The organism is Viridibacillus soli, from assembly GCF_016612995.1.
GTDB lineage: Bacteria > Bacillota > Bacilli > Bacillales_A > Planococcaceae > Viridibacillus > Viridibacillus soli.
Genome location: NZ_JAEOAH010000004.1, coordinates 57,672 through 115,342, shown reverse-complemented (window position 1 = coordinate 115,342; position 57,671 = coordinate 57,672). Strand labels below are relative to the sequence as shown.

Here is a 57,671-nt window from a genome sequence, read left to right as displayed (position 1 = left end):
TACATAAATATGAATAATATTATGCTGTTCTTTGAGATTTTGAATATTTATCCAGTGTTCCATATCAAATGCGCGAGTGTCATCAAAATTGTTCCTCTTCAGCCATTCATTAATCAAATCGTATGTAGCATCAATTTCCGATTCTGGGCCTTCATGCATAAATAAAATAAATCGTCCTTTAGGTATAATATGGGTAATCATTCCATTCGGAATATCTTGAAATGCTTGAACCTCTGCGGCCACAATATGCGTGAAAGCAACATCCGGCGTCCATTCACCTTCCGAATATATTTGAACCAGATACATGCCATCGTCTATCCTGTTCACAATTTGTGCAGAGCGATCTACTAACGCTTCGCGCAGTTTCTCCACAATACGTGCTTGAATATCGTCATTCAAACTTGCCTGTATGGAATACCCTACTAATTTGATGGCTTGCTTTTCTATAATTTTAACGTTATCCAACAGCATTAGAAGGCCCACCTCCTTAAGTTTTATTTTCAGAATGGATTTCTTGTTATCTTACCGCGCTTAACACTCCTAGTTCTGTTTTTAGATGGTTCAGTTATCCAATCTTCTCTTTTTCCTCTATCTGAATTCTAGATATAGGAGACTTTCAGGAATAACTTTATTATCCTTTGACATCATTCACTTAAACTTTCAAATCATACTCTTCTAATAACTCTCATATTAGATAAAAGGAAACCGTGTTCAGTCATTAAAAATCCACACATTAAATTCCTCATTTTGTTCTTGTAAATACCATCCTGATTTATAATAATAATCATTTAAATAGGAATAGGTCGGACATAGTGAAATGATAGGTAAATCATTTATAGTTTTTAACATCTTTTTTAATAACCCTTGACCGCGATAAATTTTACTAATCGCAAATTGGTATAAAGATATTTTGTTTTGTGTTTTTTTTCGGTAAAACCGAAAAGCCCCTACTACTTGACCTTCTACTGTTGCCACTATCATTTGCTTTCTTCTTATGGCTGCTTTAACTCCAAGAGGACATAAAAACTCTTCAGAATAGACCGCACTGTTATTGCGTTCTAAATTTTCGTTGAAGAACGACACAACTTCAGATATATGAGTTGGATTTGCTAAGGCTATCTGCATATTTCTCCCCCTTAACGCTTTTTAAGACAAAAGAGATTTATATATTTCTCCTATAATACCTTCCATTTGATGAACACCTAATTCTGTATTCGTCATTATGACCGCACCTTTCTCTATATACGGAAATGCCACCATCATACATTGAAAACCCACTCCCCAACCAAGTGATGTAATTTCTAGTTCTTTTTCTAAGCCTTCAAGAAACACACCTAATCCAGTCCAACTTTTACCTCTTTGTGGGGTTATCATTTCTTTTGCTAAATTTTCCGAAATACCAACCTTGCTTTCTCCTTTTACAGCATTCATTAACTCAAGAACTAATTCAGCTAAATTCAAAGAAGTTGTCCATAATCCAGAAGCCGCTGGATAAGGATATATAGGATATTTCCCATCTACTAATTCACCGTTTTTGTTGTGACCACAAGAAAAATTTTGTCTATCCACTTCCAACATTGTTGTATTGTATTGGCTATTTGCCATTCCTAATGGTTCAAATATTTGCTCATTCATAACTTGATGAAACGGTTTTTCAGTAACATCTTCTATCAGTTGCTGAATGATACAAAAACCTGCATCTGAATAATGGAATTCACTTTCTGGTTCACACTTGACGTCAATAGGAGTTTTACAATATGGAGTTTGCCCCTCTAATAATTCAACCATCGAAGGAACCCCTATTTTCGAATTTAGTTCAGGAAAACTACCTTCAGGGTCTTTAATTCCAGATTGATGACTTAGTAAGTTCCTCAATGTCACTTTTTTATTTTTAGTAAAATCATTTTCTGGTACTTTCCACGATACAAGACTTTCATTCACATCATCATCTAAATCAAGAAGTCCTTCCTTTACTAGCTTCATAGAAAGTATTCCTGTTAAGAACTTGCTAATTGAACACGCACTAAAAATAGAATCTTCATTTGCTTTTCTATTGCTTTCCACTTCTAATAAGCCGTAATTTTCTGTTCCACTAATTTCACCACCCTTAAGCAATGTGATACTTAGACCTTGCACATTATAATGTTTCATTCGTTCTTCAATGTTAATGTTCTCTAATTCCACAATTATCCCCCTTGTTAATATTATTAAATAAATTATAACACGAACATACGTTCTTTTGTATCTATTTGTAAAAAAAAATATCTTCAACTCACCTGCCACTTTAGTTGAATAAGAAAATAGGGCCGTCAGAACAGCTCAACGATTTTCTACTAAAGTTCCCGTTAGCTTAATAACTTCTGCGAAAACATGTTATAAACCTTCTTAATTATTGTCACTCATTATAAAGTTGTCTTTACAAACTCTCTAAACTTCTCTTCTTCCTCAATAAATGGATTATGATTTGATTCCTCAAAAATGATTAATTGTGATTGAGGAATAAGATCTGCTATTTCAATACCAAATTCAACAGGACATTGAACATCATATCTACCTGTAAATATGTAATTAGGTATATTTACATTCTTTAATTGGTTTCGAAGATCAAAATTTTTCACTTCTATTTTTCTAAAATAATCAAGATTTTCTCCAACTGTACGGCCACTATTTGGGCGTTTAATTGCTTCTTTTAATTTATCCTCAGAATAATAGGACATTAATGCCCACTCATATCCTAATTTTTGACGATCTTCTTGTACTGTATTTGGATTGTTCAACAACTCCATAATCTCAATAATTCGTGGAAAACACTTATTTTCTGAACAATAGATGCTATTCTTGTGTCCAGCGTATTCTTTACTTGCTGCCGTACAACCTGCAATTAATTTTGTTAAAGATTGCGATGAATCTATTGCATATTGCAATGCCAACATACCACCTGTTGAATGACCAGCAAATGCCCATTTTTCAATCCTTAGCGCTGTTCGAATTGCTTCTAAATCTTTTATAGCTTCTTTCATACTAAGTTGACTTTCATTTTCAGCTTTTACCGAATGACCGGCACCCCTTGTATTAATTAAATAAACTTTATAGTGATCGGTAAAAGGGGTTGCAAATAAATTTCCACGTTCATCAAATGCCATATATAAATGTGTAATGGCTAATGGATCGCCTTGACCAGCAGTAAAATACTCGAAGATACCTCTTTCTGTTTCTATTAATCCTTGTTCCCATATAAAATTCATTCCCCTTTTCTTATCTAGAATTAAAACAAGTATCACATCTGGATTTACAATAACTGACCTAATATCTTCTAAATGCATTAAATTCATTGGGATTATATTTTTCAATAAGTTTCCTGCTTCCTACAACCTTTTCATATACAGCAAAATGGCCCGATTGTTGAACACAAGTTAAACAACTCTTGAACAAACCTCCGATAGTTAAGAAGCCTGCCGATTATCCGGCAGGCTGAGGGCTATCGTTACCCGTTAGGTCCTTTGAGTAGTGCAATCAACACGATCTCGGCCACCGCGGTGCGACTATGTGAATGGATGTGTGCCTCTCTGATAACAACTCCGGGCTACCGAAGCGCTTGTTCTCCGATACGTGAATACATTGTGAAAGTTGATGCCTACTTTGAAATGCTTACAATTTCATTGATGAATTAATTAAATACTCTCTATCCAGTATTGAATAAAAATATTGATCATGCCATTGGTTATTCCAGAACAGTTCTTCTTGAAATGTTCCCTCTCTTCTCATGCCCAAGCTCTCCATTAATTTTACAGATCTAAGATTGTTACAATTATACATTCCAACCACTTTATGAGCTTGTAATCTTTCGAATGCAAACTCTATTAAAAGTTTCGTCGCTTCATACCCAAAACCGTTTCCTTGGTAAATAGGAAGAATTGCAAAACCAAGCTCCCAACTCTTTCTATGCTCTACATAACACCAAATTTGGGCCAGACCAATTGGTTTAACTTCTCCCTCTATAGTGCTTTTGACAATAAAATCATAACTATACTGAGTATTCATCTTTTGTAGGTACTTTTCTCTAACGACTTTCATATCTGATTCAACATATTCTTCAAATAACCAAATATCTTTATTGCATTCTAGTTCACAAATAAAATCCAAATCATCCGGAGTAACTCTTGAAATAATTACATTTTTTCCATTATGCTTCATAATAATCACTTCCTTGTTCCAAAAAATTCTCTATTAATTTCCGATAACGTTAAATTTACGTACTTCATCTTTATACAATATAAATCACCAGAACCACTTTATATTTATAAGGAACAATTGATAATGTCACATTCCTCAGAAATCCCCTTCCGAAATCTCATTGACTTAATTCTCGTATCTTACATTAATTTCGTCATAGATTGTCATCTGTCCTTCTATCCTTCTTGAACAAAACTGCACTTTTAGTTGAATAAGAAAAAAGAGCCTCTAAACAGCTAAATGATCTTCTACCAAAGCCCCCGTTAGTTGAATAAATGTTAAGTATTAAATGTTAAGTACAATTTTTTACCTCTCCAAAAGTAATTTTCATACTTGGAGTGTATGCTAAAGAGGAATCAATACTAAATACTTGTGAAAACAGTTGTTCGGCTTCATACTGTTCCTGAGCATCCTTCAATGTGACCCCACGATTTTTCAAACCTTCAATAAAGACTTGTCTATTAGTAAGTTCTTCACCCAAGCCTTCTTCTTTTAAAGAATTATACAATTTTCGTTTATCTATTTGATTCATATTGGGATTGAGGAAATTAACTTTATCACTAATTCTGCACTCAATGTTCTCCACACCCAATTCTGTTAAATATAATGGTATTTTTGCCCCTATATTTCCATCTTTTCCTTTTTGTTTTACATCCTCTTCAAATAGTTTTTGAAGAATGCCAAGTTTGATAATTTGTGTTTGTTCATACCCACTTACATAGTATGATGACATATTTGAGATCCAGTGTGGTTCAAAACAAATTATCTTGCCTTCGTTAACAACAGATTTGACCATTTTTTGAAGCATTCTTTTGGGTTCGGACATATGTAAAAGAAAAGCGTGGCAAATAGCAATATCATACTTACGCTCAATTTCTATCTCATTTGTATCAGCTACAAAGAATTCAGTTTCATATTTCAGATTATGAAAAAGCTCTCTCCCCTTATTAATAAGCTGTTGCCCTTTATCTATTCCTGTATATTTTGAACCAGTTGGTAGTAGAGGTAATAATTTAAGTCCTAAATAGCCATATCCACAACCAAAATCAACAATATGTACAGGTTTAGAAAGCTTCCAAACGTATTTCACTAAAAACTCTAAATAGTCATCATTATAATATAAATCTCTCGTTCTTTTGAGGTATTCTAGTTTGGTATCCCAATAATACTCTTCCAATTAATGTCCTCCTTTATCTAAATAGGTTATTGTATATTATTCGGCAGATTATAGAGTTTTCCCTGTTCTTATTGAACAAGAATGCCCTTTAGTGGAATAAGAAAAAGGGCTGCCGTTGCAACCCCGATGTTCAACTAAACTGCTTCGTTAGTTGAAAAAGAAAAAAATCCGTATTTGCAGCTCAATAATCTTTTGCTAAAGCCCCTGTTAGTTTAATTAGAACAGCGACGCTTATTTAACTAGCGCGCCCGATTGCGGAATATCATAAGTACACGTGTATTTAAATGAGTTATTTGGAAATCAATTGTTTTCCGGAATTATCAAATCGAAAAATAGTCTTTTGTCCATCAAACGTTTCCCCGTTTATCTCAGTGTAGACTCCATTAGTGTAATTTGATATTGACCTCCTCCAAAATTTTTGTCCAGAAATGTTTTTCTCTAATGGGTTAGTAAACAACTCCCAATTCCCTTTAAATTGGTCAAATACTATATTTGCTGCTCTTTCAGCAATACCTTTCCCTCTTAATGATTGAATTAAAAAGAACTCATTTACAAAATAGTCAATTCCTTTATTACAATGTGGTGGGGTTGCTATTAGGATAAACCCTGCTGGCGTCCCATCTACTAAAATTAAGTAGGGGAATAAAACTTCTGGCTTTTCCCACCAAATATTTTGAACTTCATACTGATCATTTAATGTTCGAAAATCGTCACTATCCTCATATATCCCGTGAACATTCGGGATTCTACCATAATGTCCAGAAAGGTCATATAGGTATAAAGGATATAAGTTTTTTATAATATATGCTTCACTTTTATCTGTTAAACGAACATCAATTTTCATAGGCTTCTCCTTTTAAAATAGACATAAAAACATATGTGTAAGTTTTCATTTAAACAATTAATCCCTTTTAATATTCTTCATACTTTTTTTGTAGATACGACTTTCTCAGCTGCTGCTTGATATGTTCTCCATCCCTTACCTGATAAAAAACATTCATAATGGCGTTCCAACTTAGTCATTTCACGTTTAAAGCTTTCTGCCCCCCAAATGGGTCGAACAAAACCGGTTGGTGGGACAAAACTTGTTGCTACTTCATGAAGTCTCCCCATCAATACGCCCATATTATATACACGGCTATCCGCTAACTCACCATTTACATGCTCTCCCCCTACCCACCGCATCATCGTGACACATGGTCACCGATATCCTTCTTCGGTAACTATTTCTAATACATAAGAACCATCACAACTTACCAGACCTTCTGGGACAGTTAGATCATCCGGTTTATTCAATGCCAAGCAAAGTAAGTTCTGAGCGAATTTCCTCCCTACCCAATCTATCCGAATGTATACGAAGCAAAAAGCTTTCCTTTGAACTTGTCTCTATTGGATAAATTGAATGCTTTCCCTTCTAAGTCATACTGTAGTAAGGATAATAAAGCGACTCTCCTCGCCCTTATTGACAAAGATCGCCTACTTTCATCAGTATCAAATTGAAAAAAATTAAACATATCCTGACCTCCTAAACTGTATTAAGCATCATCCTTTGTACTTATATATGTAATTATAATAAAAGCAATCCAGTGAAAATATATAATGAACGATTATAAATTATACTTTACACAAAAAAGTCACATCAGATTTAATCCAATGTGACATATACAAACTATTTTTTTGAGTAAACTATTTTTTTAATACTATCGCGAGAAAGAAAGAATCGATCTGAAAGTTGATCTACCTTTATGCCGGCAGAAAATTTTTGACGGATCTCATGGTTTCTATCGTTCAAATAAGTTTTACTCCCAGAGTTTTCGCCCCATTTCTTCCGTGATCCCTTAGAAATAGGGACGTAAACCATTTCTCCATTTACATACTTCTGTATTTCATTCAGTAATTCTACTGGAAAGATACTTTCTGCATTTACATATTTCATGTTAGCTTCGCTCCTTAAATCAGATGAAATTTTTAAGGTAGCAAAGTCATTACTATAAACAATAATCACTTTTCAGGCGGAAACCAATTTCTAGCTCTATACAAACAACCACCTTGTTTACAGTATAAACTTTGCATAGAGCTAATCTTTAAACTTCTCATAATTCTTGTCATAGTGAACCTCCTCCCTTTACGTAATACAACCACAGTTACGTTCCTATTAATAATTTCGATAAGGACTGCCCGATATCCTTCGAAGTGTTAGTCTAATTCCACGTTAATAAGCTACACCTAGTTATATGTCCTTAAGTAAGTTACTCAACAATCTGGCCCGATTGTTGAACAAAAGTTATAAAACACTCTTAAACTAAACTGCCGCTTTAGTATAATAAGTTCAAAAAAAAGGCTTTAATTTCTTCCTTGCTCAAAGCCCCTGTTAGTTGAAGTGGATAGGTTACACTAATTTAGACAATTCTGATAAGGGCTAGTACACTAAAACTAATACCTTAAGGAGCGTGTCAAAATGAAAAGAGAACGTAAAACCTATACCCCTGAATTTAAGCTACAAATAGTGAAACTTTATGAAAATGGGAAGTCCCGTGCGGATATTGCCAGAGAATATGATATTTGCTGCTGAGGAACCTGGAGTAGCACACCCTTATCCTGATTCAGGAGTCCGGCAACAGTCTGGAAAAATACGAATAATAATAAAAGACCAGTTCCCGCCATGAACTGGTCTTCTTCCATGATACTGTTCATTTAAATATGAATAGGAGTAATAAAGTTATTAAAATTCACTTATAAAACCGTAAAAGGATTAAGTTCAGCTTTACATTGATTTCAACATAAATATCCAATAAAAACTCATTTCTAAGAAAAACTCAAGAGGTGATTTTTATCAATTTTTTTATAAAGTTACTGTAACTTAGTAATAAAGTTTGATTAAAATACAGTTGCACACGCTGTGGATTAACAAGTAAAATAATCATAAAAACCACAGAGAAATTATTATTCTTTGTGGTTTTTAAGTTTATTTTTATCTTCTATTATTCTTCCATATCCAGTCCTAACTGTTTCAATTCCCGTGACATCTCTTTAATCGGTTGTTCGCTAAACGCTTTGTCCCAATTGTCACGCGTAGCGTCTAGCATAATCATACTCGAGGTCATGTCAGTTGACGATTTGATGTAAAAATCAATTTTACCGCTTGTCTTACCAAACGTTTTTACTACTACATCGTACGCTTTAACATTACGGTCATAATAAGCGTCTATTCTTTTTAATACCTCTTCTTTTCTTTTACTTATATCATCTTCACTGTATATACCATTCTTCATTAGTTCATCTCTAGCTTCTTCATAGTGTCTAAGTGAGTGAAGTACTTCATATCGTTGTTTTACACTTAATTTACTGTATACGTCGTCATCGTTTATTATCCCGTTTAGGTATTCTCCGTATTTGTTTAATTTTGTATAGTTCTCTAATTCATCCATACTCGTAATAGACTTTATAGCACTCTCGTATCTCGATGCTAGGGTTCTGCGAGCTCTATACATATAATCAATATAATGTAACTCAGCAGGAGTGAATTTCTTTACTACATTACTACGTTTAGCGTCTCCACCAAACAGTTCACTGTGCATGAAATTCAATTCTTTTACATAAAAGGTAGTTCGTGAAGTTGCAGTATTCATCATTTTTATGGATGAACCGGCCGAATGTATCATTGATCTTGCAATGTTCAAATGTCGATCTACTTTTGTTCTATTAATTTTTTTCTTCTTTAGTTCCTTCTCTATTATCTTGAATTCATCAGTTACTCGTTTTGTCGGGTATTTCTTATTTTGATCTGCGAATGATTGGTTTCTATTAATAGAACCTACATTATTTACTCTATATAAATATTTCGATTTTTCAAAGCTGACATATGGTGTAAGTTCGGTGTAATACTTTTCTCCCTTGATTATATCTTCCTTTGGTATTTTACTGAACACTTCTTTATGCAGAGGTTTTAAATCCTTTTGCATACCATAAAATATTTGATATTGAACCTCATTTTCTTTTATACGTTTCTTATATAGTTTGATTTTTTTGTTAACAGACGAAATATACGCTTTTTGACTTACTACTTTGCTTTTTTCTATATTAGTACTAGCTTGAACTGTAGATTTAGGACTTTCTACAACTACACTTGATAATAGTATTCCTGTACTTAATACTCCTAGCACTACGCTTTTACTAAATTTCCCCATTGTATCATCTCCTTCTTAATATAAATCAGCTCTCGTTCCGCATTAGTGGTTTTTGGTTGTTTTTATCTACTCTTTAGTCTTCCATATCCATTCCTACTTTTTTCAATAGTGAAGACATAGTTTGAATCGGTTGTGTACTCATTACCTTGTTCCAATGTTCGTAAGTATCATTAGCCAGTTGTATGTTAAACGCCATGTCGCTAGCAGCTTTGTTGTATATATCAATCTTACCGCTCTTCTTACCGTTCGTATTTTTCACCTCTTCAGATGCTTTTGAGTATGCCTCGTAGTATTTTTCGGTTCTTTTTAGCATATCTTCTTTTCTATTACTTATATCATCTTCACCATAAATACCATTATTCATCAATTCATTTCTCGTTTTTCTATAATAATCAAGTGCGGCAGTTACATTCTCCCTCTGTTTTACAGTTAATTTACTATATACACTTGTATCATATACAAGTCCTTTAAGGTATTTCCCGTATTTATTTAATTTTGTATAGTTCTCTAATTCATCCGTACGATTTTCAATGGAATTCCTTGTTTCCAAATGGCGAGTATTCAGGGAAGTTAATTCCACACGTTTACTTTCAATTAGTTTAATATAATCTAATTCAGTAGGAGTGAACTTCTTTACTACATTACTCCGTATAGCGTTTCCTCCGTTCATTTCACTATATAAGAAATTCAGTTCTTTTGTGTCAAAGTCAACTTTCAATACTAAGTTATACCTATAATTTTGGAATGTACTGTTTGAACGTAATGACGATTTTATATTGTACAGAAGACTATCTACCTTTTTTCTATCTATTTTCTTCTTTTTTAACTCTGACTCTACTTTTTTGAATTCATCAAGTGTCTTTTTAGATGGATATTTAGACCTTTCTTCGTCTATATCGTGAATTTTATCTATATCACCTAGTTTAGATATATACTTTGATCGTTCGTAACTTATATAATCTGGAACTAAATAATAATATCTATCTTCAATGTAGTAGTCTTCTAGGGACCATATAGAATCACCTATTATAGGAGTTGAATTCTCATCCAAAACAGCATACTTTTTATATATAGCGATATTTTCAGCTAAACTCTTCTTATATACACTTAATTTTTTCTTAGCAGACGAAACATACGCTTTTTGACTTACTACCTTACTATTATTAATAGTACTAGCTGCTTGAACAGTAGATTCATTACCTACTGCAACGGTACTGGATAATAGCAATCCAGTACTTAACATACCTAACATTATACTTTTACTTAATTTCCCCATTTAATCAACTCCTAGTCTTCTTGATATAAAATAGCTCTCGTATTGGGGGGAATTTATATTTTGGCCCTCCCAATGGTATAATTATACATTATTTGTTAGCAAACCTGGCCCGTTAGTTCAATAAAGAAAAAAGAGCTGCATTTGCAACTCAATGATCTTCAAGTAAAGCACACCGTTTGTTTAAGTACATTTGAAACCAACAGTTATCCAAAATGATTATGAAACCACCAAACAATAAGAATCATACTCACTATTCCCCAAGCCGTGGTACTCGCTATCCACCAAATTATGGATTTAGCTTTTGTTGAACTTTCCTTGTCTTCCATATTTACTGTTATAAAAGCGAGCTTACTTTCCATACCTTTTTTCATAGAAGTGAGAACAACAAATCCGATTATTATGAAACCAATAGTTATCCAGAGTAATAAGTCCACCTTTTATACCTCCCTTTTTTGTGAATTACTTTCCTTTCAATCTTCTTTATTCAACTATCCTGCCTCGTTAGTTGAATAACTCCAACAAAAAAACGTTAATAGAATAAAGACCTATTCCTTTATTGCACATTATGTTCGTACTGCATCAATCCCCAAAAGCTAATTTCCTACTTACTAAAAGTTATATTATGGTTAAAGTATTACTGTCAAAGGAAGTACATTATATGTATAAAAAACAAAAAATTCTTCTCATCACAATTGTAATAATTGCTTTTCCAGTAGCCTTTTTGGCGCCTGAAAGTAGATACGTTTTTCTATTAGGTCCTCTATATTTCCTTATTTTTTTTCTCTTTGAAATTTATGATTGGTTCAAAGAAAAACGAAAAAATATTTACTGATTTATTCTTGGTTTTAGTCAGGGTTATTTGTAAAAACAGATATAGAACCTCTCCCTCTCTTGTTCAACTAACCTGCCCAGTTAGCTTAAGTACATATTTTCACAATCTCTTTATAGTGTTTTTAAAGTAAATAATACAAAAATCCCCTCTAAGAAAAATATGGAGGAGATTTTAAGTAATCAATCTTTATTATAAATTATCAACATTAAGTAACTCTTAAATCGGCATAGCTTTCGTATTGAGGATAGTGCCATCCAGCGACGAGACATTACTCAAATCATTATCATTCCTCCGGCCCCTGACGATATCCTTACATAGAAATTTTGCAACTCTATTTGAAGAAAACCAATACCAATAGAGCTTCGTCTATGCCTTACATTCTTCTTTTATAAATACGACAATCAAATCTAATTTACTTTAAGCTTTTAGAAACAGATCACTTGCTCTCCAAAATGCTCACACATTTGCTCACATAATTATTTTTTCGAGTTAATTTTATTTAACTCAGTTAATTTGAGGATTGCTTAAAACCTTGATAAATCAGACTTAATCGAACTGCATTTACTGAGTTAAATCAGTTTGATTAAGTGGCTTTAGCCTTCTTGGTTTAACGCACCGTTAACTCAAATACAATAGTTCATAATCCCTTCTCGACAACATGAACTACATTTTTTCTAGTTTAATTAGTAAGAAGTAGAGCCTCCAATAGCTAAAGATATTCCCGAAACGAATAAAAAATCCAAAGTTTTTAACATACTAATTCATTAGTGCATCCATTTGATCCTGAATTCTAAACAGTTCTAATAGTTAAAACTTTTCGATCCCATTATAAAACAATCGACCAATTTTATACGCGGTGACTTGTATTTATTTCATGTTATCCTTTTGCCATGGTTTTTGAAAGCTTTGTCTTTCCGTTTGCTGCACTAAAGACAACGGCAATATACGTTCCTTCTGGTGTTTTTAGTGTTTCAATTAGTTCTCCACTTATTGATTGAATTGGTGTTACCGATGGAAATCCATTTAATTGTAAATATTGCATAAACTCTAACTCAGCTTTTATTTGTTCAATAGATTTATCCTGCTCAAAACTAAATCTCAAAAAATATTGAACTTGATTACGTTCAAAAGCATACACAAAGTTTGAACTTGCACGCCACAACTCCAAAGTTCCCTCGTCATATTCCCAGAATTGAACGAGACTCTGAGCGACTGCATCAGAAGCTACTCCTCTTACCATGTTTCCTAAATTCATCATCTTTTATTTTTCCTCCCATTACCTTTGAGAGGATTAAACCTTAGTTAAGAAGTAATCCCTCTCATTAGCATGCTATTTTGAAATTCTATCATTTTCAATATGTCACCCCTTCCTTAAGTTTCGGCTATAAAAAATAAATAGTCCTATATATATACTGATTCTACATAAAATTGTAAATACCTCTTTTGTAATTTCTGCCCTGATAGGTCAATAAGACTTACTACAATAAGAAAAAGAGCTGCCGAACTATGTTTGTTCAGCAACTCTTGCACCGGTTGTTTAAAAATTAATAATTATAATCCCTACATCGTTTCAATGTATATTTACAACGTAGTTTATAAAAAATAACCCCTTTCCCCTTTAGTTCAATAAAGAGCTGTCTGAACAGCTCAACAATCCTCCACTAAACCCGTTTGTTGAATAATTTTTATGCTCTCTTATAATAAGTCTGTCCCCTTAAATTCAGTATTTATCTTAGCGTTAGAAATCCACTTTAATTTCTCCACGTTCTGAATAAAAAATGACTCCATCCTCTGTCCAATTCGCATTATTTACGCCTAATGCCTTTAAAGCATCCGGCTTATCATTAACATCATAACGAATATAAAATGACACTGGCTCATTATTTAATTTTTTAAAAATTCCTGGGAAAGGAGTTGGTCGATAAAAGTTTTAAAAGTGGGTTGTCTCTCCTAAAGAAGCGTTTCTATGTTCGATTATCAGTGTCTCTTCGCCTGTAGGAGAATCAATTCGGTTAACAGAAAATTCAGCTATTAAATAAGCCAACCAAGTTCCCAATATAAATAGTATGCCAAAAATTGATACTAAAACGGCTACATATGTTCTTATTTTAAGAGAATTTGCAAGTAGAAAAATGAAATCAGCGTCAGTATGGCAGGAAATAAAAATCCATATCCGATACCTACAAGAATATAAAAATAATAATGATTACACTTTAATAAAATTATAAGCAAATCAAGGGCTATAACGAAAATAAAGAACTTTACAGCCGGCTTTTGTATGTTTTTTTTATCATATCCAATCTAACCCTCCTTGCTACTTCTAGCTTTTCATTTCGTTCCTGCAGTCGAGTAATTTGCTCTTGTTGACCAGCTACGGCCTCTAAGAGAAATAATAAAATTCCATCTATTTGGGTTGGGAACACATCTTCTAGGGGGTCAGAGTGATATCGCCATATCAAGTGCTGTATTAGCTAAGTCTGTAATCATCCGCCTTTTCCTCAGATATGCCATTACGAACGCCCTTAGAGAACATAGTTGACAGTGTTTCATTGTAGGAACCAGTCATTATCTTTTCATTTTGGTTCTGTCCAAACAACCACTGAGACAACATTACGGCAGTACGTGATTTACCATGTCACGAAGGTACATTGATAACCAATACATCGTCATCCGTTCGTAGAAGTCTTGCATCTCATTGCAAAGGTCGATTAAATACTGACGATCATCAGCATAGAAGTCAGGCGCAAGCAAATGACAAAAATAAAAGAACTCGCAGTTAGCAAGTTCCATCTTAGCCATCATCTTCAGTTGATTTAACTCTTTATCTGTCATTTATCAATCAGCTTCCATAGTTCCTCTGTGGTCAAATTCTTACAGGATTGTCGACCGTCATATTACCGCTAGGTTCGACTTGTTGTTTATCACACCCATCAACGGGCTTGCGGTTCTTTAACAAGAAGATTTGGGCTGTTGTGTCTGGTCACATTTAATTTGGTTATAATCTTCCAATTATAAAATATAATATTTAATAAGGAGGTGATTAATATGAAAAAGAAATTAGGTATTCTTCTTTTTGCTGCAGCACTTTTTGGTGCAACATCCGCCTCTGCTGCCTCTGTCGCTGGACCAAATTGTTACCGGGCAGGTAACGTATGGATATGCGAATACTAAGGCATTAATAGAGATTTAGATAATAGATTTAATGTTTAATTAATAGCCACTTTTATAGTGGTTTTTTTATTTGAAGTTATACTAAATTTGCAAAGTAAACCTTAATAGTTGTTGTTTTGAATATCTAGGTCTAGCCATCTCTCATAACACCACCTCCGAATACTCAATTGTTTTCGTATCACTACTTTCATGCTAAGTGCTCGTTTTAATTCTTTCTATTGTTCTAAACCACTTTTAGTCTTAAACTTTCTCTCCAATAAAAGTAAGTGTGATAATCATAAAAAAGGAGGATGATTACATTGAATCAAACAAAAGAAGAATTGCTTGATCAACCTATTGAACTCTTAGACTTACCACCTAGGGTTTTTAGAGCACTCAAAAGACCTTGGCTTGTAAAGTTTAATACAGTCCGAGATCTAGTTGAAATTGAATATTCTAATATTCCTGAATTAGGTCCAGTTGGTAGGGAAACTATTAAGAATACATTGAGTGATTATCTCGATAAATAATAATTTCATCCTGACACAAACAAACTCCATCCAATCGACTTAGCATATGTGTTTTAAGCTACAACACCATTCTTCATGAGTTTGAGATATTGATGCTACGGTAATGACTTTCGTATCTTCGCTCCCAATCCAAAAGCACTGGTTAAATTAAATCATTTTCGTACTTAGCTTTGGCACCAGCATTCTCTTGCTGAAGCTCTGTGATTTTCACCTGTAAACCTGCAGCTTCAACTTTCTTCAATTCTTCTAGCTGTTGATCACGAGAAGCTAAATCAGTTCAAGTTGTTTTTTTCAATATTTACTTCATCAAAGCTAGTTTTAGGAATTGTAGTAGCATAGTCTGAGATAAATTTATCTGCCTGTTCCGCAGTTATACCTAGTGCGATTAAATCTTCTTTTTTCATTTCTGCATCCTCCTAATTCGGTTTTTAACGTGTAACGACAAGTTTGGTATTGCAACCCGTTCTTTAACGTCTGCGAGTGCAAAAAGACGCAAAATCATAATAAAAAGCCACTCTATTGGGTGGCTTAGAAATTAAATATTTTGAATGTATACTACACTAATTAGAGGAGCGCTAAAAATCATATCACCGTCTACATCGTATAAAAAGTATGCTTCATCTTCCACTACGATTTCCTCTACGCTATTTACAACTTTCTTTATTAAACCCTCATTTCCATATGCAACTGCTACTTCATACTTCATATCAAATCCCCCTTATTTACCAGTAAAGAAAATTATACCATTTATTTTATTGGTAGGTAAAACTTTTCTCCCAATCTGAGAAAGAAGCCATTTGAGAGCATAATAAAAGCACTCAACCATTTGTATTTGGTTAAGTGCTAATTTAATGAGAAAATCGAGTCATGAACTTTTTGAGCTAAATAATAAAAATCAGTTGGATCATCATTTGCATCTAAACCTTCTAAAGTAAGATCATGGATTGCTAATAACAAATCGTTTATATCTCCATTTCTGAGTTCATTAAAATCCGATAAGTTTTTCTGTAAAAATTCCTCATCTTCCTTTGTCATTTGAATCATAGTATCACTCCTACTTTTTAGGGGGAGTTTGAATCATATTCCCTGTAACATGATTTATTGTTACTATACATTCCCCATTGATGTATTGACGAGAATTCTGCTTGCTAATTATTTTATCGGGATTTAACAATACCTTCTTAACAGCACCTATTGGAACACCTGCCCATTCTCTATTCTGGGATGTACCAGCTTCTATTTGACCTAGGCCCCTGTCAATGAAATGTAATTTATAACCTTTAATAAGAATGCCATTTGAAGTAGTTTGGCCAATTATTTTTGTCTACACCTCATTTGCGATTTCTTTATACGTATCAAAATTAGTAAAAATATGAATGTCACCTTTTTCAACTGCATTCCTATACCCTTTAAGGAGGTACATGAGCGATATCGGATGATTTACCCATACCACGACCACCTTTACAAACGATGTTTAGTTTGTCGGGATCTATAGCTGCCTTCTAAATTGAATGAAATACTTTAGGAATAAATTCGGATAGTTTACGTTTCATCGCCATCACCAATATCATCAATAAAGATAACATTCATCGAACCTTCATGTTTAACTGTTTCCTTGAACATTCCTAAGTGTTTGCCGATTAATTCTGTAGCTTTGTTCGCTCCAGCACTATCAAACTGAAATTCCCCTGTTGGAACAAGACTTTTTGAATCGTAGTCAAATTCCATTGCTGCCTCCACTTGCATAGCACGTTCTGATATATCCATCAACCTTTTAAGCACCCAATAGGCATCAAGATTCAATCTATCTGCTCGTGTCTTCTTCATTTCCACTATACGCGCGAGAATGCCAACATCTGCCAACAATTGGCTTGCTTGTGACCTTGCAGTCCTTTCACTGTAACCTGCTCGTATAGCTGCCTATGTAGCGTTTAAATCCACCATGTATACATCCATGAACGCCAATTGCTTATCTGTAAACTTCATCTCAATCTATGGCCTCACCTCATTATGCTAATTGCTTAATTTGATCAAAATAAAAAGCACCCCGAAGGATGCTAAGTGTTTCGTTATAATTAAGCTCAAATTGGACAGTTACCTCTATTATCACACTTTGGTGGTTTACTAATAGGTCCACCTCCTCCTCCATCCAGATGTGGTTTTGAAACAGAACCCGCACTTGCACTTGTAGCAAACGATAAACTCAAAACTAGTAGAGCGCCTACGATAGGAAACATTGACTTTTTCTTTTTCATTAATATCACCCTCCAACAAATTAATATTTACCCATATTTGTTATATTATAGTTAATTCTTTAAAACCCTTTTTATTTTTTTAAATAATTAATATTTCACCCTCCAACAAACGAACGCCATCCAATAAGGGTTTTGGTCAGCAAAGTATTCGTTTGTGTCAGAGCAATAAAAAGCACCCCGAAGGATGCTTCAATATTAGAACGACTCATTTTCTATCCAAACAACATTTATATCTGCCGGATCATAAACTGAAAATATTTGTCTTCTTGCACCTATAATTGCTTCTTGTTCAGAAGGAAAATTTGCTATAGATGATATATATGGACCTGCTTGCTCACCGCCATGATAGTAATGACTGGTTATAAAATGAAAATATCCATGAGCATCTTTAGACAAATGTCATGCTCTCGACCATGCTGTTGATTTGCGTCTCATCCAGAAATTATCCTCATGAAGATTAGCTTTCATTTGGTGCGACGCTTTTTTACCTTCTTTATATTCAACTAACAATTCATCTGCCCAATTCTTCATTCTCTCCATCTCCTTTTCATCAATAAAAAGGTTCTATAATATTTGTTGGGGTTTTCAAACAATTGAAGACAAAAAATGCACGAACACTGCGATTTCTTTATACTTGAATTGTCGAGAAATAAGTAGAAAGCGAGTGTCGTGCAAATGAACTTTAACATGAAAAAGCAAGGATTTGAAGGCTTTACCTATCACAAACGTGTATAAAAGAGAATCACACATAGCTATCCATATAGAAATGCCAATCAATGAACAGGTTTGTCCATCTTGTGGGGCGTTGACGCGTAAAGTGCATGATTACCGTATACAGAAGATTAAACACTTGAAATAGTTTGAACGATTAAGTGTTATTTACTATCGAAAACGACGTTATGTATGTGGAGAATGTGAGAAACGCTTCACTGCAGCCCTTAAAGGACAGCCTTTTTTCTCCTCTTACCGTTGACACTTATCCTTCATCTTTCTTCATCTAGATATTTAACGATTCCCAAGAATATATCATCTTTTTTACACTCTTTGATAACTTCTTCTAACGAAACACTCCATTCGTTTTCAAATAAAGATGACAATTTTATTTTTATTTTTTTATCATCCAAATCAGGTAATTCCAGATAATTATATTCTTCTCTTATTATATTTAATACAGGTTCATGTTTTCTATCAAGTAATATTATGTTATAAGTTGCAAAAATATCGTAAATAATACCTCTTACTTCTTGGGTTGTATTTGGAATATCTACAAAACTCATAGGAAAATCCAATCTGCTGCATCATCTTCAGCACTTGCAAGTGATTCTACGAATTTCCCTACTTTACCTGTTACCTTTTTAAAACTTTTCGCTGCCGCAGCATCTAATAATCCAAAATCCTCTAAAGTATTAACTGGTTTATTACCCGGTTTTATTAACATCTCAGCTACTTTAAGCGCTGCTTTCGATTTTAATCCTCTGGTTTCTATCACGTGATTTCCAGAACCTGTATTTCCTGAATTCTCATTAACGTATAATGCATTCAATCTTAAAGCTAACTGTTGCATTTCTTGTTCAGATAATTGTTTTACTTGCAAATCAGTTTCTATTACATCATTTTCTGCAGCCAAAGTTTCACTAGGAATTACAAAAGCCACAGTTAACGCAGTTACTAAACTTAAAATAATTAAAAACTTACCAAATTTCATAATATGTATTACCTCCTCTATTAATTTTAACTTACACAATATATTCTATCGTATTTTGTTAAATAATTCCAAATTTAATTTAATTGTAACCATATACACATAATTTATCGAATAAAATAATTTTGCACTTTCCAATTCCATTGCGCCACAATGGAATAAGCTTTTTCTTTTTCATCACTTTTTTCATCATCCACGTGAACAAGATCCCCATCCTCTGTATCATCTAAATTCAATTAATTGTTTTTCGTCAAACACATTTTTCACCGTCAACGTTAAAAACAACCAACGTGCGACTGGTTTTTGTCGAATCACTTCGGAAACAATCTTCGTTGTTTGCACACTTCATTTCATCGTTTTCCTCCAGTTACAAATCGGACATAATGGTGCTTTACAAAACCATGTTCTCGCTAATTTCATTCATCCTTCATCAGTAATATCAAATTCCAAAATTTCAGCGCAAATCGATACACGTTCAGTCTTTTTAAACTGTAAAAGAGTATGAAGATATAGAACCGAATGTTCTTAGTGTGGATCAGTTAAAACGCTTCCCCGATTTAATGAAACGAAGAAGCGTTACACAATACACGATTGCAAATTTACTAGCTTTCACAGGGATGCGAATAGGTGAAGCACTTGCGTTAACGTGGAGTGACGTGGATCTTGAAACAGGGATTGTAAATATTAATAAAACGAGAGGCTCATTTGGCGTTGGAACACCTAAGACATTAAACAGCTATCGAAAAATACCTATTGACGAAACAGTTGTATCTACCCTTAAAAGAAATGCAGCTTATTGCAAAGAATTAAAACTATCTGTAGGTATTCCTTTTAAAAAAGATGCTCAATTTTTTATATCTAAGTTAAATTTAGATGGGATTGGTATTTCATCGACAAGAACTAATTTTAACTCTGCTGGTAAACAATTAGGCTTTCACGTACAACCACACACTTTGCGATATACTCATGCATCTATTTTAATTGCAAGTGGTATTGATATGGTGACAGTTGCAAATCGTCTGGGGGACTCATCGGAAATGGTTTTAAAAGTTTACGCACACGCATCTGAAGAAAACAAAAATGTACCACTTGTAGTATTCAAAAACGCACTTCAAATGTGATACATTTTCATTTTTCATTAAAAATGGGGGACTTTTTGGGGGACTAGTCTATTTTTAACGTTTCTCATTCTTTGTAAAACGCTTATGTGACGGATTTAATCCCTTAAAAGTCTGCTTAATGGCAAGGTAATGGTCCATTTCTTCGATAAACTGATATAAAGACGCCATCGCTAAGAAGTTCTCATGCGTTGATGGTAGTGATAACTTGGCAAAATCCACCTTCACTGCATCTAATTTTTCTCGATATTTACTCGCGGTATTTCCTGAGTGAACATTTTGTGACAAATCTTCCATGAAATCCGCTACTAGCTCCGCCTGCTCTACGATTACTGGCAAATTGGTGATTTTAGGTAATACTCGTTCTATAATCTCAAGCTGCTGTTCACGAACGTCAAAATACATATAATACAAATCTTCTCGACGAGATAAGTGATTTTCAACATCTTGATAAGCTAAAGATTTACCGCGATTGATCACTTCATTTGCCTCTACTAATTCCTTCCCATCCCAACTTGTATCGCCATCCCTTAAATATTTCACAATTTCAACAAATATAACACTGTATAATTCTTCAATGCGGATACGATATTTGTTTAATCGATGTTGAATATCTGGCATATACATATTAACTGCCAAGCCAGTGCCAAATCCGATAAGCATTAATAATAATTCATTCACTAACAAATCTGCGGTAAAATCTGCGTTGTGAAAAATATGTAAAATAATAACTACACTCGATACGAAGCCAGGTGTCACCTTTAACATGACAAGTATCGGTAAAAAGAGGAGGATCATGCAACCAAGAACTAATGGATGGTACGCCACTCCTTCAAAGAAAAAGAAAGCCATTATCATACCAACAATACTAGCGAGAGCTCGCGTATAAACGGCATTCATTGATTTTTTTTTCGTCGTTTGAATACATAGAATGGTTAAAATACCAGCGGAAGTAAAGAATTCTAAGCCAAAAAATTGTGCTAATCCAATGGAAACTGCTGCACCAATTGCTGTCTTTAGCGTACGATAGCCTATTGAAAATCCTTTCACTAACATCTCTCCCCTTTTCATATTAAAACGTTAAAAGGCTGTCTCCATTGTCAATTATGACATGTGAGACAGCCAATATAGGATTAAACTTCTTCGCAGTATTCTTCAAATAATGCTTGAATATTAGTAATAACTGACATTGGATCATGTCCTTCAATTTCGTGACGTCCAATTTCAGCTACTGTTTGACCATCTTTTAATAAAACAAATGATGGTGATGATGGTAAATGATCTTCTCCAAAGTGCATACGTGCTTGAGCAGTTGCTTCTTTATCTTGTCCAGCAAACACCGTTACTAAGTGGTCTGGGCGTTTATCATAATGAACCGCATGTGCTGCTGATGGACGTGCAATACCGCCTGCACAGCCACATACTGAGTTAACCATAACTAGAGTCGTTCCAGGGCGTTTGAAAGCCTCATCTACTTCTACAGGTGTTGTTAATTCTTCATAACCATTTGCAGTCATTTCACCGCGTGCTTGAACCAACATATCTTTCATAAATAAATCATAATCCATGTTCATGTTGTAACGCTCCTTTCAACTTCTACCTTTACTATAACAGGAGTATAGATGCATTTCAAAGCTCTTGTTTAAAATTAATGAAATCCTATCATTTTAATAGTTTTGATAAAATCGTGGATCCCCGCACATATTATTCGTTGGATAAATAAGGGTGCCATTCTTCTTATTATCTTCATATACATAGATTTTACTAATACTTGCCCAATCACTTTTGTCTTCAACAATTTCAAATCTTGGATTGTCGTTCTTACCAACTTTACCTTCAACTTGTATATACAGTTTATTTTCGATAATTTCCACCTTTTTACCTTCATACGAATAAAAAGGTCTGTTTACAGAGCCATCAATATTTAATTGCGAACCATCGATTGATCAAAAAATACTTGCTTGATGAATTTCAATAGCAGATGCAGGCAACGGTTTTAATTGCAAAGCAAAATAAACCCCCACTCCGCAGAGACACAATACTGATATGGCACTCCACAATAATTTTCTCTTCATGAATGTACCTAATTCCTAAAAATATACTATTTTATGATGAATCAATTTAAGTCATAAGTACAGTATTGAAGTGATCATCAAATGTAATTAATAAATTCTCAAAGTAAAAAGGACCTTCGATTCATTCAACGGTCCTTTTTGAATAGCAAATAACTAATGAATGATGCTTATGGTTTATGAAATAATTGGCCGACGCCTTGTGTAACAGTTAATTGGCCATTTAATATTTGACTCTCTAAATCTTTTACCTGTTGTTTACGTTCAGGTTGTCCATAGAACGAATCAATTAAGTGGTCCGTGATCATGGAGCGGAACCATTCTGTTGTTTGTTCACTGCGGCGAGTTAACCAGTGATCATTTTCTACACAGATTTCCTTGAATTGTAAAATCGTTTCCCATACTTTTTCTAAGCCCTTATTTTCATAAGAGGATACGGGCATAGATTGCGTTGTCCAACCTGGTGTCGCTGGTTGTAGGAAATGCAGGAACTGTTTGTATTCCGCAACAGTTTTCTTCGCCTGGCGCATGTTATCACCGTCCGCTTTATGAACAACAATCGTATCTGCAAGCTCCATAATCCCCTTCTTCATACCTTGCAGCTCATCACCAGCTCCAGTGAGAACGAGTAATAGGAAGAAGTCGACCATGCCGCGGACAATCGTTTCACTTTGTCCAACACCGACTGTTTCAATCAAAATAATATCGTAACCTGCTGCCTCACATAATAGCATTGTTTCACGTGACTTTTTGTGTACACCACCAAGCGTACCAGAGGATGGAGAGGGTCGAATAAAGGCACGTGGATTTCGCGTAAGCTCTTCCATACGTGTTTTATCCCCTAAAATACTACCACCCGTTAGGCTCGAGCTTGGATCGATGGCGAGTACAGCCACACGGTGTCCCATATCACATAATTTGCCTCCAAATGCTTCGATAAAAGTACTCTTACCCGCTCCAGGGACACCTGTAATACCAACACGCATACTTTTCCCAGTATAAGGCAATAGCTCTTGTAATAATTCTTGTCCTTTTTCTTTGTGGTAGTTATTTGTACTTTCCAAAAGAGTAATGGCTTTTGATAAATGGAGTCTTGAACCAGCACAAACTTGCTTAGCAAGCTCTGCGATATTGATATCATCATTGTTTTTTTTACGGAATCTTTTTCTACTAGAGTGTTCCATTCCATCATGCGTTGCGGCGATACCATCCATTACAAATAATGCACCATCGTCCATCTCTTTGTTGTGGCTCATGATTATACCACTTCCTCATAACCTAATTTTCTATAGATTTCTTCAATTACTTTTTGTGCACTAACAGGAATTACTGTACCTGGTCCAAAAATTGCACAAGCGCCATTGTCATATAAGAATTGGTAATCTTGTGCTGGGATTACCCCACCAACTACGATTAGAATATCTTCTCGGCCTATTTTCTTCAGTTCATCACGCAGTTCAGGTACTAATGTTTTGTGACCTGCTGCAAGTGAGCTTACACCAACAACGTGAACATCATTTTCTACAGCCATTGCTGCAGTTTCAGCCGGTGTTTGGAATAATGGACTAATATCAACATCAAAACCAAGATCAGCGAATGCTGTAGCGATTACTTTCGCACCGCGGTCATGACCATCCTGACCCATTTTAGCGATTAAAATACGTGGGCGACGACCTTCGTCTTCTAAGAACCCATCAGCCATTTCTTTTACTTCACGAATTTCCTCTTCATTTGAGAAGTTCGCACTGTAAACGCCACTAATTGAACGAATAATGGCTTTATGACGGCCTGAAACAACTTCAATGGCATCCGAAATTTCACCTAGTGTTGCGCGGGCACGAGCTGCATCAACTGCACATACTAATAAGTTTTCTTCTCCAGTTTCGATCGCTTTTGTGATACGAGCAAGTAAGCGTTGTACTTCTTCCTCATCACGATTTTCACGCATTTCGTTAATACGGTCGATTTGTTTTTGACGTACAATCGTATTATCGATGTTTAAAATATCAATTGGTTCTTCTTCCGCAAGACGGAATTTGTTTACGCCGACAATTGTTTCGGCTTTAGAGTCAATTTTAGCTTGGCGTTTTGCAGCTGCTTCTTCAATTTTCATTTTCGGAAGACCTGTTTCAATCGCTTTCGCCATGCCACCAAGCTCTTCGATTTCTTCGATATGTTCCCATGCTTTTTTCATCAGTTCATCTGTTAGTTTTTCAACATAGAAAGAACCGCCCCATGGATCGATTACTTTTGTCATTAACGTTTCTTCTTGCAAGAATAATTGCGTGTTACGAGCGATACGAGCTGAGAAGTCAGTCGGTAGTGCAATGGCTTCATCAAGAGCGTTCGTATGCAATGATTGTGTATGACCCATTGAAGAAGCGTTTGCTTCGATCAAAGTACGTGTCACGTTGTTGAATGGATCTTGTTCAGTTAATGACCATCCAGAAGTTTGTGAGTGTGTACGTAACGCTAATGTTTTTTGGTTTTTAGGATCGAACGTGCTCATCATTTGTGCCCAAATACGGCGACCTGCACGCATTTTCGCAACTTCCATATAGTAGTTCATACCAATTGCCCAGAAGAACGATAGACGCGGTGCGAAGGAATCGATATCGATTCCTGCTTGTAAACCTGTACGTACATATTCAAGACCATCTGCTAAAGTATAACCAAGTTCAATATCTGCCGTTGCACCTGCTTCTTGCAGGTGGTAACCAGAAATTGAGATAGAGTTAAATTTAGGCATGGAATTTGAAGTAAACTCGAAAATATCTGCAATGATTTTCATCGATACTGCTGGTGGATAGATATATGTATTACGCACCATATATTCTTTTAAAATGTCATTTTGGATCGTACCAGCTAATTTGTCTGGTGACACACCTTGCTCTTCAGCTGCAACGATGTAAAACGCTAAAATTGGTAATACCGCACCGTTCATTGTCATAGAAACTGACATTTGATCTAGAGGAATACCATCGAATAGAATTTTCATATCTTCAATCGAGTCAATCGCTACACCGGCTTTACCAACATCCCCTGTAACGCGAGGGTGATCAGAATCATATCCTCGGTGTGTTGCTAAGTCGAATGCAACAGAGAGGCCTTTTTGCCCCATCGCTAAGTTACGACGATAGAACGCATTACTTTCTTCAGCTGTAGAAAAACCTGCATATTGACGTACTGTCCAAGGACGACCGACATACATTGTTGGATAAGGTCCACGAGTATTCGGTGCAATACCTGGCCAGTCTTTTAAATGGCTTAAGTTTTCAAGATCTTGCTCCGTATAAGTTGACTTCACTTCGATGCCTTCATTTGTCATGAATGTTGTGTCTTCTTTTACGATTTGATCTGCCTTTAATACTTCTTCAATATTAACTTCTTTAAAATTTGGCTTACTCATCGTTGGACCTCCTTCACATTTGCTGTTAAGCTTGTCAGTTTTTCAATGATATTTTGACCTGCGAAGATGAAACCGTTTAAGCCAGCTTTTGTCCATTCATCTTGCTCTTCTTTAAATCGACCTGCTACATCAAGTGAGATATGAGCTGGTTTATCAAGTAATAAGGCCGGAACATATTCTTTAACTGCATCATCTTGTCCACAGACAATAACAAATTGAGCATCTGTTGAAGCTAACCAAGCGGTTGCTTCTTCGATAGATTGAATTTCCGGGCTCTTCTCTGGGATAATACCAGCTGTTGCGAAGAAACCAGAAACGAAATCAGCACGTGGTTTGAATTGCTTTAATAAGCCAATTGTCAATAATGCTACTTTTGGTTGGTTTTCCGCATAATTTAAGCAAAGCTCCTCAAATGGTTTTGCTAAACGGTTGTAATCTGCATATAGCGGATTATTACGCTCATCAATAACATCTGCAGGGTTTGCATAGTTATTTGTACCAATAAGTGATTTTTTGCGTGTTTCCACTTCTTTCATACGTAAATCCATTGTCTCTTTTAATAGAGCATCTAGTTGGCCATTTGCTTTCACAGTATCGTAACCACCAGCTTCTTGTAATGCATTGAATAATGCCCAGGCATCTTTCACTAAATCCGCTGTTAATGATTCGATGAAATATGCACCACCAGACGGATCGTTGATATGTGCAACATGCGTTTCCTCTTTCACAATCAATTGTACGTTGCGTGCAATACGAATAGATTTGTCATTTGGTACGGATAAAACATCGTGTGGATGTACTGTACAAACATCTGCACCACCAAGGATAGCTGAAAATGCTGCGTTCCCGGCGCGTAAAAGATTTACGTAAACATCTAATTTAGAAAAGCTACGTATAGATGTTTCAGAAACGATTGCTACAGATATGTTTTTGTCAGTGCCATAAGCTGTTGTAAACGCTTTCCAAAGTACTCTGAAAGCACGGATTTTAGCAATTTCGACAAAGAACAGCGTATCTACTGCAAATGTGACGAAAAACTTCTTTGCAAATGCTTCGATATCTTCTTCTGATTCCATATATTGAGCTGCTTGTAGTAATGCCACTGCCAATTCTTGCACGGCATGCGCACCATCATAGTGAGCTTCTAATACATTCGCATTAATCGTGCGAACATTTGGGAAGCCATCTAAAGCTACTTCATCTGTACTAGAAACAAAGCCTGTTACCGCCTCTTGTTGATCCACTTCTATATAATTAAATACTTGTAATAAAGAATCTTGATTATTTTGCAAATTTAGTTTAAACGAATTTTCAGTAAAAAGTACAGCTAATTCTTTTAGTGTTGTTTCATCCCATGCAAAGTCCACGCGACTATCAATATTAATAATGTCGTTTCCTTTTGCCAAAGCCTCTTTAACGCCATGTAGTAAACTTTCAGGTGAATCTGCAAATGTTTGTTGTGCTGCTAAGCATTTCTCACCTGTTTTTAATGAACGAATTGTTGAAACCTGTTCTGCCAATTTTCCATCTAACTTTTCAACTAGTTGGTCTTGCGTATAGATTGGTTCAAATGTAATACCCTCGATTGTTTTTGTAATTAAAGATTCGAATGGTTTACCCTTCAAAGCTTTAACAGCAGATTCTTGCCATTGTTCGTAATTAGCTTGTGAAAATTCAATTTCCTTCATATTGTTCTTCATGTGGACGCTAACTAGCTTCCCCCCTTTGGTAATTCTATTCCTATTTTACACAAGATTGTCGAATCGTAAAAGTATAAAAAAATCTGAAAATCGCGATATTGCGATTTTCAGATCATTGTCAATAAATTGCAGTGTTAGTTTTTGTTGTATTTTCGAGAATTTCTTTTACTCGAGCTAGGAATTTTCCGCAAATTAGTCCATCTAAAACTCTATGATCTAATGATAAACACAAATTCACTATATCTCTTGCAGCGAACATACCACCGTTCATAATAACTGGTCGTTTGACAATCGATTCAACTTGCAGAATCGCTGCTTGTGGGTGATTTATAATACCCATAGACTGCACTGAACCGAACGATCCAGTGTTATTGACAGTAAATGTACCACCTTGCATTTCTTCGGATTTTAATTTACCTGCGCGAACTTTCCCGGCAAGCTCGTTAATTTCCCTTGCGATGCCTTTTATCGTCTTTTCGTCTGCATGTTTGATCACTGGAACAAAAAGGGCATCTTCAGTTGCGACGGCAATTGAAATATGAATATCCTTTTTCTGAATGATTTTATCACCAGCCCACATGGAGTTCATCATTGGGAACTCTTTCAGTGCTTGCGCGATCGCTTTGACAAAAAAGGCAAAGTAAGTGAGGTTAAAGCCTTCATTTTGTTTGAACTCACCTTTAATTGCATCGCGATAATTGACAAGTTCTGTGACATCTACTTCCACCATCATCCAGGCATGTGGTGCTTCATGTTTACTACGTAGCATATTATTCGCAATTGCTTTACGTACATTCGTTACTGGGATTTCAATATCACCAGTTGCTGCTTGTATCGGTGCAGCCTGTCGCGGTTGTTGCGGTGCCGATTGTGTTACTTGCTCTGTGGCAGAAGGCTGTATTTGCGGTATTTGTGCACTGCTAGTCGGAATAGTCCCGGTATCTACTAGCTTTTGAATATCTTTTCTCGTTATGCGTCCTTCTGCACCTGTTCCTTGAACTAATTGGAGATCGATATTATGCTCCTGTGCTAGCTTTAGAACGGCCGGCGAATAGCGTACTTTACTTGATCTATCCACTGCAAGAGTTGCTTTTTGCTCAGGAGTTGGTACTGTCTGTGCAATTTGTGTTACCTGCTGTGATGCAGCTTGTGGTGCCTCTCCAGCTTCCTCCGTTTCAACTGTACAAACGATTTCACCGACTGCTAAAGTATCCCCTTCACCAGCGATTAATTCTTTAATGACGCCTGAGAAAGATGACGGCAAATCTGCAGTTACTTTATCGGTATTCACTTCCGCTAATGAATCATATTTTTGTACAGTATCACCAGGTTTTACTAACCATTTTTCGATTGTGCCTTCCGTTACACTTTCTCCAAGCTGAGGCATTTTAATTGGTTGAATTGCCATGAATTGCTCCCCCTCTACGTCAGAACGCTGCTAATTCGCGCATCGCTTTTTCTACTTTTTCTGGATTAATCATGAAGAATTTCTCCATCGTCGGTGCATATGGCATTGCTGGAATATCTGGTCCCGCAAGTCTTTTAATAGGCGCATCTAAGTCGAATAGGCAATTTTCAGCGATAATGGCTGCTACTTCACCAATGATGCTGCCTTCTTTATTATCTTCAGTGACAAGCAACACTTTTCCTGTTTTAGAAGCGGCTTCAATGATCGCTTCTTTATCTAGAGGGTAAATTGTGCGCAGATCTAGAATGTGCGCAGAAATACCGTCCTGCGCCATACGTTCTGCAGCTTGTAATGCGAAGTGAACTGCAAGACCGTAAGTGATAACAGTAATATCTTCCCCTTCACGTTTAACATCCGCTTTGCCGATTTCAATTGTATAATCCTCTTCCGGAACGGCACCTTTGATTAAACGATAAGCGCGTTTATGTTCGAAAAATAAAACCGGATCCTCATCGCGAATCGCTGCTTTTAGCAATCCTTTTGCATCGTAAGGCGTCGAAGGAATAACGATTTTCAAACCGGGTTGATTGGCAAATACAGCTTCCACTGATTGCGAGTGATAAAGTGCTCCGTGAATTCCGCCTCCAAAAGGCGCGCGAATAACAAGTGGACAAGTCCAATCATTATTTGAACGGTATCGTATACGCGAGGCTTCTGAAATAATTTGGTTCACAGCAGGCATGATAAAATCTGCAAACTGCATTTCTGCAATTGGTCTTAAACCATACATAGCCGCACCAATAGCAACACCTGCAATAGCAGATTCTGCAAGTGGTGTATCTAGTACTCGGTCCTCACCAAACTGATCATATAATCCTTGTGTTGCTTTAAAAACGCCACCTTTACGGCCAACATCTTCACCTAGGATAAACACGCGCTCATCGCGCTCCATTTCTTCTTTCATCGCAAGTGTAATCGCATCAATATATGATAATACTGGCATTAGATAGTCCCCCCATCTTCAGCATAGACGTATTTCAGCGCATCTTCTGGAGCGGCATATGGTGCTTGCTCCGCATAATCTGTCGCCTCGTTTATTTCAGCCATAATGCGCTCATTTATTTCGTTTTCAAGTACATCTGTTAAGATCCCTTGCTCTTTCAAGTAGCTTGCAAAAGTAATGATTGGATCTGTAGCACGGCCTTCAGCTAAGTCCTCTGCTGTACGATATTGACGATCATCGTCATCAGATGAGTGTGCGGTTAGGCGGTAAGAAACCGTTTCAATTAAACTAGGTCCTCCCCCGTTTCGTGCTAGATCCGCTGCTTGCTTCACTACTCTATATACTTCAATTGGGTCTTTACCATCTACAGTGACACCCGGCATACCATAGCCAATTGCACGGTCCGACACATGTTTGCATGCGATTTGCTTTTCAACTGGTACTGATATAGCAAATTTATTGTTTTCTACCATAATAATAACTGGTAATTTATGAACCCCTGCAAAGTTTGCTCCTTCATGGAAGTCACCTTGGTTTGATGAACCTTCTCCAAGTGTTACAAATGTGATGAAATCTTTCTTTTGCATTTTACCTGCAAGTGCAATACCTACAGCATGTGGTACTTGTGTCGTTACAGGTGATGAACCTGTTATGATGCGATTTTTCTTTTGGCCGAAGTGACCTGGCATTTGACGTCCACCAGAGTTCGGGTCTTCCGCTTTTGCAAAGGCGGATAGCATTAATTCCTTTGTTGTCATACCAAAATGAAGGACAACTCCCATATCACGATAATACGGAGCAATATAGTCCTTCTTGTTATCAAGTGCAAAGGCAGCACCTACTTGCGCCGCTTCTTGCCCTTGACATGAAATGACAAACGGAATCTTACCAGCACGATTTAAGAGCCACATACGCTCATCAATTCTACGTGCAAGTAACATCGTTTCGTACATATATAGTACATCCTCATTTGATAAACCAATTGTTTCATGACGATTTCCAGTCATTTCTCATCCTCCTTATTACATATGAATTGCTTTGCCATCAACTGCTAATGCCGCTTCTCCAAGTACTTCACTTAAAGTTGGATGTGGGTGCACACTATGCGCAATTTCCCACGGCGTCGCATCTAATACCATCGCAAGGCCAGCTTCAGCAATCATATCGGTCACATGTGGTCCAATCATATGCACTCCTATAAGATCGTTCGTTTCACTGTTTGCGATAATTTTCACAAAGCCTTCTGATTCACCGTAGACGAGCGCTTTGCCAATTGCTTTGAATGGGAACTTGCCGATTTTAAGAGGCAGCCCTTGTTGTTTTGCTTGCTCTTCTGTTAAACCAACACTTGCTGCTTCTGGACTTGCATAAATACAACGTGAAATCCATTTGTCATCAACTTTTTCAGAAGATGTCCCTGTAATATGTTCGATTGCATGTATCCCTTCATGTGAAGCGACATGTGCAAGCTGTAATCCACCAATTACATCACCTATGGCATATATATGAGATTCCTTCGTTTGAAAATGCTTAGTTGTTTGAATAAAACCATTTTCTACAACAATTTCTGTGTTTTCCAGACCTATGTCTTCTACATTTGCCTGCCTGCCAACTGAAACGAGCATTTTGTCTGCACTGAAACTTTGCTTTTCACCTAGCACTTCTGCTTCAATAGTCACTTTATTATTGTCCGTTAATAGCGTTTCGGATAAAACTTTAGCAGAGGTTGCAAATTGGATACCTTTTTTCTTTAAGAGTTTCGCCATTTCTTTTGAAATCTCTCTATCTTCAGTTGGTAGAATACGATCAGCATATTCAATAACCGTCACTTCTACACCAAAATCATTTAGCATCGAAGCCCATTCAATCCCGATGACACCACCACCAACAATAAGAATGGATGCCGGAAGTTCTGTTAATGAAAGCGCCTCGTCAGAAGTCATGATAAGTTCGCCGTCTATTGTTAGTCCAGGCAAAGTGCGCGGTCTAGAGCCTGTCGCTACAATTACATTTTGTGGAATGAGCATTTCATTTTCTTCTCCACTTGCCAGTTCAACTGAAATTGTACCTGGCATTGGCGAGAAAATAGAAGGTCCCAAAATGCGGCCTTTTCCTTCATAAACGTCAATTTTGCCCTTCTTCATAAGAGCTTGTACACCTTGATGTAGTTGCGCTACAATCGAATCCTTACGCTCTTGCACACGACTAAAATCAAGCGTCACTTCTCCTGTATTCACCCCAAATTCAGCAGCATGATGCTTTGTTGTTGCATAAACTTCGGCACTTCTAAGTAATGCTTTACTTGGAATGCAACCTTTATGTAAGCATGTCCCCCCCAGTTTACCTTTTTCTACTACGGCTGTTTTTAAACCGAGCTGTGCTGCACGAATTGCTGCCACATAGCCTCCAGTACCGCCACCTAAAATAACAACATCATAGTCTTTAGCCATTTGAACACTTCCTCTCATTGCACCATGTAAAAGTCACTCTTTTACTATAAAAAGCTTTTCCGTAGTTGACATTCCCCAATGCCAGCCAATTAAAACCACAAATAATGATCCCCTTGTATACGGAACATTCTCCCAATTATTCAAATCCATTCAGGGAAGAAGTCATTTCCCTTTATCCCTGAACAGCTGTGCTTTAACGATTTGATAAAATATGCTTACCGTTCTGTAAAAAAGTACTACGTGATTTTGCCATACGTTCAATGCGTTCTTCCGCTAAACGGTTGGCAGCCAAATAAGTCGGAATACCATCACGTTTTGCTATATCAATTACTTTAGCTATATTATCATAAATTCCTTCTACACGTTTCATCGCACGGTCATGATTATAGCCATACAATTCATCCGCTACGTTAATCACGCCGCCCGCATTAATGACATAATCAGGTGCATATACAATTCCAGCTTCATGAATAATGTCACCGTGTTTAGAATCTTTTAATTGGTTATTAGCAGAACCTGCAATAACTTTTGCTTTTAATTGTGGAATGGTATCGTCATTAATAATAGCGCCAAGTGCGCATGGTGCAAAAATATCAACATCTTGCGCATAAATATCTTTTGGATCAACCGCTGTAGCACCGAATTCGTCTACTACGCGTTTTACAGCGCTTTCATTTATATCCGTAACGATAAGTTGCGCACCTTCTTCATGTAAATACTTGCATAAAGTATACGCTACGTTTCCTAAGCCTTGCACCGCGATTTTCTTACCTTCTAAGTGGTCACTCCCAAATGCTTCTTTCGCTGCTGCTTTCATCCCAACAAGTACACCATACGCTGTAACTGGTGATGGGTTACCTGATGAGCCAAATGCAGGTGAAATCCCTGTTACATAATTCGTTTCCTCATGAATTAAATCCATGTCTGCAACAGTAGTACCGACATCTTCTGCTGTAATATATCGTCCATTTAACCCTTGCACGAATCTTCCAAGTGCACGGAACATTTCTTCGTTTTTATCTTTTAAAGGGTCACCTATTATAACAGTTTTTCCCCCACCTAGATTTAGTCCAGCTGCTGCATTTTTATAAGTCATGCCACGTGCTAGGCGTAATGCATCTTCAATTGCGTCTTCCTCTGAAGCATATGTCCACATACGAGTACCACCAAGCGCCGGACCTAACGTAGTGTCATGTATCGCTACAATAGCCTTTAATCCAGAATTTTTATCTTGACAAAAAACCAGTTGTTCGTAATCATATTTCTCCATATAAGTGAAAATTTCCATTGTAATGCCCCCTTTGATGTAGTGACCAAGTTTCTTTTTTAAAAGATTTAGTCATCTTTTGCCTTAGTTTGCTAAGTCACCTATATATAAGCAAAAAGTGTGCCAACATGCAAAAAGCCACTATGCTGTATTTTACAACATTTTTGTTTTTTAGATTCATGCAATTATTTGCATACTGCGCATTTTATTGCACGCAAAACTATGCAAGATTGTGTTTTTCTAATTTATAATAGAGACTACGAATCGAAATGCCTAATTGCTTCGCTGCTTGCATTTTATTATTTTGACTAGCCTGTATTGCTTGTTGCAAAATTCGCTGCTCCGTTTTGTCTATTTGCTCCGCAAGCGTTCCTTCTTGAAGCTCCATTTCGACAGTATTTTCTTGATGAACAGCATGGAATAATGATTTTGACAAATAACTTTCATCTAATATCGTTTCGTTTGACTGCATGAAAATCATAGCTCGACTTAAGACGTTTTCTAGTTCACGTACATTACCTGGCCAATCATGGACTTTCAAAAGCTTTAGTGCATTTGGTGTGACATTATGAATATTACGTCCATATTCTTGGTTCAATTTGACGAGTAGGCGCTCCACTAACTGCGGTATATCCTCTTTTCTTTGACGTAAAGGCGGTATATGTATGGGCATGCGATTTAAGCGATAATATAAATCCTCTCGGAACGTACCCTCTAATAATGCCTTTTCCATATTGACGTTTGTGGCTGCGATTATGCGGACATTAATCTCAATTGGCTTTGTCCCACCAACTCTTACAATTTCACCTTCTTGAAAAACTCGTAGCAGTTTAGCCTGTGTATTTAAAGACATCTCACCTATTTCATCAAGGAAAATACTGCCATTATTCGCTTCTTCAAAAAAGCCACGTTTTCCTCCGCGTTTCGCCCCTGTAAAGGCACCTTCTTCATAGCCAAATAATTCACTCTCTAGTAAGTGCTCTGCAATCGCCGCACAGTTTACACGAATAAATTTATTGTAAATACGATCACTTGCAGAATGAATGGCGTGAGCAAAAAGCTCTTTCCCAGTACCTGACTCCCCTCGTAAAAAAACGGTGACAGGTGTTTTGGCAGCTAATTTTGCCTGCTCAACAGAAATGCGCATTTCCTCAGAGTCACCGATAATATCTTCAAATGTATATTTGGATTCAAGTGTTCGAATGATTGTACGCGCTCGGTCTAGCTCTTTCGTTAAGGAACGCATTTCCGTCATGTCATGAATGACACCGACACTACCTTTCAAACAGTCATTGACAACGACTGGAGCAACATTGACGATTACTTCACGTTTTTTCGACCCAAGCCGCATATTTACACCACGAATTGGCTTTTTCGTCCGCAATACTTTTAAGTGCATACTTTCGCCTTCTGAAATATCGATCGTGGCAGGTTTCCCCAAAATCTCTTCTGGTTGCAAACCCGTTATTCTCGTATAAGCTGGGTTAACGAGTATCCCCCTTCCTTTTTCATCGACTACAGAAATCGCATCATCACTCGATTGAATAATCGCCTCTAACATCATTTGAATTTCTTTTAAATTTGTAATTTCCTCCGCTAAATTGACGACCTCTGAAATGTCTTTGAAAACAGCAAATGCACCAATTCTATTGCCCTTTCCATCAATCATAGGAAATCGCGAAGCGACAATTTCCTTCTCATTAGTAAGCTTCAATTCTTGGTTGATCTCAGCTATTCCGGATTCGTACACGCGTGGCAATTCACTTCCTACAATAATATCGTTAATATGCTTACCCATAGCTTCTGCAACAGAGATATCCGTCATTCTTGCAGCGCTTTTATTAAAGAAAATAATTTGTCCTTCTGGATCGATACCAATCATACCTTCTTCAATTGAATTAAAGATAATTTGCTGTTTGTATGCTGCTTGTTTTGTTTTATTTATGTAAAAGTCTTTCTCATTTAGTAATTGAACGATTAAATAAGCAATGGTCCCCGGGATTAATACAGCACGCTTCGGCAATGCCAAAAGCAGTTCTTCAAAAACGGTTGGCTCTCCTGTTACATCAACAACCATGTCTATATCCTCAGTTAAAACAGCTCGCCAATCCTTATTTGTAGCAATTCCAGATATTTTAGCAAGCGCTAGTCCAGGTGCATCCTCTCTAATATCGACAATCGCTGTAGTGCGAAGATGATCAGATTTGGATAATAATTGTAAGATAGCCGTACCACCAGCACCAGCACCAATAATTAATATACTTTGCAAGGAACTTCACTTCCTTTCACAATATTGTGCAATTTATTGCATTTTCAATATAGCTTTATCATATCTGAACTTTCTTTCCTTGACAACGCTTGTGAGACAGGTAAAAATGAGTATAGATTAGAGGAGTGAAAGTATATGGCACGTTTTGCCGCGTTTATCGTATTACTCATACCTGGTTTAATGGCTGCAGGTGGAATTAAATTAATTCGCGACACATTATTTGCGAAGCTTGTGGACCCCATCCCATTTCTTTGGTTACAATTCATCATTGGAATTGTCCTTTTTGTTATTGGATTCGGCTTTTTTGCCGGTTTTTTATTGCATCGCGATCGCAAAAAAGGGAATGTTTCACCTAAATTTGCAAAACAAAAGAACGCTGACCGTTAATGGTCAGCGTTCTTTTCTTGTACTGCGCGAACTTTGTTTGGATAATCTGTAATCCAGCCAACGACAGCTTTATGTGGGTTTACAAGGAATTCTTCATCCCCTGTTATGTTATAAAAGCGGCACTTTTTACTTGCCAACAAACATGCATCCAAATATTCAGGTTTATAATAACGTGATTTATTTGCATGGATGGTATCAATAAATGGGATGTCACTTAGCTCATGCCAATTTAGCTTTTTTGTTGCAATCAATGCTGTTTCAATGCGCCGATCGATTTCTTTTGCTTGTTTGAGTACTTCTAAGTAGAAAAATGCACATTTGGTAAGTGGGCGCATTTTTTTATGACCTTTTCGAGGACATATGGATTGTCGATAAAAGATTCCTTGAATTCGATATTCATCGGTATCGGGTTATCTTTAGCCCACTCTAATAATTCATCTAATGTAAGTATTTCTTGGCCTTTACATCTACGAAAACAATTTTTACCTACGCGCAATTGTTTTATTTCTTTCAGTGTAACTTCGGTGACTATCTTGCGCCTCCCTGTCACTCGACGCAAATTTAGATCATGCGTCACAACAGGAACGTCATCTTTTGTAATTTGCAAATCCAATTCAATACCATCCGCATCCAGTTCGATAGCTTTAATGAATGCCTTCAGAGTATTTTCCATCTCAAAAGCCGAGGCGCCTCGATGTGCAAAAACAAGTGGTCTAAGCATTAATTTCACCTTGATCTAATTTAAATCTACCGCGGGTTTGCTTGTTTAATGTCGTCGATTTCTTACCAAGTTGAATATATGTCCCGGGGTAAGCTTCTTTCGTAATTTGAATGACTTCTGTCCCCATACTTTTTAATGATTGTAATATTACTTGTACTTCTTTATCCAAAATCATTAATTCATTTTCCTTGTCACTTAACAAAACTTTTGAATCCTCATAAGCTTTTCGCTGCGCACCATTCATCTTATCGACAAAGCCCTGCAATTGCGCAATACGAGCTTTAACATTTACAATATCGGCCTCTAAAACTTTCATTTCTTCCGCCTTTTCTTTTACTATTTGCATGCTTTCTTTTCGATCAGGCATCGTGATCACCAGTTCTGTTTTGCGCTCTAAATGATTGCCAGCTATAGCGGTAGTAATCGAATGGGTTGCTTCTGCACGACCTCCGATAATTTTACCTTTATATTCATTGATGAGTATACTACTTGCCGTTAAATTGGAACCAAGTGCATATGAACCAATATGAATATCACCTTGCGCATTTAATGTACTTTCATTCGTATGTTTGACAAAAATATTACCACCCGCACGTACTACTGACTCTCCATTGCCGAAAATCCCCCCACGGATATAGACGTCTCCGTGTAGTGATTCAATCAATTTCGGACTCGTCACACCTTCGACACACTCAATAGCGATATCACCCGTAGCAACAACCGAGTAGCCTGAAAGTACAGTACCTTTAATGCTGATAGATCCATCGAATTTTAAATTCCCTGTCCCAACGCCGACATCAGCAGCTACGGGCAGATGTTTTTGAACAGATATGAAGCCTTCTGAATCATCCAAAACCCCACCATTAGTTGCATAGATTGTCACTTTACCATCTTCTTTATCTGTTTCGTAAACTGTTTTTTGATCATATTTTATAGGAAAATCTCTTCCTGGTAATGCTGGAATGCTTTCACCTATAATATTTTTCCCCGGTACGCCTTGATCTGCAGGAATCTTCTCACCCAACCACTCATGTGCTTCTATTTCATAAATAAAATTCATATCAAAATAATCCGCTCTTCCATCTTCAAGGATGACCGGTTTTTTCACTGGTTTTTCAATATATGTAATTTTCGCATCTTTTCCTGGGATAGCTGGCGTTCCAATTGCAACAACAGTCGGTTTTCCTGATAAAACGGTATCTAAAGTCAAATCAACAAAACCATGTACAATCCCAATATTATTTGCAAATTCTTTAATTTGCTCCTGCATTTTAGTGCTATCTGTAAAAACGGTTGCCGGATCTTCATGGACATACATTGTTGCTGACATACGATCACGAGAAATAGCAATTTCAATAGGAGGAAGCCATTTACCAATTTCCTCAAATTGCTCAGAAACAGTAGCAGTCACTTTTCTTAAAATAGCAAAGCTCGATAGTTTAATACGCGGATTCTTCTTTAATATACTGTCGAAATCCTTTAACGAAAACCCTTCTCTCAACGTCTTCAAATACACTATGTCGTTTTCTTCTTTTAAAAAAATATCATCATTTTCAAAAATTAACACATTTTTCCCATCCTTCCGAACGATAATAAATATCTATTCTTATTATCGTTTTCATATTCCTTTTTTACAGAAAAATGCTATAAAACGCTTCCAAGAAATCTTTCTAATTCATAAAATTCATGTAATAGTCATACTTCAGCTAGATTTTCATTAAGAATACAATAAATTACTTGAAACATTTCAAATCTTCATTTTTCACTAATTTGAATATAATAAACCTTTTCTATATTTCATAATTATCCTTTTCGAAATAGTCTGTTGAAGACTAATGCAATAGGTCTGATATTATTTTTCAAATTTATACAATTTAATATATATTAGTATCGTATCACGTTTTTTAACTTTTCGTACATTATCTTACGAAATATATTTCATATCCTTATTACTAACTCTATACAAAAGAAGCCCCACCAGATTTTCACTTCTGATGGAACTTGTCATTTTATATTTATATTCACTTTGAAAATGGCTAGCCTTTTCAGCTAGCAACCATCCAATACGAATTTTATCAGCAATCATGGCGATAAGTTCGCTATTAGCTGGTTTGCTCTTTAAGTGATGGACTGTATAGCCGTTGATGTTACTGGGTTTCTGATTATGTATATAACTAAATCTTGTATATGTTTATTGGTTTACGATAGAATATTTATCGCTAAACAATTCCATTTACTAGTAATAAAATCATACTACAATTATCCTACGTTTGTCTATGAGATATTGTACAGTAAAGAATGATTCCATACAATATTTATTAGTTTTTAGTTCTCTCTATTCTTATCGTGGACTGAGTGTGGGTGATTAAGTGTTCAAGACATTTACATCTCAGTTTGACTAGCCTTCCTGTAAACTCATCCCCCGCTTCACCAGTTATTTCTCCTTCTCATTTTTGAAAATGTTCAAGAAAACAATAGCCCCTTAAAATGTTCTCATTTTATTTCCGTTCTCATTCACTAATATTTCTCCATCATATTTAACTCCCTACCTAAAGTTTCCAATATTAATGTAGCATTTATAAACTTCACAGGTACTCTCTCGAACTCACTACTACTACTTCTTCTACACCCAAGTCCAAATTATTTCAACGTTTTTTTCGTTCAGTGCAGACAAATTTAACATTTCCAACATCAAGCATCTCTATAGAAGTTTCACTTTATTCATCTCCAGTACCTCCTTAAGAAATAACGCTACAGTTATCAACAAAAAGGACACCTTCTTCCTTCCTTTACATGTGACCCAATTCGTTCAAACTGATGCCCATTTTTGCACTCCCATCTTAATGATGTATTACTGTATATATATCCGATACACATTTTCCATCATTTAATTTTGCTAATTTATACATATCCTTTATTGTCTTTTTCTTTATCCCATTACACTGTATACACCAAGAACCTTTCTTTACACTTGAAGGTACGACCTTGACTACATTGCCACAACAATTTAGTTTTGCATTTATATATTCTTCGGAAAGACATTTTCCACCTCGACTAACAGCTAGGTCTTGCATTTCTTCAATTTGATTCCATATGTTCTCATGATGTAGGTATGCATATAAACAGTTCCACTCTTTACGTTGCGCGATTCACGTTCTGCGTTTCAAGGCAACGAAAAGTCTTTCGATTGGCTGTATCTTCACTGTCATATAATATCCCGTCCATGTTCACTCCTTTCGTTCAGCCCTTCCCATTACTGGTACTATGGCTTCTGCTGACTTCTGATGATTCAGTTATCTATCACTAGATAGGTTCTGTTTCCAGGTATTCACCAGATCTCCCGGGGTAAGTCCGCCCACTTTCACCTCATCTATCCGTCACATTTATTGCTCTGATTTCCGTGGATATTTAGGATTTCGATTTGTTTGGCAATCTCGTCCAAACAGAACAACCTCGAATGCGATTCGTGTACCTCGGACCAAGGCTTTGTCGCCACGGACACCCTTGCTCTTGGCTAGTGGTTCGCATATCCCAACGCCCACAGTGAACTTTCATCACCTAGTTGACGAACATGCCCGGCACATCAAAAAGGCTGTGGAGAAGACTTTCTCCACAGCCTGAAAAAAGAAGAGTTTGTACAAACTCTTCTTTTTTAGCATCCAAGACTATTCTGTAACTTTTTCAATAATAGGTGACATCGCAATAGGTGGAAGCGACATAGTCATTGCTTTAAAATAAACATCTAATTTATCTCCAATAGTATAAGAATTATTATACAAAACAGGAACAAGTAATATTTTATTTTGGTTAACTAAATCTCCCCAATTTTCTTGATACAATAGCGCTTCCTCCATTGTTGGTGTATTCGCAATTGTCATATAATGACTATCCACAGAAACAACATAACCTGTGAAAAGTGTTTGTTGTTGTTTCTCAAAAGACGAGATGGAAATATGTTCTGTGGAAGGTTCATTTGAAGCGGCAGAAGCAGGTGTTAGCCCGAAAGTTAATCCACATCCTAATGCTAAAGTAGTTGCTACGGTAACTAGTTTTTGTTTTGGTGTAAACATAATCAATTATCCCCTTTTATAATTTTTTATTCTTACATGCTAATACTACCATTTAAATTACAAAAAACTTCACAAATTACTATATTTAACAAATTTGTCATATTTAAAATAAAGATATGTATATCCAGTATCGTTTAGTAGCGACCTATGTTATAGCCGTTTTGTTACAAAGTTTTAGGAAGTAAGCTTGAGCTCGCCGTATCCTAATATTAATATAACCTATTTAAGGATGAGCTTACTTTTTGCTTATTCCCCCATTTCGAGGGGATGAGCAAAAACACCCTAACTAGCTTATTTCGCTATGCTTTAGATTAGCTCTGAAAGCGTTCGACAATTGATATATAAAGTAATGATTAATCCAATTACGTATTTATACACCATATAAATATTGCTATGCAGATTTACAACATTAAAATCGACATCTACTGCCTTTCTATAAAATCATAAATACAGGTTTATATATTTATGGTTTTATAGTTATCTTGTTTTATTGTTTAATGATACTAAGAGAGGGTGATTTGAATGGTTGCAAAGGTAATCTCATTTTCTTTACAAAAAGGTGGAACTTCTAGCTCGCTGTTTCGATCATGCTTCCCTGAAAATGCGTTTCTATAAAGGCTTTCGTATGCTTACGTTGGGCTGGTCGGATGGTTGCACGTTTATGCCAATCGACTTCTCCTTACTCAGTTCAGTGAAAGCTCAAATCAATGGCATATCAAAAGATATAGACAAACGTACCTCTGGCTATAAACTTCGAGTAAACGCTTTACAAACAGCACCTGAACAGATTCCTGACATGATCCGACGTGCGCTCTCAAGTGGAATCGACGCCCGTTATGTCCTAATGGATTCTTGGTTTACAATGCCCCTGCTTATCAAAGGGATTGCAGCACAAGGATTGGACGTCATTGGCATGGTAAAAGTGACGAAGCAGCGCTATTTAGCGGGGGGAAATTGGTTTCTTTAAAGCAACTTTCCCTCTGGCCCAACCCGTACAGGCTAAAAAAGGGCTTCTTCGCTCTATTCATTGTGTGATGGCCAACGGGACGCCCGTAAAAATCGTGTTCATTCAAAATCGAAACAAGAAAAGTGAATGGCTGGCTATTCTGAGCACCGACTGTACGCTTACAGAACAAGAGATTAGTCGAATCTATGGCATGAGATGGGATATTGAGGTGTTCTTCAAGACGACGAAATCCCTTTTGAACCTTCAAAAAGAATTTCAAGGCCGCTCTTATGATCTGCTAATTAGCCACACGACGATTGTATTCGTCCGCTACATTGTGCTGTCATGGCAAAATCGCTGTAACACGGATCAACGAACATTAGGCGGCCTCTTTTATGAATTATGCGATGAAGTAAACGAACTCGATTGGGCTGTTGCTTTACAGCCATTGATTGAATTTCTTCAAGATGCCTTAAAGCAAATGAATTCCAAAATGAAAAAGTATATTGAAATTCAACTACAATACTGGCTTAGCGGTCTGCCCAATTATATCAAGGTTTATTTGTCGATTCCGCTGTGCGAAAGTTGAGTTATATACTTATAATCTCGAAACGACGCCCATTTCTTCCTGCGACTTCGCTTGGAAACCGGGCGTTAATTTTGTCATCCGCAACTTTTGGTGATGAACCTGAAACAAGATTCTAACTATTTTTTCTATTCATATACTACTCAAGTGTACTCTATGTTGGTTTAGAATAAAGTTTGATTAACAAATTCACTACAATCCTTATCTACTAGCAAATATTAAAACTCCATTTTGAAAAAAGTTTGATCAAGATGGAGGTTCTCTTACTAACTAAGTATGTGATTTTCATAAAAAAGTTTGATCATTTTAATGATTGCTCTTAAAGAAAAAAACCGTTAGTTGAAGAAGGTATATTCGTCTAAACCTACCCTTTAGTGAAATCTACTTTTATTCCCACTATAAAATAAACGAAGTGCCAACTTCTCTTTAATAGAAATCGGCACTTCGTTTATTCGCTATACGTTATCGTGCCGTTTTTGGCGGTTGGCACACGTCACATTTACGTTGGTTATTATTTTTAAATTTCGTAAATGTTTTTTCAAAGTTGCTACCACATGCACATTTAAATAGTAACTTTTGAGAAAAACCGTGATATTCCGTCGTTAGCAACTTACTTTCCGAATTTTTCTCAACAAATTCTTTAATTTTACCAATCGTCCATTGTTTATTCATTCTCTTACACCTCCATATTTTATCGCTATGCGGAGGCTTTTCTTGGCATCCGTTCATATAATTAAAAGTAGTAATTACCCTAAGCTACTCATTATAACATGAGCTGGCACTCAATTAAACAGATGGAAGGTATCTTATTAAACTAAACTGCCCCGCTAATACAATAAGTTCAACCCAAAAAAGGTTAATCCTTCTTGGATCAACGCTACCTTATAGTTTAAGTAGAAATCTTCATAATCTCTTCTACACTTTAAAATAAAAATTCCTTAAATGTGTGGATTCAGAATCGTGCCCATTACAAAAAGGCGCCTTTTTATTCCGAAGACAATGCATCTGCTTTGGTAACATGAACAGTACCAAATGGATGGTTAGGAGGAGCATATATCGAGTAGAGTTTTAGAGGAATATTACCTGTATTTGTTACATTATGCCATGTTCCAGCAGGTACCATTATTGCAGAATCATCGTAGACATTTCTTTCAAAGTTTAAATTATCTTTACTCTTGCCCATTTGAACAATCCCTTGACCTTGTTCAATACGTAAGAATTGATCAACGCAAGGATGTATTTCCAAACCGATATTCTCCCCAACATTGATACTCATTAAAGTAACTTGTAAATGTGTTCCTGTCCATAAAGCAGTACGATAAGTATTGTTTTGCTTCGTTGCTGCATTGATATTAATGACAAATGGTTTTGAACCATAATCTGTTAACAATATTCTACCATCACCATTGGAAGAGCGATAAGAATCAAATCTGTTTGCATGTTCTATCTCATTAGGATAATTCCAGTAAACCGATTGTCTTCCATAGTTATACATTGGTATATTAGCATAATAAGGATATGGATATATATAAGGACTATAGTATATTTCCCTCAATCCCTTCACAGTTATAAAAATAGTCTATGCAACTTATTAACTTAATGTACTTAGATCCAAGATGACTTATTTAAAGAAAACGTTTTTAGCCTAAAACACTTATTTTATAAAATAACCCGATTGTTGTACAGAGATCAAAGAAGTACTCTTTGGCTAACATGTCCCTTTAGTTGAATAAAACATTGAAACAGTAGGAGTTAAGTTTGCTTCAATAATACAGACCATATAGACAAGAAATGTATAGTCATCCTTTTTCTTATTATCGGCAAAAACTTCTTGGGGGAATTGAATAAGAAGTAGGACAATCCGTATCAATTTAATAATTTTTATATTAGAATTCTCCTTACTTTTTTACTTAAACTAATCAGAAAAATAGATAAGCGAGTAATAACCATCTTCATCTGATTTTGAATCTTCAAATGAGTATCCAATTGACTGAAAACATTTCAAACAAGCAATATTATCTTCCTCAATACCAGCAAACCATTTTTTTATAGGTTGCGTTTCAGATAAGACCATTACTTGTCCAATTAATGCTCTGCCATATCCTTTGCCACGTAAGATTGGATTCACTATAATTGCGATATTTCCGGTGAAATCTATATCCTGCTCTACCATAATAATACCAATAGATTGTCCACTTTCTCCTAGCCCCATCCATACTCTATATCCAATATTATCTTTTACATATCCATACCATTCATGTAGTGGCAACATTCCATCCAAACGACGTTGAACTTCCGAGTCCTCGAACCATGTTTGTATCGTCTCAATATCTTTCTCGTTAAAGATTCTCATCTCATTTATTTTCAATTTTCTACATTCCCTTATCAATTGTATTTTTGCGCTTGTAACTCATATAGCTCTGCATACTGTGCCTGATTATTGATCAATTCAGCATGTGTTCCAGTCTCCACGACTCTTCCCTTTTCTAAAAAAATAATGTTATCAGCAAAGCGGGCGGTGCTTAATCGATGTGAGACAATGATTACAGTTTTTCCATAAGTTAATTCATGTAATCTTTCAAATATTTCTTCTTCAATAAAAACATCTAAAGCAGATGATCTGAGTTCTCGTGTGATACGATGCTTGTTCAAAAGGAGCAATATCCGGAATCGAAATAGCTTTATTAATGAGCAATCCATCAATATGAGCTTGAAGTTTAACAGTAAGCAGTCGCTTTTGCATTTCAACTAATGGTTGAAGAGCATCTACTATTAATGTAAATGTGATATAAATTAACGCCATCCACACCAACATGTTCCAAGAGAACAACTTGAAGGGAGTACGAGTGATTTCGTCAATAATCTCAGCACTTAACCAAATCAATAGTGGCCCAAGCAACGATTCCAATAATATCATAAAGAATAAGGTACATGTTTTAAACCTGTCACACTGCCAGAGTTCATCTAAATCAAGATCACGAATATCAATACCATTCACCTTAATCTCTCCTTGATTAAACTCATAAAATTGGCAAAGTAATTTGATAAGTGTCGTTTTTCCTGAGCCATTAGCACCTACAATTGCGATTTTTTCTCCCGGAGAGACCGAGAAATTAATATTATCTAACACATAATCAGAACGTTTCCCACTATCTCCGATAGAATCTTTATTTTTTTCTAACATACTATCCTCGATATTTCTTTCATGCCTATCTTTATTCAATTCGTCTTCCCTACCATCATTATCATAGAAATCGGACAAATCTTGTTCCACTATGTCTTCCTCAGAAGAACAAGGGTATCCATCATCATAATATGATTCTTGATAAGGATAGCGAAAAAAAACGTCTCTAAATTCAATCGACATTGCTCCTTCATTAGCAAAAGGTACTGTTTCAGTAGAAAGCACAATATCTTTTCCGCTTTCATAAAAAGAATAAAATCTTTTCCCATTCTCCATATATCGATCGTATTTGCACCTTCTTTGGCGAAATCCCCAATCGAAACACTACCGGAACCGGACTTCACTAATATCCAAAAATAACCAATCCCTGTTCCCATCCCTGATAAAAAAACTGTTAATACAGCGCTACGAGAACCTTTTATTTGAATACGACAAAAAAGGCTATACATATGTTCAAAAGTTGATTTATACATGTCATATCACTAGCGTTGCATTAAAATAACTTTAGTTTTAAAAATAATCAAAATCTTCAATAATCTTGTTTTGTGCATAAAAAAAGTCCTTTATAATGGATAAAGTCAGGTGGTAACCCGTCCAAATCCACTAATAAAGGAACTACGTATGAACAAAATTACACGAAAAACATCATTTGAACGATGGTTTTTACCCATAAATCTTTAACTTTTTGAAGAAAACGTGAAAACGATGAAATTAGATTCTTATACGAAAAAACTTACGACGGATTCATTCTTAAAATTACTACTTTTTGCGCAGCTACAGGAAACAAAAAGTCTGCACTTAGTGATTGCCTTTTTGACGATCAACTTCAAGAGGGAACAAATTTAGATTCTATCAGTGTTTCACAACTGTCACGTCGTTTAAATACGATGAATCCAGACATCTTCCAACAGCTTTTCCTTGATTTAGTCGTTCAAATTCACCAAAAAACGAATGTCTCGAAAAGCGTCATGCCTTTAAAAATCATTGATTCGAGTACATTACCGCTTAATTTAACGAATCACAAATGGGCTGAATTTCGTAAAACAAAAGCGGGCGTTAAGCTTCACTTACGCCTGGTGTTCATGAAAAAAGGAACGTCTTATCCCGAAAAAGCGGTGCTGACAAATGCCATCGAACACGATCGTGGTCAGCTCGAAGTCATGGTAGATGACCGAGAATGCATGTACGTTTTCGACCGCGGCTACCTGGATTATGAACGTTTCGATCGCATGACAGATGAGGGTTTCTTTTTCCTTACGAGATTGAAAAAGAATGCGGTTATCCGGGAAATTTATGATTTTAAAATCCCTGCAGATTCTGCTGTTTTGTCGGATCAGATGGTGTTGATTGGCACCGTGCAAAATCGAGCAGAGAACTATTTTCGCTTACTCAAAGTGAAGGATTCAAAGGGGAATATCCTTTGGTTAATTACGAATCGCTTCGATTTAGCACCCGATGAAATCTCAGACATGTACAAATCACGCTGAGCCATTGAGTTGTTTTTCAAATGGATCAAGCAACAGCTCAACATTAAAAAGTTCTATGGTCAAAGTGAGAATGCGATTTACAACCAAGTGTTCATTGCCCTCATTGTATTTTGCTTGAATGTTTTAGCTCAAATTGAAACCAAGAGTAAACGAAAAACCCTGCAAATCAGCCGATATTTAAGGGCTTCTTTATGGAAACCAGCCTACATCTGGCTTCGAAAAATCGAAGGAAAAGCTGTTCCATAAAACGCAAACTGTCGTTGTCGCACACGTGTAATTGTAAATAAAAACCAAATGAATGGAGCCACCTTTATTTATGTAACACTAGTGATGTCATATAAGAAATTCCCCAAACCAAATAGACGAATTTCCTTTGCTGAACGTCTACCGAGTAACAAACTTCGTGCATAATCCATCTTTCTTCTTAACATTGCATACTCTTTGGCATAGTCCCATTCCATCTCATTATAACGATTCTGTACAAAAGCAAACGGACCAGTAGACAGAACAAGAAGTAAAGCTAACAGAGGTGACAAATATGCTATAACTAAAATGATCCCAATTGATGAAAGTATTGCAGTAAATAAATTTGCACTTATATTAATAAATTGAGAAGGTAACCAAGTAGCACGGTCTCGTAATGTTTCAAGCCTGTCCCGATACTGGCGGTCTTCAAAAAAACGCATACCTGGAATACGTTCAAAAGCATCAAGTAAAAAACTATTAACGGTAATCATCGAACGCTCCGAAAGCAGTGTCTTTATCCATGATTCTAACAACTTCACTACACTCAGAATTACCAAACTGCCTGCATAAGCAATGGCCCACATTTCCGTATGGGATAACACATCCTGGTCACAATACCATGAATCATTTTTTTAGAAACATACAATTGGATAATAGGTATCGTTGCATCAATCACAATAAAAAAAAACAATGCATAGCGTTAGTAATGGTCCTGAATTCCAAACCATACTGCTAAGCAATTTTGCCGTCTGTCCAGTTTCCTTCATATGCTCCCATTTTTCTTTACCTTGCCATTTCCGTTTCCTCACCATTATCTTCACCTTTTATTGGAGTTATATTAATCAGCTATATGAGTAAAAACGCTTCTTCTCTCCCATATTCACAGTCTGGATATCTCCTAATACACGTGGCTTACTAGAGCGAGAGCGTTCGAGTACATATTCCTTTCCTTTTTCATCTCTCGTAGCCAAATCTCCAGATCAATAACAGCTCTCATATATTGATAACCCTTACCTTTTTCATCAATACCTAAATCAATTCCATATACACGTGTTTTGAATATGATTTTGCTAATTGTTGAGCAATCCATAAGGAAGCTTGCTCTATTTCATTTGAAGTAATCGAAACCCTTGCTTACAAAATCTTGGGGAATTTAATTGAAAAGTAAAAATGAAATCGACCATAAAACTTTATCAATATCTAGTAAACGGGTCTAAGGATTATAAACAAAATAGGTATATTCGATTAAAGGCAAAGTTCTGATTTATTTTGCTATCCTTATTTGTCCTGATTAAACCATAGTTGATCTTTGTCATCAACATCGCCATTATAATTGATTAGAATCTCATCTCCTGCTTTTATATCTGTGAAAGCATAGAAGTCAAATGTGTGATTTCTAAAATTAATCTCATAATCTGCATTAGGTTCATAAGAATGGTTAAACAACATTCCATAACCAAGAAGGATAGCTGAATGCTTTATCCCATACTCAAAAGCGTAATCAGCGAGTATGGTTTGCTCAATGTATTGATGCTGTTCGTTTGGATAAGAAATGACAGGTGCTTCATGTAAAAGCTCTCCTTTTTTGATATCACATGTAGCAAATACCCCTCTATTGAATTCTCCATCACTAAGTGGAGATGTTTTTACCTCAATCATGTTTTTCGCCTACTCACTTTTAAAATTTTCTTTCTAACTGTAACATTAATTTGAACATTGAGCTCTTTTTTAGAAAAGAGCCTCTCCAATATGTCTTTAAGATATGTACTTGCTAACTACTTTCCATAACCTTTTGCACACTACCAAAAGTTACATTAAGAGTATTTTGAATTTTAATTCCAACAGGATATTGTAAATTCGGTTTTTCATAGAAATGCTAATAATGCAATTCCAAGAGTAATTCCCAAAAGCAAAGTCCCCCGTTACTTTAAGTGTAAACCATCACAATCCTAGGTTGTAAACACTTTTCCCTCCATCCTACCGCTATATCATTGGAGGGGAATCCAATAGCCAGTATCTACAGTACAATATTGTAAGCTTCTTAAACAAAAAAAGCATCCTAATGAAAGGATGCCTCTTTTATGGTTACATCATTAAAAATTAAAGTTTTACGATGTTTGTAGCTTGTGGTCCACGTTGACCATCTTCTACTGAGAATTCAACTTTTTGACCTTCGTCAAGTGATTTGAAACCGTCACCTTGGATAGCTGAGAAGTGAGCGAATACGTCGTTTCCGCCTTCTACTTCGATGAAACCAAAACCTTTTTCTGCGTTAAACCATTTTACTGTACCTTGTGTCATTTAAATGACCTCCATTAATTGTATTAAATAATATCATATTTCTTCAAAAGAAAAAAATTCACATATTACAAAAAGTATCAAATAAAACACGATTACTCTTTGTAATATGTGAATTTATTATTTCCTTGCAAACGATCTTATTACATTGATTGTATAATAAAAAATCATATTTGTCTAGTAAAAAAGCGAACTCCCTCGATCGCCCCTATATAACAAAGCCTTACATGCTTCTCGAAACACCCGAATCTCCTCTTTTACTTGTTGGCAGCCATCACGCAATTACGTCAAGGCTACCTAGATCTTAATCCTCCTGCATAAAGAAAGAAAAAGAATAAAGAATAAAAGAAAAAGATTAAAAAGAATTTTGTTAACGTGACTGTAATAATAAGGGTTGAACCGCCGTTACCATACTATTTTCAGCTGGTTAGGAGGGACAATTCAGTCTGTCACTGACCTGCATTTAGTTCAACAAGTAAAAAGAGCCGTCTAAGCAGCCCAATAATCTTCAACTCAAGCCCCCGTTAGTTCAATAAATGCTTAGGAAGATAAAGTATAATCATATTCAAAACCATCAGGAGTAACTAATTGAAAAAGAGTAGCTTTATCAGGATCCTTAGGTGAGACTTCATCATGCATTATAGTTATTACTTGTAACCCCTTTCTTTTTGGTTCAAAAATTAACACTACCTGATTTCCCTTTCAGATTATCTTTTTAACCTCTGCTTGCATGATGACGATAACCATTTTTGTATTAACCTTCTCCTCAGAAAAAGCTTTTGGATTTGTTTGATCCTTCAACTCTTTAGCAATATCTAAAGATTGGCCCAAGTCAAACCAAATACCCGCTGCCATTACACAATCGCCCCGATAGTTCACGTACAATTTTTCACAAACTTATTTTCAAGAAAACATACACAAAACTCCCTGAATTAAACCAAAATTAACAATTAATATTGCAAAATTTTATACTTTGTATTACGATGTATCATATACTTTGTATTACGATGTAAAGGTGAGGATAATATGAATAAAGAAATGATGAAGGGTAGCACAGATTTACTGTTACTATCAATTATCGCCAAGCAAGATATGTATGGTTATGAGATTGTGCAAGCATTAAAGCAATCGAGTGATGAATTGTATAGTATGAGTGAAGGTACATTGTATCCTGCACTGAAAAGACTTGAGTCACAAGGCTATATCAATTCTTACTGGGTAGAAAATGAAGGAACTCGACGACGCAAATACTATGAATTAACCGAAGAGGGACAAAATGCTTTGTCCGGGAAGCTAAAGGATTGGCAACAAATCAACCAATTGATTGAAAAGTGGACGAAGGGAGACGTGTTATATGAATGAAAAACTCGAACAATATATTCATGAAATAACCACTACTCTTACTTGTAGCCCACAGGAAAAACAAGAGATTGCAGATGAAATGCGTGACCATCTATATACTTCTTATGAAGTGCTGTTAGCTAATGGGCATGAAGAAAAAAGTGCGACAAATAAAGCTATTCAAACATTTGGTCAAACAAATGTTTTGAAATTGAGCTTTCAGCAAGTGGTGGACCCTTTGTACGGATGGTTACATAAGTTTGCATTGATTGGCTTTATTTTATATAGTTTTGCGTTTTCTTGGATACTTTTAATTCAGCGTTTAATCACACGTATATTAAATTATCAGTCATTTGATTTCCCTTTCAATTCTTATGTAAGAACACAAGATACATTAGCTACTGAAAAAGCATTTTTTGATTTTAGCGTTTGGGAACAAAACGTAAATTTTATCCCATTTAAAACGATTGTTCTTTATCTAAAGGCTGAACATATGAACACAAGCATTGCGGTTAATAATCTTGTTGGTAATTTCATTGTTTTACTACCATTAGGACTACTTTTACCCTTCTTGTTTAAACGTTGCAAAAAATTAACAAGCGTAGTTACCATCGCATTTATAACTAGCTTTTGTATTGAAACAATTCAATTTGCACTTCAAATTGGCATGGCAGACATTGATGATGTCATCTTAAATACATTAGGTGCTATGTTTGGTTTTGCTATATATAAATTAATCATGTGGTTCCTATCACTTCGTGTTCAATTCAAACATAAAAAATATAGTACCAGTTAAATCGTTAAAAAGCCTCCTAATTATAATTAATATAGGGTAAATAATATAATAAAATAAAATTAGACCTTATATTTAGAGGTTTTGGGTTTGATTATATATAATCAAACTTTATAATCAAACTTTTTATTTGTATAGGGGTACAGCCTGTATTTTGGAAATTTTGAACGTTAAGAAACGTTAAAAATATGCACGATTCTATGCAACATCATAATGAACGCAGCCAGCACCAAAACACGCTCAACTTGTTGCTGCGACTAGCTTTGTAGAAACGTGCATAAAAGTATGTATAAATAATGTTCCACTAAAAAAGCGACAAATGTTGATTTAACAACGTTTGTCGCTTTTTCGTGTATTACCAAACTTACATTTGGGAACGTTTTATGTATGACGAATTAATAAAATTTTATTTGAAATACAACATACAAAATATATATATTTCTACAATAATTTTAGAGGATTTTAATTAAATAATATAGAAATTAAATGTAAATAAAGGTGGTGGTATATGTATGTTGAAAAATTTGAAAGAACATTTACAAAGTTTAGAAGAAAGCCATACAGGTTTAGAAGTAAGGATGAGTAGAGAAAGGCTTGATGAGATTTTATCTGCGGATTTTTTTGAAATAGGCAGTTCTGGCTATATGTATGATAAAAAAGAATGTTTGGAAACTGGTGTTGTATTGGCAGAAATGAAGATACATAACTATGAAATTTATCCTTTATCTAATGATTTAACATTATCTACATATTTTCTTGTAGATACAACAAGAAATAGAAACACACTGCGTAGTTCAATATGGAAATTTATTGATGGAAGATGGCAACTTTATTTCCATCAAGGAACAATAACACCTCTTCAATTAAATGATTTTATCAAAACTTTGTAGTATAAAATTGAGAATTAAAATTCATATATAAACAACCGATGCCTACTTTTTTAAGTTAAAGAAGTAGGCATCGGTTGTTTAAGGTTTATTTGGGAACATTCGTTGCTTAACGTTGTAAATCCGCATAAATCTGACGGGACCCCGTTTACATAAAATCCATTGTCGGCAGTAAGCCTCAACAGAGCCACGTGTACACATATAAAAAAGCGCATAAACCCGCCCCTGCAATGGAGAATACAACAAATAAAACTACCCCAAATACGTCCGTAAACAAAAGCACAACGTCCCAATGAAAAGAGACGCTAACAGAAGGAGAAATCCCCCTACAAGAGGAAAAGAACAGCGGTAAAGAGGAATAATAAAGCGGTACGGTACCCTTAGTCAGGAAAGAGCATTCACCCAACACATATATAACGCGCCATTTCAGTAAACTTTTTTGCACGGCTAATGTTGTGCTTTCTTTTTGCATTTTTGCTATTGACTTCGCATAGTTGGTCTTATACTGTACGATGCACTATTCAAATTGTTAGCTTTATAATCCGAGTCTGGCACCTACTTCTGCATACTCTATATCTTTTCTTTCTGCATTCCAATTACCCCCTGTTTGTCCGTCCCATATCGCTCCTGTTTCAACGAAACCGACAGACGCAAACAACTTCCGGACGGCTTCGTTTACCATCCAATATGATGTAGCAACTGCATCGGCTTTTCCTTGTGGAAACGACTTTATGTAATCAATAACTTTCATCATTGCTTGTTTGCCAAATCCTTTGCCTTGATGCTTTTTATCAATCATAAAGCGATTAAGTCCATAAGTAGATTTATCTCCATATTTTTCACATAAAAATGCACTTTCCGCCAGTTCGAAAAATCCAATATCGACATATCCTATGACTTCATCATTGTTGCATATAGCGAAGATCATAGGAGGTTTTTCGTCGTTGAGTATCTTTACATAGGCTTTAGCCAAACAATATATGCTGGAATCCACATTTCCTTTCTGCTCGTCTGTTATGCTTAACTTCAACACTGCCTCAAAATTATCGTGGGTAATTTTTCTTAATTCAATCATTTTTCTTCCCTACTTCCGAAAATATAAATTCGCTGCATCTGCCCGTAACGCCGTTCCCGTCCCCAAGGGCAAGGGCGAAGCGCCGACAAGCGGCGCGTCCTTTTGTGCCTGCCTTAAACATACATCATTAGCACCACCCCCAATAATCTGGATTAGCATTCATTACAGCATCATCTTGCCAAAAACATACCGTACAAATTTCATAACTACCGTTTTTTTCCGAAAATGTTTTAAAACCATAACAAGGACAGGTATATTTTTTCATAATTATCTCCTAAATTACTAATTATTTCATAACTTTATTTTAGCATATCCTTCTTCAACTGAATTGCTGCGTTAGTTGAAGAATAAAGCTCCCAAAGCGTCGTTTGGTAACTTTAAGTGCTTAACGTTTTAAATCCGCATATTTCTGACGGAACCACATAATAGACAAAATTACTTATATATATATCGGAATTAACAAACCAATCACTAATGCTTTATTAATCTTTTTTTATTATATTAACACAATTAACAATTATTAGGAAAAAACATCATTAAATTATTTAGTGTAATAAAAGACTCGACCCACAGCTAATGGATCGAGTTTTTAGTTCCCGACTTTTTTTGTCTTTCAACATCAATCTGAAAAGGATAGATGTAAGCAGGTAATCCCCCTGTTCATCTATCCTCTCCTTTTAACCCTATATAATGTGTGACATTGTATTGAATTACTTAAGTTATAGAGCTTTATAAACATTTACTTGACTTTTAATAAAATCATTCAGCTGTCCTCTTTTTGCGCTAAGAAGAATGAAAAGAAGAGAAAAACCCCCCTCATCTCATTTTTATTGCAGGATAATCGTACCATCTACATAGAAGTAACTTTATTATTGTAACAAACGTTTAGTTGAACCGTTCTCAAAAAGACAAACTATATGTTTTTGTGTAATTTAACAATGAGTTTATAGAATGTTCCTTTTGGTAATAGCTCATACATGATTAAGATTTAATTTAAATCAATTTTTACCGAGTCTAATTCAACTGGAATATTCGAACTAAGTGAGTCTAAATTCACTCTTATAACATAATTATCCTTACTAAAATCACTTACTGTGCCAATATCAAATGTGCTTCTAAAACGTAAATCATCCTCATCTAATACTTCAATTGAATGTTTCATGGGTTCTTCATAAATTTCTTTTTCTGATTCTTTCACAAGTGCTATATCGTTCCTTGCAAAGTCCTTAAAAAACATGAGATTCCAATTTCTCATATCTCCATGGTTAACTTGGAAATCGACGATGAAATTCTGTTCCTTTAAAGTGATTTTTTCCACTGTTACGGATAGATTTTGTCGATCAGAACTTATTTCAATGGGAGTTTGATGCTCCAATGTAACAAATTGATTCTTTTCATGCACTGCCACTTTTGGTTGGATTTCCAAATAACTTGTTTCTTCTTTTAAAGATTGAGGAATGATAGTTCTTCCTTTTACAGTTATCTGGTTTTCTGATTTATTAGTTTCTAAATCAATACCATCTGACAACAAAGGAATTTCCTTTCCTTGGTCGTCAAAAACCTCTAATCTTACTTGATCGTGTTTTCCTTCACTTGGAAAAATCGCTGTGTAATTAATTGCGGTTGAAGCTTCCCCTTCAATAATAGAATCAAAATGAATCTTTACGTTTGCGTCACTGTTACTACTTTCTTCATTAGTTTTTATTGTTTCAAATGGTAATTGATTAATCGGTACATTAAATTTCCAAACCCCTTCACTTTCTCCTATACTCTTGAATTCAAGAGGGAAAGTAGTATCAGGCGGTAATTCTGATTTTGGATAATTTAGCTGGATATGACCTGAATAACCTTCCCCTGAAGGCACCATATATACGATTTCTTTACTATCTGCAATACCTTCCTTACCATCAAATATTTCATAAAAACCCATAAGCTGACCATCCTGATCTGTTTTAACGTTACCTTTCACGTTAAAGGTAACACCAATAACTGCCCCATCATAATAAGCACTCGTAATAGATACATCTATACCTTTATTACTGGCCGTTTCATTTAATTGGGTTATTAATTGTTGCGATGCTAAATTTCTTCCAACTAAGTCATTAAAGTTTACATATACTTTTGCTAGTAAGGGTATTTTAGCCATAACATGTGACATTGAAGGAAAAATAAAACTAGAGGAAATTAAAATAGCTGCTGTTGCTGACAAAATATAAGATTTCAAATATTTTTTATTTCTTTTTGGTTTCTCAATAGAACTTGCGCGTCTTATTCCAGTCTGTATAGCCTTTAATACATCCTCTTTTGGTACCTCAATCTTTTCATACTCTTCTTGGAATTGTTTCTTCTCCATTGTACGCAAACCCCCTTAACAGTTTTTTTAACTGATTCTTTCCTCGATGAAGGTATGTTTTCACTGTATTTTCAGGCACGTTCATTATTTTCGACACTTCTCTAATTGGAAGATCTTGAAAGTAAAAAAGAATAACAGCACTTCGATATGGTTTTTTTAACAGGTTAATAGCGTTCACTAAATCTAAATGCTCATCTCTTTTTTCTAATTTCGCAGATGAAAGTTCATTTATTTTTTCTAGTGGTTTTTCTTTCTTTTTCTTTTTCATCACATCAAAAGCACAATGAATAAGAATCTTTGTTAGCCATGTTAAGAAAAATTCCTCATTTTTTAATTGTCCAACTGATAAAAGCCCTTTGTAAGCTGTTTCTTGAACTATATCCAGTGCATCTTCACGATTTCCTACATATATAAAAGCAGTGCGATACAATTGATTGCTATGTATGACAAGAAGTTCTTCAAAGGCTTCTTTATTTCCCTTAATCGCCTTTTTTACGAGTTTTCTTCCATTCATGTACTGACCTCCTTTCACTCATTAGAGATGAATTGTTATAAAAAAGTTTCAAATATTTATAATTTATATAAAAATTATACGGTGTTCGGCCGGGGTGAGTACGGCATAATCGGGCAAATCCCTCTGTCAAACATCATATTCCCCCTATTACCCCTCCTCATATTATTTGCTACGAGGGGATCTCCCGAGTTGTTAGTGTTTGGGACTAGCCATTTTACTACGTAAAACATCAGTCGCTCTGAAACCTGTATCTATAATCAAACGCAACTGTGTCCATGTTCGGTATTCGTGAAATTTAGTGAGATTATACGTCCTTAACACCAATTTAATTTCTTCAGGTGATAGTAACTGTTTTTGTTTCCGTTTTAGCTTAATTTTTTCAACTGTACTCACTGAATTTCCAACAATTTCTCGTTCCATTTTCAAAAAATTAAAGAATATCTTCATATTTCTCGTGTAATTGGCTATTGTGACATCACTCATCGGCTTTTGATAATCTTCACGTCTATTTGGATAGTTAATCTCTAAAGCCTTTTCTGAAGCTGATACAGTGTATTTACCCCTATTTCTCAAATACTTAATATACTGCCTTATATGTGATGATTTAACCTTTGCAGCATCTTCAATTTTTAATTCTTGTTTTAGATAATTGCCGAATAATGTTACTGTCTGCTCAAAGCTTTTTAATATCTTTGGCGATAAATATTTAGCATCACAATGCAGCATGAAACTATCTAACTGTAAA

General features: G+C 35.7%; 64 protein-coding genes and 7 pseudogenes (2 of these 71 cut by a window edge). 11 read left to right on the top strand and 60 right to left on the bottom strand.

Features of this window, described 5'->3' with window-relative positions:
- From JFL43_RS04370 to JFL43_RS04330, 9 genes are all read right to left on the bottom strand, one after another.
- Positions 1-471, bottom strand: partial view of a GyrI-like domain-containing protein gene (locus JFL43_RS04370; RefSeq protein WP_200748091.1) — the 5' portion only. It extends 12 nt beyond the left edge of the window; the window shows 471 of its 483 coding nt (coding positions 1-471); its start codon is at positions 469-471; its stop codon lies off the left edge, out of view.
- A 240-nt stretch (positions 472-711) separates the two neighbouring features.
- Positions 712-1,125 carry a GNAT family N-acetyltransferase gene (locus tag JFL43_RS04365; RefSeq protein ID WP_200748090.1) on the bottom strand — a complete coding sequence of 138 codons (414 nt, stop codon included), beginning with the start codon at positions 1,123-1,125 and terminating at the stop codon, positions 712-714.
- A gap of 21 nt (positions 1,126-1,146) precedes the next feature.
- A complete protein-coding gene (locus JFL43_RS04360; RefSeq protein WP_200748089.1) occupies positions 1,147-2,184 on the bottom strand; it encodes a serine hydrolase domain-containing protein in 1,038 nt (345 codons plus the stop codon).
- A gap of 218 nt (positions 2,185-2,402) precedes the next feature.
- On the bottom strand, positions 2,403-3,236 hold the full coding sequence (locus JFL43_RS04355) for an alpha/beta fold hydrolase (protein WP_200748217.1): 834 nt from the start codon (positions 3,234-3,236) through the stop codon (positions 2,403-2,405).
- A 412-nt stretch (positions 3,237-3,648) separates the two neighbouring features.
- Positions 3,649-4,194 carry a GNAT family N-acetyltransferase gene (locus JFL43_RS04350; RefSeq protein WP_200748088.1) on the bottom strand — a complete coding sequence of 182 codons (546 nt, stop codon included), beginning with the start codon at positions 4,192-4,194 and terminating at the stop codon, positions 3,649-3,651.
- Positions 4,195-4,525: 331 nt separating this feature from the next.
- The gene (locus tag JFL43_RS04345; protein ID WP_200748087.1) at positions 4,526-5,410 is read right to left on the bottom strand and encodes a methyltransferase domain-containing protein; all 885 of its coding nucleotides are present in this window, start codon (positions 5,408-5,410) and stop codon (positions 4,526-4,528) included.
- A gap of 289 nt (positions 5,411-5,699) precedes the next feature.
- Positions 5,700-6,254 carry a GNAT family N-acetyltransferase gene (locus tag JFL43_RS04340; RefSeq protein WP_200748086.1) on the bottom strand — a complete coding sequence of 185 codons (555 nt, stop codon included), beginning with the start codon at positions 6,252-6,254 and terminating at the stop codon, positions 5,700-5,702.
- A gap of 77 nt (positions 6,255-6,331) precedes the next feature.
- The gene (locus tag JFL43_RS04335) at positions 6,332-6,598 is read right to left on the bottom strand and encodes a hypothetical protein (RefSeq protein ID WP_200748085.1); all 267 of its coding nucleotides are present in this window, start codon (positions 6,596-6,598) and stop codon (positions 6,332-6,334) included.
- 481 nt (positions 6,599-7,079) lie between these two features.
- Positions 7,080-7,346, bottom strand: a complete 267-nt coding sequence (locus JFL43_RS04330; protein WP_200748084.1) for a CD3324 family protein — start codon at positions 7,344-7,346, stop codon at positions 7,080-7,082.
- A gap of 522 nt (positions 7,347-7,868) precedes the next feature.
- Here JFL43_RS04330 and JFL43_RS04325 point away from each other — a divergent pair.
- Positions 7,869-7,982 carry a transposase gene (locus JFL43_RS04325; RefSeq protein WP_200748083.1) on the top strand — a complete coding sequence of 38 codons (114 nt, stop codon included), beginning with the start codon at positions 7,869-7,871 and terminating at the stop codon, positions 7,980-7,982.
- A 409-nt stretch (positions 7,983-8,391) separates the two neighbouring features.
- Here the strand turns inward: JFL43_RS04325 and JFL43_RS04320 are convergent, their stop codons facing one another.
- The 6 genes from JFL43_RS04320 to JFL43_RS04300 form a co-directional block, all read right to left on the bottom strand.
- A complete protein-coding gene (locus JFL43_RS04320; protein WP_200748082.1) occupies positions 8,392-9,597 on the bottom strand; it encodes a hypothetical protein in 1,206 nt (401 codons plus the stop codon).
- Between the two features lie 73 nt (positions 9,598-9,670).
- The gene (locus tag JFL43_RS04315; RefSeq protein ID WP_200748081.1) at positions 9,671-10,873 is read right to left on the bottom strand and encodes a hypothetical protein; all 1,203 of its coding nucleotides are present in this window, start codon (positions 10,871-10,873) and stop codon (positions 9,671-9,673) included.
- A gap of 203 nt (positions 10,874-11,076) precedes the next feature.
- On the bottom strand, positions 11,077-11,307 hold the full coding sequence (locus JFL43_RS04310; RefSeq protein WP_200748080.1) for a hypothetical protein: 231 nt from the start codon (positions 11,305-11,307) through the stop codon (positions 11,077-11,079).
- A 1,275-nt stretch (positions 11,308-12,582) separates the two neighbouring features.
- The gene (locus JFL43_RS04305; protein WP_200748079.1) at positions 12,583-12,963 is read right to left on the bottom strand and encodes an aminoglycoside phosphotransferase/kinase family protein; all 381 of its coding nucleotides are present in this window, start codon (positions 12,961-12,963) and stop codon (positions 12,583-12,585) included.
- 480 nt (positions 12,964-13,443) lie between these two features.
- The gene (locus JFL43_RS22990) at positions 13,444-13,578 is read right to left on the bottom strand and encodes a hypothetical protein (protein WP_267907751.1); all 135 of its coding nucleotides are present in this window, start codon (positions 13,576-13,578) and stop codon (positions 13,444-13,446) included.
- A gap of 737 nt (positions 13,579-14,315) precedes the next feature.
- Positions 14,316-14,537, bottom strand: a complete 222-nt coding sequence (locus JFL43_RS04300; RefSeq protein WP_200748078.1) for a hypothetical protein — start codon at positions 14,535-14,537, stop codon at positions 14,316-14,318.
- A 213-nt stretch (positions 14,538-14,750) separates the two neighbouring features.
- On the opposite strand from JFL43_RS04300, the gene JFL43_RS22985 reads away from it, so the two are divergent.
- Together JFL43_RS22985 and JFL43_RS04295 are read left to right on the top strand one after the other, a co-directional pair.
- A complete protein-coding gene (locus tag JFL43_RS22985; protein WP_267907750.1) occupies positions 14,751-14,876 on the top strand; it encodes a hypothetical protein in 126 nt (41 codons plus the stop codon).
- 299 nt (positions 14,877-15,175) lie between these two features.
- Positions 15,176-15,385 (top strand): DNA-directed RNA polymerase subunit alpha C-terminal domain-containing protein, encoded by a 210-nt coding sequence (locus JFL43_RS04295; RefSeq protein ID WP_200748077.1) that lies wholly within the window; start codon positions 15,176-15,178, stop codon positions 15,383-15,385.
- A 272-nt stretch (positions 15,386-15,657) separates the two neighbouring features.
- Here the strand turns inward: JFL43_RS04295 and JFL43_RS22980 are convergent, their stop codons facing one another.
- From JFL43_RS22980 to JFL43_RS22975, 8 genes and pseudogenes are all read right to left on the bottom strand, one after another.
- Entirely contained in the window at positions 15,658-15,789 is a 132-nt protein-coding gene (locus JFL43_RS22980; protein ID WP_267907749.1) for a hypothetical protein, read from the bottom strand.
- A 131-nt stretch (positions 15,790-15,920) separates the two neighbouring features.
- Entirely contained in the window at positions 15,921-16,091 is a 171-nt protein-coding gene (locus JFL43_RS04290) for a hypothetical protein (RefSeq protein WP_200748076.1), read from the bottom strand.
- A 137-nt stretch (positions 16,092-16,228) separates the two neighbouring features.
- Positions 16,229-16,429, bottom strand: coding sequence for a hypothetical protein (locus JFL43_RS04285; protein ID WP_200748075.1), 201 nt, complete (start codon positions 16,427-16,429; stop codon positions 16,229-16,231).
- A gap of 380 nt (positions 16,430-16,809) precedes the next feature.
- Positions 16,810-16,938, bottom strand: a pseudogene (locus JFL43_RS23405) (PBSX family phage terminase large subunit); the annotation flags it as partial.
- Positions 16,928-17,299 carry a terminase small subunit gene (locus tag JFL43_RS04280; protein ID WP_325166633.1) on the bottom strand — a complete coding sequence of 124 codons (372 nt, stop codon included), beginning with the start codon at positions 17,297-17,299 and terminating at the stop codon, positions 16,928-16,930. The pseudogene JFL43_RS23405 and the gene JFL43_RS04280, both read right to left, overlap by 11 nt.
- Positions 17,300-17,466: 167 nt before the next feature.
- On the bottom strand, positions 17,467-17,640 hold the full coding sequence (locus tag JFL43_RS04275; protein WP_200748074.1) for a hypothetical protein: 174 nt from the start codon (positions 17,638-17,640) through the stop codon (positions 17,467-17,469).
- Positions 17,641-17,835: 195 nt separating this feature from the next.
- Positions 17,836-18,036 carry a hypothetical protein gene (locus JFL43_RS04270; protein WP_200748073.1) on the bottom strand — a complete coding sequence of 67 codons (201 nt, stop codon included), beginning with the start codon at positions 18,034-18,036 and terminating at the stop codon, positions 17,836-17,838.
- Between the two features lie 3 nt (positions 18,037-18,039).
- Positions 18,040-18,171, bottom strand: a complete 132-nt coding sequence (locus JFL43_RS22975) for a hypothetical protein (protein WP_267907748.1) — start codon at positions 18,169-18,171, stop codon at positions 18,040-18,042.
- 235 nt (positions 18,172-18,406) lie between these two features.
- On the opposite strand from JFL43_RS22975, the gene JFL43_RS23400 reads away from it, so the two are divergent.
- Entirely contained in the window at positions 18,407-18,499 is a 93-nt protein-coding gene (locus JFL43_RS23400; RefSeq protein ID WP_407701959.1) for a transposase family protein, read from the top strand.
- 124 nt (positions 18,500-18,623) lie between these two features.
- Here the strand turns inward: JFL43_RS23400 and JFL43_RS04260 are convergent, their stop codons facing one another.
- The 4 genes and pseudogenes from JFL43_RS04260 to JFL43_RS04245 all read right to left on the bottom strand — a co-directional run.
- Positions 18,624-18,917 (bottom strand): hypothetical protein, encoded by a 294-nt coding sequence (locus tag JFL43_RS04260; protein ID WP_200748072.1) that lies wholly within the window; start codon positions 18,915-18,917, stop codon positions 18,624-18,626.
- Complete coding sequence (locus JFL43_RS04255; protein WP_200748071.1) at positions 18,914-19,345, bottom strand: hypothetical protein; 432 nt, start codon at positions 19,343-19,345, stop codon at positions 18,914-18,916. The genes JFL43_RS04260 and JFL43_RS04255 overlap by 4 nt, the downstream gene beginning before the upstream one ends.
- 104 nt (positions 19,346-19,449) lie before the next feature.
- The gene (locus JFL43_RS04250) at positions 19,450-19,539 is read right to left on the bottom strand and encodes a replication protein (RefSeq protein WP_234447587.1); all 90 of its coding nucleotides are present in this window, start codon (positions 19,537-19,539) and stop codon (positions 19,450-19,452) included.
- A gap of 40 nt (positions 19,540-19,579) precedes the next feature.
- Positions 19,580-19,762: pseudogene (locus tag JFL43_RS04245) on the bottom strand (protein rep); the annotation flags it as partial.
- Between the two features lie 110 nt (positions 19,763-19,872).
- On the opposite strand from JFL43_RS04245, the gene JFL43_RS04240 reads away from it, so the two are divergent.
- A complete protein-coding gene (locus JFL43_RS04240; protein WP_200748069.1) occupies positions 19,873-20,463 on the top strand; it encodes a site-specific integrase in 591 nt (196 codons plus the stop codon).
- A 54-nt stretch (positions 20,464-20,517) separates the two neighbouring features.
- Here JFL43_RS04240 and JFL43_RS04235 read toward each other — a convergent pair whose 3' ends face one another.
- The 13 genes and pseudogenes from JFL43_RS04235 to JFL43_RS04180 all read right to left on the bottom strand — a co-directional run bounded on the left by JFL43_RS04235 (position 20,518) and on the right by JFL43_RS04180 (position 36,038).
- Positions 20,518-21,516, bottom strand: coding sequence for an aromatic acid exporter family protein (locus JFL43_RS04235; protein WP_200748068.1), 999 nt, complete (start codon positions 21,514-21,516; stop codon positions 20,518-20,520).
- 77 nt (positions 21,517-21,593) lie between these two features.
- Positions 21,594-22,034: a BrxA/BrxB family bacilliredoxin gene (locus JFL43_RS04230; protein ID WP_100797878.1), complete on the bottom strand. Its 441-nt coding sequence runs from the start codon at positions 22,032-22,034 to the stop codon at positions 21,594-21,596.
- A gap of 93 nt (positions 22,035-22,127) precedes the next feature.
- Positions 22,128-22,334 (bottom strand): hypothetical protein, encoded by a 207-nt coding sequence (locus tag JFL43_RS04225; protein WP_200748067.1) that lies wholly within the window; start codon positions 22,332-22,334, stop codon positions 22,128-22,130.
- A 368-nt stretch (positions 22,335-22,702) separates the two neighbouring features.
- A complete protein-coding gene (gene meaB / locus JFL43_RS04220; protein WP_200748066.1) occupies positions 22,703-23,788 on the bottom strand; it encodes a methylmalonyl Co-A mutase-associated GTPase MeaB in 1,086 nt (361 codons plus the stop codon).
- Positions 23,789-23,790: 2 nt separating this feature from the next.
- Positions 23,791-25,941 carry a methylmalonyl-CoA mutase gene (scpA, locus tag JFL43_RS04215; protein WP_200748065.1) on the bottom strand — a complete coding sequence of 717 codons (2,151 nt, stop codon included), beginning with the start codon at positions 25,939-25,941 and terminating at the stop codon, positions 23,791-23,793.
- Positions 25,938-27,629 (bottom strand): methylmalonyl-CoA mutase family protein, encoded by a 1,692-nt coding sequence (locus tag JFL43_RS04210; protein ID WP_234447586.1) that lies wholly within the window; start codon positions 27,627-27,629, stop codon positions 25,938-25,940. Before JFL43_RS04210 ends, scpA begins: the two co-directional genes overlap by 4 nt.
- 130 nt (positions 27,630-27,759) lie before the next feature.
- A pseudogene (locus JFL43_RS04205) lies at positions 27,760-28,701 on the bottom strand (dihydrolipoamide acetyltransferase family protein); the annotation flags it as partial.
- 180 nt (positions 28,702-28,881) lie between these two features.
- Positions 28,882-29,028, bottom strand: a pseudogene (locus JFL43_RS23395) (biotin/lipoyl-containing protein); the annotation flags it as partial.
- Between the two features lie 40 nt (positions 29,029-29,068).
- On the bottom strand, positions 29,069-30,052 hold the full coding sequence (locus JFL43_RS04200; protein ID WP_100797884.1) for an alpha-ketoacid dehydrogenase subunit beta: 984 nt from the start codon (positions 30,050-30,052) through the stop codon (positions 29,069-29,071).
- Entirely contained in the window at positions 30,052-31,059 is a 1,008-nt protein-coding gene (locus JFL43_RS04195; protein ID WP_100797885.1) for a thiamine pyrophosphate-dependent dehydrogenase E1 component subunit alpha, read from the bottom strand. The genes JFL43_RS04200 and JFL43_RS04195 overlap by 1 nt, the downstream gene beginning before the upstream one ends.
- Before the next feature lie 15 nt (positions 31,060-31,074).
- Positions 31,075-32,502 carry a dihydrolipoyl dehydrogenase gene (gene lpdA, locus JFL43_RS04190; RefSeq protein ID WP_200748062.1) on the bottom strand — a complete coding sequence of 476 codons (1,428 nt, stop codon included), beginning with the start codon at positions 32,500-32,502 and terminating at the stop codon, positions 31,075-31,077.
- Positions 32,503-32,695: 193 nt separating this feature from the next.
- Positions 32,696-33,790, bottom strand: a complete 1,095-nt coding sequence (gene bcd / locus JFL43_RS04185) for a Leu/Phe/Val dehydrogenase (RefSeq protein WP_200748061.1) — start codon at positions 33,788-33,790, stop codon at positions 32,696-32,698.
- Between the two features lie 199 nt (positions 33,791-33,989).
- Entirely contained in the window at positions 33,990-36,038 is a 2,049-nt protein-coding gene (locus tag JFL43_RS04180) for a sigma 54-interacting transcriptional regulator (protein WP_100797888.1), read from the bottom strand.
- A 135-nt stretch (positions 36,039-36,173) separates the two neighbouring features.
- Here JFL43_RS04180 and JFL43_RS04175 point away from each other — a divergent pair, with 135 nt between their 5' ends.
- Positions 36,174-36,425 (top strand): DUF2627 domain-containing protein, encoded by a 252-nt coding sequence (locus tag JFL43_RS04175; protein WP_100797889.1) that lies wholly within the window; start codon positions 36,174-36,176, stop codon positions 36,423-36,425.
- Here the strand turns inward: JFL43_RS04175 and JFL43_RS04170 are convergent.
- From JFL43_RS04170 to JFL43_RS04155, 5 genes and pseudogenes are all read right to left on the bottom strand, one after another.
- The gene (locus JFL43_RS04170) at positions 36,422-36,760 is read right to left on the bottom strand and encodes a hypothetical protein (RefSeq protein ID WP_200748060.1); all 339 of its coding nucleotides are present in this window, start codon (positions 36,758-36,760) and stop codon (positions 36,422-36,424) included. The genes JFL43_RS04175 and JFL43_RS04170 overlap by 4 nt on opposite strands.
- Positions 36,724-37,146 carry a glycerophosphodiester phosphodiesterase gene (locus JFL43_RS04165; protein WP_200748059.1) on the bottom strand — a complete coding sequence of 141 codons (423 nt, stop codon included), beginning with the start codon at positions 37,144-37,146 and terminating at the stop codon, positions 36,724-36,726. The genes JFL43_RS04170 and JFL43_RS04165 overlap by 37 nt, the downstream gene beginning before the upstream one ends.
- The gene (locus tag JFL43_RS04160; RefSeq protein WP_200748058.1) at positions 37,139-38,713 is read right to left on the bottom strand and encodes a DUF342 domain-containing protein; all 1,575 of its coding nucleotides are present in this window, start codon (positions 38,711-38,713) and stop codon (positions 37,139-37,141) included. The genes JFL43_RS04165 and JFL43_RS04160 overlap by 8 nt, the downstream gene beginning before the upstream one ends.
- Positions 38,714-39,208: 495 nt before the next feature.
- A pseudogene (locus JFL43_RS23390) lies at positions 39,209-39,298 on the bottom strand (sporulation transcription factor Spo0A); the annotation flags it as partial.
- A gap of 1,513 nt (positions 39,299-40,811) precedes the next feature.
- Positions 40,812-41,216, bottom strand: a complete 405-nt coding sequence (locus JFL43_RS04155) for a DUF3221 domain-containing protein (RefSeq protein WP_200748057.1) — start codon at positions 41,214-41,216, stop codon at positions 40,812-40,814.
- A 553-nt stretch (positions 41,217-41,769) separates the two neighbouring features.
- Here JFL43_RS04155 and JFL43_RS23635 point away from each other — a divergent pair.
- Positions 41,770-42,751, top strand: a pseudogene (locus tag JFL43_RS23635) (IS4 family transposase); the annotation flags it as partial.
- 459 nt (positions 42,752-43,210) lie between these two features.
- Here the strand turns inward: JFL43_RS23635 and JFL43_RS04145 are convergent.
- The 5 genes from JFL43_RS04145 to JFL43_RS04125 all read right to left on the bottom strand — a co-directional run bounded on the left by JFL43_RS04145 (position 43,211) and on the right by JFL43_RS04125 (position 46,208).
- Positions 43,211-43,420, bottom strand: a complete 210-nt coding sequence (locus JFL43_RS04145) for a hypothetical protein (protein ID WP_100797897.1) — start codon at positions 43,418-43,420, stop codon at positions 43,211-43,213.
- Between the two features lie 313 nt (positions 43,421-43,733).
- A complete protein-coding gene (locus tag JFL43_RS04140; RefSeq protein ID WP_200748216.1) occupies positions 43,734-44,294 on the bottom strand; it encodes a cupin domain-containing protein in 561 nt (186 codons plus the stop codon).
- A gap of 369 nt (positions 44,295-44,663) precedes the next feature.
- Positions 44,664-45,116 carry a GNAT family N-acetyltransferase gene (locus JFL43_RS04135; protein ID WP_234447585.1) on the bottom strand — a complete coding sequence of 151 codons (453 nt, stop codon included), beginning with the start codon at positions 45,114-45,116 and terminating at the stop codon, positions 44,664-44,666.
- Positions 45,117-45,133: 17 nt separating this feature from the next.
- Positions 45,134-45,400, bottom strand: a complete 267-nt coding sequence (locus tag JFL43_RS04130; protein WP_200748056.1) for a hypothetical protein — start codon at positions 45,398-45,400, stop codon at positions 45,134-45,136.
- Positions 45,342-46,208, bottom strand: a complete 867-nt coding sequence (locus JFL43_RS04125; RefSeq protein ID WP_200748055.1) for an ATP-binding cassette domain-containing protein — start codon at positions 46,206-46,208, stop codon at positions 45,342-45,344. Before JFL43_RS04125 ends, JFL43_RS04130 begins: the two co-directional genes overlap by 59 nt.
- A gap of 345 nt (positions 46,209-46,553) precedes the next feature.
- On the opposite strand from JFL43_RS04125, the pseudogene JFL43_RS04120 reads away from it, so the two are divergent.
- Positions 46,554-47,665, top strand: a pseudogene (locus JFL43_RS04120) (IS4 family transposase).
- 68 nt (positions 47,666-47,733) lie between these two features.
- Here the strand turns inward: JFL43_RS04120 and JFL43_RS04115 are convergent.
- The 5 genes from JFL43_RS04115 to JFL43_RS04095 all read right to left on the bottom strand — a co-directional run bounded on the left by JFL43_RS04115 (position 47,734) and on the right by JFL43_RS04095 (position 50,818).
- Positions 47,734-48,198 (bottom strand): hypothetical protein, encoded by a 465-nt coding sequence (locus JFL43_RS04115; protein WP_200748054.1) that lies wholly within the window; start codon positions 48,196-48,198, stop codon positions 47,734-47,736.
- Positions 48,199-48,563: 365 nt separating this feature from the next.
- The gene (locus tag JFL43_RS04110; protein WP_200748053.1) at positions 48,564-48,755 is read right to left on the bottom strand and encodes a hypothetical protein; all 192 of its coding nucleotides are present in this window, start codon (positions 48,753-48,755) and stop codon (positions 48,564-48,566) included.
- Between the two features lie 188 nt (positions 48,756-48,943).
- A complete protein-coding gene (locus tag JFL43_RS04105) occupies positions 48,944-49,324 on the bottom strand; it encodes an SET domain-containing protein (protein ID WP_200748052.1) in 381 nt (126 codons plus the stop codon).
- A gap of 441 nt (positions 49,325-49,765) precedes the next feature.
- Positions 49,766-49,966, bottom strand: coding sequence for a cold-shock protein (locus JFL43_RS04100; RefSeq protein ID WP_100797900.1), 201 nt, complete (start codon positions 49,964-49,966; stop codon positions 49,766-49,768).
- 699 nt (positions 49,967-50,665) lie between these two features.
- Entirely contained in the window at positions 50,666-50,818 is a 153-nt protein-coding gene (locus JFL43_RS04095; RefSeq protein ID WP_200748051.1) for a hypothetical protein, read from the bottom strand.
- Positions 50,819-50,989: 171 nt separating this feature from the next.
- On the opposite strand from JFL43_RS04095, the gene JFL43_RS04090 reads away from it, so the two are divergent.
- The 3 genes from JFL43_RS04090 to JFL43_RS04080 all read left to right on the top strand — a co-directional run bounded on the left by JFL43_RS04090 (position 50,990) and on the right by JFL43_RS04080 (position 52,987).
- Positions 50,990-51,325, top strand: a complete 336-nt coding sequence (locus tag JFL43_RS04090; RefSeq protein WP_200748050.1) for a PadR family transcriptional regulator — start codon at positions 50,990-50,992, stop codon at positions 51,323-51,325.
- Positions 51,318-52,100 carry a VanZ family protein gene (locus JFL43_RS04085; RefSeq protein ID WP_200748049.1) on the top strand — a complete coding sequence of 261 codons (783 nt, stop codon included), beginning with the start codon at positions 51,318-51,320 and terminating at the stop codon, positions 52,098-52,100. The genes JFL43_RS04090 and JFL43_RS04085 overlap by 8 nt, the downstream gene beginning before the upstream one ends.
- Before the next feature lie 509 nt (positions 52,101-52,609).
- A complete protein-coding gene (locus JFL43_RS04080; protein ID WP_200748048.1) occupies positions 52,610-52,987 on the top strand; it encodes a nuclear transport factor 2 family protein in 378 nt (125 codons plus the stop codon).
- A gap of 532 nt (positions 52,988-53,519) precedes the next feature.
- Here JFL43_RS04080 and JFL43_RS04075 read toward each other — a convergent pair.
- The 5 genes from JFL43_RS04075 to JFL43_RS04055 form a co-directional block, all read right to left on the bottom strand.
- Positions 53,520-54,059 carry a GNAT family N-acetyltransferase gene (locus JFL43_RS04075; protein ID WP_021254967.1) on the bottom strand — a complete coding sequence of 180 codons (540 nt, stop codon included), beginning with the start codon at positions 54,057-54,059 and terminating at the stop codon, positions 53,520-53,522.
- A gap of 127 nt (positions 54,060-54,186) precedes the next feature.
- Positions 54,187-54,324: a CPCC family cysteine-rich protein gene (locus tag JFL43_RS22335; protein WP_234447584.1), complete on the bottom strand. Its 138-nt coding sequence runs from the start codon at positions 54,322-54,324 to the stop codon at positions 54,187-54,189.
- Between the two features lie 723 nt (positions 54,325-55,047).
- Positions 55,048-56,412, bottom strand: a complete 1,365-nt coding sequence (locus JFL43_RS04065) for a DUF4179 domain-containing protein (protein ID WP_200748047.1) — start codon at positions 56,410-56,412, stop codon at positions 55,048-55,050.
- Positions 56,381-56,926, bottom strand: coding sequence for a sigma-70 family RNA polymerase sigma factor (locus JFL43_RS04060; protein ID WP_200748046.1), 546 nt, complete (start codon positions 56,924-56,926; stop codon positions 56,381-56,383). The genes JFL43_RS04065 and JFL43_RS04060 overlap by 32 nt, the downstream gene beginning before the upstream one ends.
- A gap of 192 nt (positions 56,927-57,118) precedes the next feature.
- A protein-coding gene (locus JFL43_RS04055) for a hypothetical protein (protein ID WP_200748045.1) crosses the window boundary here: on the bottom strand, positions 57,119-57,671 show its 3' portion. It continues 35 nt past the right edge of the window; only the last 553 of its 588 coding nucleotides appear in the window; the start codon falls outside the window, past its right edge; the stop codon is at positions 57,119-57,121.

Coding starts and splice junctions, on each gene's coding strand:
- JFL43_RS04105 (WP_200748052.1), bottom strand. CDS start 49,324: ATGATTGAGGTAAAAACATCTCCACTTAGTGATGGAGAATTCAATAGA.
- JFL43_RS04090 (WP_200748050.1), top strand. CDS start 50,990: ATGAATAAAGAAATGATGAAGGGTAGCACAGATTTACTGTTACTATCA.
- JFL43_RS04195 (WP_100797885.1), bottom strand. CDS start 31,059: ATGACTGGAAATCGTCATGAAACAATTGGTTTATCAAATGAGGATGTA.
- JFL43_RS22980 (WP_267907749.1), bottom strand. CDS start 15,789: ATGAAAAAAGAAGATTTAATCGCACTAGGTATAACTGCGGAACAGGCA.
- JFL43_RS04155 (WP_200748057.1), bottom strand. CDS start 41,216: ATGTTTACACCAAAACAAAAACTAGTTACCGTAGCAACTACTTTAGCA.
- lpdA (WP_200748062.1), bottom strand. CDS start 32,502: ATGGCTAAAGACTATGATGTTGTTATTTTAGGTGGCGGTACTGGAGGC.
- JFL43_RS04085 (WP_200748049.1), top strand. CDS start 51,318: ATGAATGAAAAACTCGAACAATATATTCATGAAATAACCACTACTCTT.
- JFL43_RS04075 (WP_021254967.1), bottom strand. CDS start 54,059: ATGATTGAATTAAGAAAAATTACCCACGATAATTTTGAGGCAGTGTTG.
- JFL43_RS04125 (WP_200748055.1), bottom strand. CDS start 46,208: ATGGAGAATGGGAAAAGATTTTATTCTTTTTATGAAAGCGGAAAAGAT.
- JFL43_RS23400 (WP_407701959.1), top strand. CDS start 18,407: ATGCCAATCAATGAACAGGTTTGTCCATCTTGTGGGGCGTTGACGCGT.
- JFL43_RS04095 (WP_200748051.1), bottom strand. CDS start 50,818: ATGGCAGCGGGTATTTGGTTTGACTTGGGCCAATCTTTAGATATTGCT.
- JFL43_RS22335 (WP_234447584.1), bottom strand. CDS start 54,324: ATGAAAAAATATACCTGTCCTTGTTATGGTTTTAAAACATTTTCGGAA.
- JFL43_RS04200 (WP_100797884.1), bottom strand. CDS start 30,052: ATGCCAGTATTATCATATATTGATGCGATTACACTTGCGATGAAAGAA.
- JFL43_RS04235 (WP_200748068.1), bottom strand. CDS start 21,516: ATGTTAGTGAAAGGATTTTCAATAGGCTATCGTACGCTAAAGACAGCA.
- JFL43_RS04210 (WP_234447586.1), bottom strand. CDS start 27,629: ATGAAGGAAATTGAATTTTCACAAGCTAATTACGAACAATGGCAAGAA.
- JFL43_RS04285 (WP_200748075.1), bottom strand. CDS start 16,429: ATGATTCAAATGACAAAGGAAGATGAGGAATTTTTACAGAAAAACTTA.
- JFL43_RS04290 (WP_200748076.1), bottom strand. CDS start 16,091: ATGAAGTATGAAGTAGCAGTTGCATATGGAAATGAGGGTTTAATAAAG.
- JFL43_RS04305 (WP_200748079.1), bottom strand. CDS start 12,963: ATGATGAATTTAGGAAACATGGTAAGAGGAGTAGCTTCTGATGCAGTC.
- JFL43_RS04165 (WP_200748059.1), bottom strand. CDS start 37,146: ATGCTTAGACCACTTGTTTTTGCACATCGAGGCGCCTCGGCTTTTGAG.
- meaB (WP_200748066.1), bottom strand. CDS start 23,788: ATGAGCCACAACAAAGAGATGGACGATGGTGCATTATTTGTAATGGAT.
- JFL43_RS22975 (WP_267907748.1), bottom strand. CDS start 18,171: ATGAAGAATTGGGCAGATGAATTGTTAGTTGAATATAAAGAAGGTAAA.
- JFL43_RS04300 (WP_200748078.1), bottom strand. CDS start 14,537: ATGACAGATAAAGAGTTAAATCAACTGAAGATGATGGCTAAGATGGAA.
- JFL43_RS04080 (WP_200748048.1), top strand. CDS start 52,610: ATGTTGAAAAATTTGAAAGAACATTTACAAAGTTTAGAAGAAAGCCAT.
- JFL43_RS04170 (WP_200748060.1), bottom strand. CDS start 36,760: ATGCGCCCACTTACCAAATGTGCATTTTTCTACTTAGAAGTACTCAAA.
- JFL43_RS04060 (WP_200748046.1), bottom strand. CDS start 56,926: ATGAATGGAAGAAAACTCGTAAAAAAGGCGATTAAGGGAAATAAAGAA.
- JFL43_RS04175 (WP_100797889.1), top strand. CDS start 36,174: ATGGCACGTTTTGCCGCGTTTATCGTATTACTCATACCTGGTTTAATG.
- JFL43_RS04315 (WP_200748081.1), bottom strand. CDS start 10,873: ATGGGGAAATTAAGTAAAAGTATAATGTTAGGTATGTTAAGTACTGGA.
- JFL43_RS04275 (WP_200748074.1), bottom strand. CDS start 17,640: ATGAAAAAGAAAAAGTCAATGTTTCCTATCGTAGGCGCTCTACTAGTT.
- JFL43_RS04320 (WP_200748082.1), bottom strand. CDS start 9,597: ATGGGGAAATTTAGTAAAAGCGTAGTGCTAGGAGTATTAAGTACAGGA.
- JFL43_RS04145 (WP_100797897.1), bottom strand. CDS start 43,420: ATGAATAAACAATGGACGATTGGTAAAATTAAAGAATTTGTTGAGAAA.
- JFL43_RS04330 (WP_200748084.1), bottom strand. CDS start 7,346: ATGAAATATGTAAATGCAGAAAGTATCTTTCCAGTAGAATTACTGAAT.
- JFL43_RS04365 (WP_200748090.1), bottom strand. CDS start 1,125: ATGCAGATAGCCTTAGCAAATCCAACTCATATATCTGAAGTTGTGTCG.
- JFL43_RS04325 (WP_200748083.1), top strand. CDS start 7,869: ATGAAAAGAGAACGTAAAACCTATACCCCTGAATTTAAGCTACAAATA.
- JFL43_RS04340 (WP_200748086.1), bottom strand. CDS start 6,254: ATGAAAATTGATGTTCGTTTAACAGATAAAAGTGAAGCATATATTATA.
- bcd (WP_200748061.1), bottom strand. CDS start 33,790: ATGGAAATTTTCACTTATATGGAGAAATATGATTACGAACAACTGGTT.
- JFL43_RS04335 (WP_200748085.1), bottom strand. CDS start 6,598: ATGATGCGGTGGGTAGGGGGAGAGCATGTAAATGGTGAGTTAGCGGAT.
- JFL43_RS04255 (WP_200748071.1), bottom strand. CDS start 19,345: ATGAAATTTGGTAAGTTTTTAATTATTTTAAGTTTAGTAACTGCGTTA.
- JFL43_RS04230 (WP_100797878.1), bottom strand. CDS start 22,034: ATGAACATGGATTATGATTTATTTATGAAAGATATGTTGGTTCAAGCA.
- scpA (WP_200748065.1), bottom strand. CDS start 25,941: ATGAGTAAGCCAAATTTTAAAGAAGTTAATATTGAAGAAGTATTAAAG.
- JFL43_RS04065 (WP_200748047.1), bottom strand. CDS start 56,412: ATGGAGAAGAAACAATTCCAAGAAGAGTATGAAAAGATTGAGGTACCA.
- JFL43_RS04260 (WP_200748072.1), bottom strand. CDS start 18,917: ATGAGTTTTGTAGATATTCCAAATACAACCCAAGAAGTAAGAGGTATT.
- JFL43_RS04350 (WP_200748088.1), bottom strand. CDS start 4,194: ATGAAGCATAATGGAAAAAATGTAATTATTTCAAGAGTTACTCCGGAT.
- JFL43_RS22985 (WP_267907750.1), top strand. CDS start 14,751: ATGAAAAAGAAATTAGGTATTCTTCTTTTTGCTGCAGCACTTTTTGGT.
- JFL43_RS04110 (WP_200748053.1), bottom strand. CDS start 48,755: ATGGATTGCTCAACAATTAGCAAAATCATATTCAAAACACGTGTATAT.
- JFL43_RS04100 (WP_100797900.1), bottom strand. CDS start 49,966: ATGACACAAGGTACAGTAAAATGGTTTAACGCAGAAAAAGGTTTTGGT.